This window comes from Pseudoalteromonas sp. RWi3, from assembly GCF_054960735.1.
On the sequence record NZ_JBHNYL010000011.1, the window covers coordinates 1 to 57671 of the forward strand.

Below are 57671 nucleotides of genomic sequence, written 5' to 3' on the forward strand. Positions count from 1 at the left end.
ATTTTTTTTGTCAACACTTAATTTTAAACTTTTTAAGAAATCTAAACTTAAGTTTTACTCGACTTACTAAGTGACTTACTTGCCTCGCTAAGCGTTGCCTGCTCTGCCGTCTCAGTGGGGTCGCATTATAGGGAGAACAGATTTTTACGCAAGCGTTTTTTAAAAGTTATTTGTAATTAATTAGCATTTGGTATGGTTTTCAAACGAACAGCATAAAAACACAGCTAAACTAGCCAAAAAACAACCCCAAGAACCAAGTTAACTTAATAGCTAACTATGATTCACCCTATTAAAGCTAAAGTTATTACTTTAATAAAGTACACTCACACTTGAATATGCACAAAAACGAATATACACTTTATTACATACTCAATGTAAGGTGTTATTTATGAGTAATCAAACTTCAACTAAACGTTCTGTTTTATTCCTTTGTACTGGCAACTCTGCTCGCTCACAAATGGCAGAGGCATTACTTCGTCACAAAGCAGGCGAGTTATTTGATATTTCCAGCGCAGGCACGTCACCAGAATTGATTGACCCACGTACTTTAGATGCACTTGTAAAGTTTGGTTTGACAATAGATGGCCTTAAATCTAAAAGTGTCGATGAGTTCTCAGGCCAAGAGTTTGACTTTGTTATTACCCTTTGTGATAAAGCAAATAAAGAATGCCGTAACTTCCCTGGCGCCAAGGCACAACTCGCTTGGGACTTCCCAGACCCTAAAGAACGATGCTGTAATAACCCTTTTGCGACCACATTAAGTGAATTAAACAATCGCTTGTCGATGTTTCTACTTTTAGAAAGCAAAAACCAGCCTAATAATAAGGCGACATCAAGCCAGCATATTGATGAACAAATCTTTGCTCTTGATACCGTTACTATTGATCCTATTTCATTTTATAAGTGCTTAACGGACGACATACGTTTAAAAACCCTGATGCTGACTAATTATCACGGTGAATTATGCGTATGCGAGTTAATGGAAGCACTACATGAAGACAGCCAACCAAAAGTGTCGCGTAATTTAGCTGTTTTAAAGCGAGCGGGTATTATTACAGGTAGAAAACATGGCCAATGGGTGTTCTATAGAATTAATCCGGACCTACCTATATGGATCAAAAAAGTGCTCAGTGAAACAACCGAAAATAACCTCACACTGATAGCCAACAACCTAGACAACCTCGCAAACATGCGGAACCGTCCAAGTAAAGCTGACTTTTGTCGCTAATATAGGATTTTACAATGCAACTTCACCCGTTTGACACATTAACGTTAGATAATGGCGCAAAGCTTATTTTTACGCCTTGCCCTGGTACTAAACAAGCATCCCTTGAAGAGTCTGTGATCACACTTAAACAAGCAGGCACCAGCATGCTACTTACCCTAATGTATGATCATGAGATTACGAAAAATAACATCGAGTCACTCCCAACTATTTGCGCTGAGCATGATATCTCTTGGCTGCAACTGCCAATAATAGATGATGATGCCCCCAATAAAGAGTTTGAAGCAAAATGGTTGCTACATAAAGATGCGGTTATAGCCGCAGTAAATAACCAAGCAACTATTGCGGTGCATTGTAAAGGCGGCACAGGTCGCACAGGCTTAGTAATTGCGCTTATTTTACTTACTCATGGTTACTCTCGTGACAAAATCATTCAACAGGTACAACAAATAAGGCCAAAAGCACTTAGAAATACACAGCAACTAAATTACTTTAACTCGCAATTATAAAATTAAGGACTTAACCATGACAATTAAAGTAGGTATTAACGGTTTTGGCCGTATGGGTCGTTTATCAATGCGGGCAGCTTTCGATTGGGATGATGTAGAAATCGTCCACATTAACGACCCTGCTGGTAACGCTGAAACATTCGCTCACTTAATGACATTTGATTCAGTACACGGCAAGTGGCATCACGAAGCAAGCCATAACGACAATGCCATTATTATAAATGGTAAAGAAATTGGCTTTAGTCAAAATACTAAAACGCAAGAGACTGATTGGTCACAATGTGATGTGGTAATTGAAGCTTCTGGTAAAATAAAAACCAAAGCGCTACTGCAAACTTACCTTGATCAAGGTGTAAAGCGCGTTGTTGTGACAGCACCAGTAAAAGAAGACGGTATTTTAAATGTTGTAATGGGTGTAAACGACCATCTTTATAATAAAGATATTTACCCAATCGTTACGGCGGCATCATGCACGACCAACTGCTTAGCTCCTGTGGTTAAAGTTATTCATGAAAAGATTGGTATCAAACATGGTTCAATCACCACAATTCACGATATAACCAATACTCAAACAATTATTGATGCACCACATAAAGACTTACGCCGTGCGCGTTCATGTGGCACAAGTTTAATTCCTACCACGACAGGATCAGCAACGGCTATCACGCATATTTTTCCTGAGTTAAAAGGCAAATTAAATGGTCACGCGATTCGCGTACCACTTACTAATGCATCTATCACTGATTGTGTGTTTGAACTTGAACGTGGCACAACCATTGATGAAGTAAATACCTTACTAAAAGATGCCGCCGCGGGTGAGCTTAAAGACATCATGGGCTATGAAGAACGCCCGCTTGTATCTATCGATTATAAAACTGACCCTCGTTCAAGTGTTATTGATGCTCTTTCAACCATGGTGATCAACGACACACAAGTCAAACTTTACGTGTGGTACGACAATGAGTGGGGTTATGCAAACCGTACAGCTGAGCTTGTGCGTAAAGTTGGCCTAGCCGATAAGGAATAGTTGATAGTGGATCGATTAAAAGCTCTTCCGCCACAAATAAAACAATACTTAATAATTACCGGTAATTATTGGGCGTTTACCCTAACTGACGGTGCACTGCGTATGCTTGTAGTGCTGTACTTCCACCAGCTTGGTTACAGCCCGCTCAGCATAGCAATGTTGTTTTTGTTTTATGAAATTTTTGGTGTTATCACTAATTTAGTGGGCGGATGGCTTGGCGCTCGGTTCGGCCTCAATAAAACCATGAACATTGGCTTGGGCTTACAAATAGCCTCTTTAGCCATGCTCATGGTCCCTGTTGATGCACTCACTGTTATTTATGTTATGGCAGCGCAGGCACTATCTGGAATAGCCAAAGATCTCAACAAAATGAGCGCAAAGAGTGCGATTAAGCTCCTTGTACCAAAAGATGCGCAAGGTCAGCTATATAAATGGGTGGCTATTTTAACCGGCTCTAAAAATGCACTCAAAGGGGTTGGCTTCTTTTTAGGTGGCTTGTTACTCACCTTACTGGAGTTTCACGGCGCAATTCTTAGTATGATCTGTATGCTCAGTGCGGTCTGGCTATTTAGCCTCTTTGCTTTAAAAGAAGACTTAGGCAAAGCTAAAAATAAAGCCAAATTTAGTGAGCTGTTCTCCAAAAGCAAAGCCATTAATGTGCTCTCCGCTGCTAGGATGTTTTTATTTGGCGCGCGCGATGTCTGGTTTGTGGTTGCCTTGCCTGTATTTTTAGCCGCAACCTTTGGTTGGGATCATTGGTGGGTAGGTGGCTTTATGGCAAGTTGGGTGATTGGTTATGGCATAGTGCAATCTTTTGCCCCCTCCTTTACTGGGAAAAAGTCAGGGCAAGTTCCGAGTGGCCGCAGCGCATTTTTATGGGCGAGTTACTTAACGGCCATACCAGCACTGATTGCTTTAGCACTACATTATGATTTTTATATACAAGCGTCTATTATTGGTGGCTTGCTCATATTTGGCGCTGTATTTGCTATTAACTCATCGTTACACAGCTACTTAATCGTCAGCCTTGCTGACAGCGATGGCGTATCGTTAGATGTAGGCTTTTACTATATGGCTAATGCCATGGGCAGACTCATTGGTACTGTTTTATCTGGTTGGGTATATCAAATGTATGGGCTAGAAGCATGTTTATGGATCTCAAGTAGTTTTATTGCAATGGCAGCAATATTATCTTTATTTTTACCTCAATCACACAATTAACAGCGATAATGAGTGTGCTTACGCTGACTAAATGCTAAAAAAAGTGTAACTAAATAGGCACTTTTTTTAGCTTTTTAATCAAAGTATCGTATATTTAAAGACAGTAATTAACTACAAGACTGCACCCATGTTCCTTACTCGTTTAATTTACGCAAGCCGAATTACAGAAAGCTTTTCAAACTCAAGCATTGAGCACATTATCAAAAAAGCATCTGAAGATAACATCAAAAATCACATAACAGGTATGTTATGTTTTAATAGTAACTATTTCTTGCAATGTTTAGAGGGATCTCGTGCGCAAGTAAATCAAACCTATAAACGAATTTTAAATGATGAACGCCACACTGACATAACCCTACTTTGCTATGATGAGATTGCTGTTAGGGAATTTGCTAACTGGTCCATGGGATATGTACCTTGTTCAAGCCGCAGCAGCCCTATTAACCTTAAATTTTCCGGCAGCAGTGATTTTAATCCATTTAAAATATCAGGTGACAGCGCATATAAGATGATGTTGGATTTAAAAAAGTTATTGCCATCGATAGACTGAATGATTTTAGAAAAGAAATGAATTTTGAAAAGTGGTGGCCCCTCCCAGACTCGAACTGGGGACCTAACGATTATGAGTTGCAAAACAAAGACTTACTACGAGTTACTCTTTAATATAACTATTTACTAATTTTCATAGCTATATCATAGGGTTATTGAATAAAACCTACCTCTGATGCATAAATCATTATGTATTTCAGAACGTTAAATTTTACGTTCAAAGTAGCACAGAGGTAGCACCATATGTCAGACACAAAATTTCGCTTCACAGAATTGTCGCTTGAAAAGATAGAATCAAACGGTAAACGCACTCGCTATTATGACAGTCTATTGTCAGGACTCATTTTAGATGTGAGCGTAGCTGGTAAAAAATCATTTAGAGTTTATAAAAAGATACCAGAGAGAGATACTCCTATTAATATCACCCTTGGTTACTTTCCATCAATTGCACTCAATGATGCAAGGCGAATGGCTCGTAAAGTAATGGCAGATATTGCTGAGGGTATAAACCCGAACGACCTTAAGCGCCAATTTAGAGCAGCTTCTATTACCCTCAAAGAAGCTTTTGAGTCATATATTGAATCTAGAGATCTTAAGCCTATAACTGAAAGGGGGTATCAACAAAAAATAGATTGCTACCTACCTGATTTGCATAACAAGCGCCTAGCCGATATAAATCAAACAATGATTTTAAAACGCCAACGAGAAATCACCTCAAGAAGCCCTGCTCAGGCAAATTATACCATGCGCCTAATGCGTGCTTTATTTAACTTTGCTAAAGCTGAATACAAATCTTCAGAAGGTCGTTCATTATTTCCAGAAAATCCTGTAGATGCACTTTCTGAAAAACGAAGCTGGAATAATGTAAAGCGTAAAACAACAAGACTGCGTCGTTCACAACTAAAACCTTTTGTAGATGCATTATATGAAGTAAGAAATGAAGCTGCTAAATATCGTCAAAATAGTCGTGTCGGTTTTTGTGATTATCTGGAGTTTTTAACCTTTTCAGGCCTAAGAAAATCTGAGCTACTGCAACTTCCTTGGTCACAAGTACACCTTGAAGATAGGATATTCATTTTAGAAGATACAAAAAACGGATTGAACGTTGAGTTTCCAATTACAGAGCGATTAGCTGAGATATTTAATCGACGAAAAGAATATAAGGTATCTGACTATGTGTTTGGACAAACAGTAAAAAGGGCTACCTAACTGATCCTAAAAAAACGTTAAAACATGTATACCAAATTGCAGGAATAAAAATTACTTCGCATGATTTGCGGCGCACATTTACATCGATGGCTGAGAGTAGCGGAGTGTCAGGGTACCTCCTAAAACGCCTTCTAAATCATATTACAGATAAAAGTGATGTAACTGCTGGCTATTTAATTTTAACCGCTGAAGAGCTTAAAGAGCCAGCAGAAAAGGTAACAGAAACAATAGCCAAATATTCAGGTTTGATTGAACAAAAGCCTGACGATCAAATGAGTGAAATGAAAAGTCTGTTAGCAAGCTTAACTAAGGAACAAAAAATTGAGCTGATGAGCACTTTGTTAAGTTGATATTTTATAAATTTCTTTTAAATCAAAAAAGTCCCTATATGGGACTTTTTATTAATTATCGTTGACCTACAGGTGCTTTGTTTACTACCTGTACTTGAGAGGAAATTGCTCGCTCAATAACTTGATTATAAACTCGCTTTTTCTCACTTGAACTTGAGTCAAGTACAAAGTCTGAAAGCTTAGAATTTTGAGCTTGCTTTGGCTTTATTAAATTTGAAAACATAGGTACTCCTAAAGCTCGTTTTTTGAGCTAGACGGTGATTCTATCAGGCTCTGTAGATCTTCTCTAGTGAATTTTTCATCTAAATGATGCTCAATTGCCTGAACATTATCATGGTAAAAACGTGTTCGACCCTTGTTATTCTTAACCAATAAATCTACTTTAATTTGACTTCCAAACTTTAATTTAAGTTCCTTGATAACATTTTGTGATGCAAAAAATTGATCTATAAAAGTATTTGGTAAAATTCTACGCCCTTCTAACTTCTCTCTGGCTTCAACAAATTCCCATGCATACTCTGGCTTTTGGTACACAAACAAAATAAGCACTTTTCGACCTTTACGAATAGAACGCTCAATATTTTTTTCTGCAACATCATAACTTGCCAAGGTACCATCTAACAAAAATGACTGCTTGTTTTTAAAAGCATGATCAAGTGTTCTCTCAACAATAAAAGATACAGCACGATGAAATAAATAAGAGTTATCACCTGTATAACCAGGTATTAGCTCTCTTAACTCATCTGGATCAAGCCTGAGTACATTATCAGCACCAATTTCATCTAAAAAAGCTTTTGAAGCTTCAGTTTTTCCTGCGCCAGGCGAACCTGCCATAAAAACAGAAACCGGCCTGTTATCGGGAGGAAACCGATCTTTATCTGTTACCTCGCGAGCTATACGAGTCCTATTATTTTTAGCATAGGCAATTGCCTGTCGCTCTAATTCTTCTGGTGTCATATGAAGCCCTATGATTCTCTATTCATTATGTCACTTAAGTGCCTATTAGCAAGTGATTCAAATTCTGAATATACCCTATGAGTTTGGGCAGCCTCTTCTCGTTTTTCTATTGATAAAAAATCGTATGAGTTTTTAACAATTGCCAAAGTATCAGAGCGTAAAGCTGATAGCCGTCCAGCGCTAGACAGTAAATGGCTTGGTCGAGAAGGTAGTATTTACACAGTGAAAGGCAAAGGTGGCCTAATCCGAGATGTATTAATACCTAGTGCATTAGCTACTAATGCTAGAACAAAGGCGTACGTGATAGGGAAGTAAACTATTTACAACGCTATGATATTGGTGGTGGTCATAAATGGTCATGCTCATTCTCGAAAGCATCTAGCCGCACACTCTTTTTTCTAATGGCGGTCATGGCCTTAGGCATAGCTATGCGCAAGAGAGAATGGCTGAGCTAAAAAGTTTAGGTTTAAGTAGAGCAACTGCTCTCGAAACTGTATCGCAAGAGCTAGGTCACTTCAGAGCTGAAATTACTGAGGTTTATTTAAGGTAAATTCTTTAACCTTCGATCTTTATAAGGTCCTCAAGCAAATCTAATTTTTTTATTTCATCATCAAGTTGCTGACGAGCTTTTAATAGTTTGGCCTTATCAGGAGGGAGATCTAGCACAGTCGTTAACTGTTCAATGGATTTACTTTTTCTTATAGCCTCCACTAAAAAGAATATGTACTCATGAATAATATTCATTAATAAGTAAGCATAATTTTCTGCTTCTTCAAATTGTTGTCCATTGTGAATTGCCATATTACGTTTCTTTCGCAAAAGATCTAACTCAAGTCTAAGGTGAAATTTATCCTTAAATAAAATTAATGTTCTTGCAATTGTAACATCATAATTTTCTTTCCCTGTAAATGTTAATGACTCTAATAGTGACCACATAGCTAAAAATGAACTATTCATATTTGCAGTATCAAGGGAAACACAATAACGATTCAATATTTCAATAAAAAACTTTCGACTCCCGCAACCCTCAATACCACTAGATAGCTTATGATAAAAAACTTTAGCTCTGTCATAACTTTTAGAAACATTCAATGATGAAGCTTCATAGCTAAAATTTGGGTCAAACCAATAAAAAGGAGAAGCTTTATCACCATTTTCAATATGAAGTGAGTGATATGGATATTTGGTTATCTTGTTGATTGGAGCAGGCTTCCCAAACGAAGTTCTAGTATTGTTATGATTAAAAAAAATATTAAATATTCCACGCCAATAGTCTAGTTGCTCAAGCGCAACCTCTGCTGCAGCATGTTCGCACCTTGCGCGCACTTCTATAACAACCCAAGAGTAACATTTTTGATTAATTTTAGGGTACATCGTATGTACCTCTTGAAAGTCATAACTTTTTTTAAATTTTTTTGGAAAATATTTCGAAATCGTTATTATAGATTTAGGGGTTTTAATCAAGCGTTTGCTTTTTAAACCAGTGATAGATACTGCAGTAATCAAATAGTATTTTTTTGATACTTTTGCCAAATACTCTGCTTCTAACCTTTTTATTTGACCTCCGATATAACCACTTTGCAACTGTTCCATATCAGCTGCGTGCCAAATAGCATCATGTAATATTTGCTCTTTAACCGCATCAGGAACTTCAGAATCAAATCGGACTAACTCTTTTAGAAGCATTAGGTAATTATCAAACCGTTTCGAATTAAAAGCTGACTTAAAACTCTTTTTAGTTGCGATCATTCCACACTGCTGGCCATCTTTTAATTTTAGTTTCTCTATTCTAGAAAGAAGTTCATTAACAGAAGAAGAGTCGGTCCATTTTGACTTTGCCATTAAACATTCCTGATGATTATTGAATCTCAGTGTATGTTAATAGATTTCAGCTCTAAATACATAGACACTCAGTTAAAACAATTTGAATAAATAATTTGCAGTTTTCACGTATAAATATTTTTGATATCTAAGGTTTTGACTTAATATGAAAAGTAGCACAGAGGTAGCACTGGGTAATTTCTATTAGTAGGTATTTACTTGGAAAGCGTGTAAAAGTGGTGGCCCCTCCCAGACTCGAACTGGGGACCTAACGATTATGAGTCGTGTGCTCTAACCAACTGAGCTAAGGGGCCACATATATATTAGCGTGTTATATACAGCTAAATTTTGAAGCGTTTAGTCACTTGATTGACTAAAGCGGGTTGCAGTATAAAAAGTTTTTACTGGCTTGTCACTAGCAAAAACCTTTATTTTAACAATCTGTAAGCCAACTGCCTAAATAGTAATCGCCACAATGCTTTATAGTGGTGTTTATAGCAATTTAAGCTTTAAAAACCACTTCATATCATATATCAAACCTAGCAGAATTGCCCTGCTGCAAAACCGCAACTCCAAGCGTATTGAAAGTTATAGCCTCCCAACCATCCTGTTACATCTGTTACTTCGCCAATAAAATATAAATTTTTAGCCTTTTTAGCTTCAAAGGTCTTTGAACTGAGTTCGTCGGTGTCTACTCCGCCTAATGTAACTTCTGCGGTGCGATAGCCTTCAGTCCCGTTAGGTTTAATTTGCCAGTTATGAATGTAATCAGATAGCTCGTCAATTTGGCTGTGAGTAAGCTGGTTTATATTACAATCTGGAATTGCTTTACTTTCATGTAATATTTCAACAAAACGTTTTGGTAAAATCGTTGCTAGGCTATTTTTTAATGATTTTTGTGCTTGGGTTTCTCGCCATGTTGCTAGTTGCTCTTTTAAATCAAGCTCTGGCAATAAGTTTATTGATACTGCCTGACCCGCACGCCAAAACGAGCTTATTTGTAATATGGCAGGGCCGGACAAACCACGATGAGTAAACAGAATATTTTCTTTAAAAGTCGTGCCATCTTCGCTACTAACAATACATGGAATACTAATACCTGATAATCCTTCAAAGCGGTCTTTATCATGTTGGTGCAAGGTAAATGGTACAAGTGCCGCCATTGTTGGCAATACGTTCAAACCAAATTGTTCAGCAACCTTATAACCTATTGGTGTGGCACCAAGCTTTGGCATTGTTAAGCCACCCGCAGCAACAACAAGTGACTCACACTGATAGGTTTCTTGCTCTGTGGTTACTTGATAACCAGTATCGGTTTTTGCTACGTTTAATACTTCATTACGAAGCGCAATATTAACCCCCGCCCACTCACATTCGGTGAGCAATATATTAACAATGTCTTGGGCACTGTTATCACAAAATAACTGGCCCAGAGTTTTATGATGATAGGCTAAACCGTGGCGATCGACCAATTCAATAAAGTCATGCTGGGTATAACGACTTAGGCATGATTTAACAAAATGAGGGTTGCCGCAAAGGTAATTATCAGGGCTAGCATTCTCGTTAGTGAAGTTACAACGCCCTCCTCCACTAATCAAAATTTTACGTCCTGGTTTTTTACCCATATCAAGCACCGTAACATTGCGTCCGCGGTAACCAGCTTGTGCAGCACACATTAAACCTGCGGCGCCGGCACCTATCACTATTACATCTACTTGGGTCATTTACTTTTCTCGCTAAATTTTTTTGAATTATAACAAACTTAGCACGACAAACTGAGATGTATTTAACTATTAAATTAATAACAATAAAGATTTTATCGGGATTATCGCCACATCAAAAATCAGTACTTTATAATTATAAAGCAACATGAAAATAAAGCCAAAAGTATTTTTTTAGCCATATAAACATCTCTATATAACCAAAATAGAGACAGACATAACGAAACGTTATTTTCACAGTTTTAACAGATCGTTTACTTTTGTACCCCTTCACAATAATTCATTGTGAAGCAATACATAACAATCTAGGGATAATTATGACAACAACAAGTTTTAAAAAATGTGCATTAGCACTTACATTGGGTACGCTATTTACTGCAACAACCAGCATGGCTAATCCAAGCCAATCAATTATGCCGTCAATGGCTGAAACAACAGCAAAGCTTCAAGGGCAAGATCCTCTGGGTACGCGTTTCATTATTAAATACAAAAACAACTCAGGTGAAATGGCGACGCTTTCGGCTATGGATGCTAGCCCACAGATGATGAACAAAAAAGCGCAAGGTTTTGTTAAAAACTTTACAAGCAAAAAAGGTAAAGTAAAAGCGCAGTATGTTCGTGCAATGGCTTTATCTAACCACCACGTTATGCGTGCAGACAAAAAATTAAGCGCTTCTGAGGCACAAGAATACATGCAAGATGTAATTGCAACCGGTAACGTTGAGTACATTGAAATTGACCAAATGCTGAAGCCTTTTGCAACGCCTAACGATCCTCGTTATTCAGATCAGTGGCATTACTTTGAACAAGCAGGTGGTTTAAACCTACCAACAGCCTGGGATACAGCAACTGGTAGCGGTGTTACCGTTGCGGTACTAGATACTGGTTATCGTCCGCACATTGATTTAAACGGTAATATTTTACCCGGCTACGATATGATTTCTGATACGTTTGTAGCTAATGATGGCGGTGGCCGTGATAATGATGCACGCGATCCAGGTGATGCTGTTGCAGCAGGCGAATGTGGTAACAATGGTGCGCAAGGTTCTAGCTGGCATGGTACTCATGTTGCGGGTACTGTTGCAGCTGTTTCTAACAATGGTGAAGGTGTGGCTGGTGTTGCTTACGACGCTAAAGTTGTTCCTGTTCGTGTACTTGGTAAGTGTGGTGGTTTAACTTCAGATATCGCTGACGGTATTATCTGGGCATCGGGTGGCTCTGTATCTGGCGTACCGAGTAATGCAAACCCTGCAGATGTAATTAATATGAGTTTAGGCGGCGCGGGGTCTTGCAGTTCAACAACACAGTCTGCAATTAACCAAGCACGTGGTAATGGTGCGGTAGTTGTTATTGCGGCTGGTAATGACAATGATAACTCTGCAAACTATAACCCAGGTAACTGTAGCGGCGTGGTAAATGTTGCATCAGTTGGTCGTAACGGTGGTCGTGCTTACTACTCTAACTACGGTAGCAATATAGATGTTGCGGCACCTGGTGGCGCACAAAGTTTTGCGAATGATTCTGAGGGGGTACTTTCAACACATAACTCAGGTTCATCAAGTCCTTCAAGTGATAGCTACCATTACTCTCAAGGTACCTCTATGGCGGCACCTCATGTTGCTGGTGTAGCTGCACTTATTAAGCAAGCTAAACCATCTGCGACGCCTGATGAAATTGAAAGCATTTTAAAATCAACAACTCGTTCATTTGCTGCAACATGTAACAATTGCGGAACAGGTATTGTTGATGCTGCCGCAGCTGTAGCTGCTGCAACAGGTGGTACACCACCACAACCAGGCGGTAATGAGTTGCTAGATGGCCAAGCACAAACCGGCTTAAATGGCGCTGCTAGCAGCGAAACTTTCTACACAATGACTGTTCCAAGCGGTGCAACTAATGTGACTTTCACTATGAGTGGTGGTACAGGTGATGCTGACTTATATGTACGCGCAGGTAGCGCTCCTACAACGTCAACTTATGATTGTCGTCCATATAAAGGTGGTAACAGCGAAGAATGTTCTATCGACAACCCAGCAGCGGGTACTTACCACGTAATGCTACGCGGTTACTCTGCGTATTCTGGCGTAAGTTTAGTTGGTAACTTAACAACGTCTGGCGGTGGTTCAGGTACTCCACAAGCAGGTGGCGGTACAGTTGAAAATGTATCTGCAAATGCAGGCCAATGGAAACATTATACGTTAGATGTGCCAGCAGGTATGGCAAGCTTTACTGTGACAACGTCAGGCGGTTCAGGTGATGCTGACTTATTTGTTAAGTTTGGTAGCCAACCAACATCGTCAAGCTATGATTGTCGTCCATATAAAAATGGTAATGCTGAAACATGTACATTTAGCAACCCACAAGCAGGTACTTGGCACATGAGCGTTAACGCCTACAGAACATTCTCAGGCTTAACAATTGATGCACAGTATCAACCTTAAGTAATAAAAGAGAAGCCAAGTTTATTAGGCTTTTCTTTATCCAGTTCCCCTGGTAATTTTTAGCCGAGCTTTGCTCGGCTTTTTTGCTAAAGTGAAGCTAACACTGCCTCAGCACGGCTCACTGCAAACTCTTTATCTTGCTCAACATACAAACCAGTCACAGTTTGGTTTTCTACAACCATTGCATAACGCGTTGAGCGTACACCGCCAAACCCTGCTGTGTCTTTATCTAAGCCAAGGGCTTTAGTGAAACTTGCATCACCGTCCGCAAGCATATCAATTGCTTGCGCATTATGCTGCTCACCCCATGCTTTCATTACAAAAGCATCGTTTACTGATACGCAATAAATAGCATCAATGCCTTTGGCTTTAATTTTATCTGCAAGCGCAATGAATTCAGGTAAATGCGCATTAGAACACGTTGGAGTAAACGCACCAGGTACCGCAAATAGCACTACTTTTTTGCCAGCAAATAGTTCATTGTTGCTGAGGGTTTGCAATCCATCTTCTGTTAATTGAGTTAAACTTACTGCGGGTAAAGTGTGGCCTTGGGTGATCATTTTTGTTTCCTTAACTTTGGTATGGATACTAAGTGTAAAGTGCAAATAATAACAATGCGATGAATTTTAATAAATTTAAAAAATGATACTTTACAGTTCCTGCAGAAAGTGCCGTTTTTTGCAATAAATACTAGTTATAGCCTATATAACTGCTAAAATCGCGACCTAAAATATTTGTTCAGAAGTCTCTCAAATCGTTTATATAAGGAAACAAGCGTGAAAGCCATTTTTTCACTGACTCTACTTGCACTTAGTTCGTCAGCTGCACTTGCAGCATCAGATACTCGATCTCATGCCATGGGCGGCACATCTGTTGCTTCATCGAATTATTTATCCGCAAGTATTGCTAACCCTGCTCTGCTGCAAAAAACTGCAAAAGAAAATGATGACTTTGGTATTTTATTGCCAAGCGTGAATTTTCAGGTTCAAGATCAAGACGAGCTATTTGACTCTATAGATGAATTCCAAGATAGCTTTGACAAGTTATCTGATTTACTAGAGCAAAGTAATTTCCAAAATGGTGGATTTTCTGAAGAGGAATTAAAACGTACACGAGCTGAAGTTGCCACCAATTTAGCCCGCTTAAATGGTCAGGTTTTTGTTGAAGGTAATATTGCCGCAGCTACAGCGATTCCAACTCAGGCAGGTGGATTTTCGCTTTTTGTAAATGCTGACTTTGATCTTGTTGCTAACGTAATGATTAACGATAACGATTTAGTAATTATCGCCAATGCTGATACCGCGGAAGAACTTGAAAATATCGATTCACAAACCCAATTTGTGGGTGCTTATATCGCTGATGTAGGTTTTTCTTATACCAATCAATATAACTTTTCTGAGCAAACAGTTTATTGGAGTTTAACACCTAAGTTTCAACAGGTTGATACTTTTAACTATGTCGCAAGTGTTGATGAGTTTGATGAAGACGACTTTGACGCCAATGATTACACTAAGTCAGATAGCCAATTTAATCTCGACTTTGGTTTAGCTACAGAGTTAATGGAAAACGTTACTCTTGGTTTCACGGCTACCAATCTAATTGAAAATGAGTTTGAAGCGATCTCCCATAGAGGCCTGACTCCGCTCTATACCGTAGGGCCAGAGTTTAAATTAGGCGTTGCTTATACAAATGACACGGTTACATTTGCAGCAGACGTTGACCTAAATGCAGCAGAACGTTTGAGCCTTGAAGAAAAAAGCCAATATGCCCGGGTAGGTCTAGAACTAAATGGTTTTGACTGGGTACAACTTCGCGCAGGTTATTCACATGACTTCAAAGGCGAGCAGGATGATTTTGTAAGTGTTGGCCTTGGTTTCTCACCGTTTGGTACCGTTCGTTTAGATGTAACAGCTCAAAAAGCTAATGACAACGAGCTTGGTGCAGGTATTCAATTAGCATTTACTATTTAACCAGAACTCAGGTTAAGAGGTGAATTAATAAGTTTAAACTTAATTACACCATGTACTTTTACTGAAGCTACACCAATAGGACACTCTCCTTTTAGTGTAGCTTCAATTATTGCACAGTTATCCCGAATCAATAATCTCTTGCTAGCTATAGGTTCGCAAAGTTTATGTTGTTTACTAAACACCCTATCCTTTTCAAATCTAAAGTAAACACTATTTTATCCAACAACACCCAAAGGTAGAGCTGTTTTCCATGCGCCTCGGGTAAAGTCGGGGATATCTACAGAGTCGCTACGATTACTCACTGACTGAGCTGATAATGGCGAAATAACTGACCACGCAGCACCATCGTATACATCTTGATCCAATGCTTCACCATTACGCAAGCAATAAATCATGCGCCAAAACATCAGAAAGTCCATACCCCCATGCCCACCGTTTCTTTGCGCTTCTTCGCCCATCTTCAGCCATAATGGATGATCGTATTTTTTATACCATGGAGCCATATCGTGATCCCACTCATGGAAGCTTTTTTCACTCCCTTTTTCTAGTGCGATTCGGTTTGGAAAGCCTGCAAAGACACCATTTGTGCCCTGTATTAAATTATGACGAGAGTAAGGCCTTGGCGTAGTAGTGTCATGCTGAACCATGATGCTTCGTCCCTTCACTGTTTTGATAAGTGTAGTGTTCATGTCTCCGGCAATATAATTAAGCTGGTTTCGTTGATGCTCAGGCGGGAACTCTTGTTCTGCGTACGCTTTTCGGCCAAGCGCTGGTGAACTCATAGAGGTTAAAAAATCAAAGCGGTCGCCACGGTTAATATTCATATACTGTGAAACAGGCCCTAAACCATGGGTTGGATATAGATTGCCATCACGCTTTGCATGCCAAGCCGTTCGCCACGAACCCGTTTTATGAGTAACCTCTTTCATTTGCCAGCGAAGCTCATGAATATAAGCCGCTTCGCCGTGCAATAGCTCACCAAATACACCTTGACGAACCATATTCAAGACCATCAACTCATCACGACCATAGTTGACGTTTTCCATCATCATACAATTCTTTTGTGTACGCTCTGCCGTATCAACAATTTGCCACATTTCTTCTACTGTTAACGCAAGTGGCACCTCAACAAATGCATGTTTGCCACTATTCATTGTGTCTATTGCCATCGGGGCATGCCAAGCCCAAGGTGTAGAAATAATCACAATGTCGATATCATCTCGTTCGAGCATTGCTTGGTAAGCGTTATCAGCCCCAGAATATAAGGCTGGCTTTATAAAACCATTTTCAGTTAGATAGTTTGCTGAACGCTCAAGTACTTCATCATGGGTGTCACATATTGCAACAATTTGAGTGCCATCAATGTGGCTCATTCTTTTTACGTGACCAAACCCTCGCTGGCCAACACCAATAAAGCCGACCCGAACAACATCCATTTTTGGTGCTATTAAGCCTATAACTGACTGCCCTTGTTGCGCTGGAATTATGGGAGTATTAGATGTTGCGCATCCGGCAACAACGCTAGCAGCGGCAGCTGCACTGGCGGCTTTTAGAAAGTCGCGGCGATTAAACTGTTTCATTATTTTTTCCTTGATAAACCTAAGTTTAACTTACCTAAGATAGCTGTAGAGGTAAAGTAGACCAAGGTAATTAGCAAGAATATGCGGTGAGCTGAGGAATGAGAAGTTAAGCCTAGCGCAAGACACGCTAGGCTTATTAATTAAACGTCGCTTATGATTGCTTTGAGTATTTGCTTTTTAGCGATGATATCACGGTAAAGTGCAAATTGGTTTTGCGCACGCTCAAGGTTATGTGTTGCGTGTTTTGTCGCAAAATAATTGTCGCCATCAATATAATCCGTAAGAAAGCGCAGGCCGATCATAAAGGTCATCACTTTTGTACCCAACCAGAAACTTTGCTTCTCTTCGTCAGTAATTAGGCCTTTTAATGGCTCAATATAGCCTTTTACCACAGCTGCAAAAATCTCTTCGCGCACACGTACATTATCTAGATTAGTTGAATCTTCTTCTTCTGGAGAACAAAAAGTACGCACCATATCGCCAAAATCATACAACCAATATCCAGGCATACAAGTATCTAAATCAATAACAGCCTTGGCCGTATGTGACTTATTACAAAACAACATGTTATTAATTTTTGTATCATTGTGACATGGCCTAACAGGTACGTTTCCTGCCAGAGCTTTTAATTCATCAATCAAACCAAACTGAGATAAACAAAAGTCCACTTCTGACTGACAACTCGCCAAACGTGATGCCGGATCTTGCTCTATCACTGCTTTGAAGTTTTTGCCGCGCATTGCTAAATTATGAAAATCAGGAATAACATGATGCAGTTGCTCAGCATCAAAATCCTCGAGCGCTGCTGCAAACTGTCCAAACGCATTGGCGGCAATTTCTGCTTGTGAAGTATTCGCTACTACATCTTCACTATAACTGCCGCCAATAAATTCGAGAGCACGCCACACACCTTGATCGCAGTCAACTAAGAAATCACTTGACTGAGTAGGTACATGCCTAATGATGTCTAACTCATAATTTCCTGATTGGTGTTTTTTAGTTAAATGACGCTCAATAAGTCGAGCATTTTTAACTAACATCTCCGGCTCTGGAAATACTTCTGTGTTTAACTTCTGTACTACCAATGACTTCTCAGGCATCGTTAATAGCATGGTGCTATTAATATGGCCATTACCGATTGGTTTAATGCTTACACATTGACTGCCAAGCCCAAAGCTTTCTGACAACTGCACCGCAACTGGGTCTAACTTCATACCTATTTCACTATTTTCGTGCCCAGAAAAGGGCTGGGATGGGATTACCTCATCCATGGCGTAGTTCATATAATTTCCCTGCAACATCCTGTAACTCAGACTTGTAAGTCACGCCATACCACGACTCTTGGGCCGTATAAACGCGCACTTTTTGTTTATTGTTAATGATTGACCACTGTATTTGATCGGGTAAATAATACTCTCTTTTGACATCGCTGTCATCCATTTCTAAAAACTCAACAAAACCATGCTCCAAACGCTCAAGTAGAGTAGGAGTAATGCCCCAAAAACTCATTGAGCTTAAGGCTCCCAACGCTATTTGTTTTTGCTCACCGAGTGGATTTAATCCTGTTAACCCCGTATCGCTTTGAGTGATATCTAAATACTCCTCTACCCCTTGTAAATAACCACTATCAACTTGGCAGATGCCTCTGTTAACACCCCCTCGTGTTGATAATGTGGCCTCTATAGGGTATCCGACCATGGCCCAACTTTGTTCAGATTTAAAATGGTCACTGAGTAATTTAAATGACGAAGCCCCGTAGTAGTCATCTGCAGTAATCACAATAGCTGGGTTTTTAATGTGCTCTTTAGCACATAATAATGCGTGACCTGTGCCCCAAGGTTTAACTCTATTGCTAGCTAAATCAACAAAGCGCTGTGGGACTGAATCAATATGTTGCTCTACAAGTAGCACCTCTAGCCCTTGTGGTAATCGAGGTAAGATTGTGTTTTCAACCTCAGCTCTAACATTTTGGTTAATGACAAGTACTACTTGAGTAACTCCCGCAGAGTGTGCATCAGCGATACTCAATTCCATTATTGTACAACCTAGTCCAGCCACTTCTGCAATTTGCTTATTACCACCAAAGCGACTACCTAAACCACCGGCAAGTACAACCAAACTCAGCGAGTGTTTACTTTTTTCCATGACTAACTCATATTATTTTTATTGGGAAGAATTGTACCACCTTTCAATAATAGGTCTAGCTGAACGCCTAGAGGAAATAACAGCTACACAATAAAAACGGCGGCTTGATAGGCCACCGTTTAAACACTTAAGCATGAACGTCTTGGTATTTATTCCAACATTATTACCAAATTTTTACTCGTTCTTCTGGTTTTATGTACATTTTGTCACCTTCTTTGACATCAAATGCTTGATAAAACTCAGGCATGTTAGACAAAATACCAATAACGCGATAATGGCTCGGTGAATGAGAGTCAGTCATCAGTCTGTTGCGTAACTCTTCATCACGGTATTTACGACGCCAGATTTGTGACCAACCCATAAAGAAGCGTTGTTCACCAGTATACCCATCAATGATAGGCGCTTTGGTTTCACCTAATGATAATTGGTATGCGGTATAGGCAACGGTTAAACCACCTAAGTCACCAATGTTTTCGCCTAATGTTAGCTCACCATTGACAGCTGCATCTTCAAATGGCTTATATTCATTATATTGTGCAACTAACTGCGCTGTACGCTCTTCAAATTGTTTGAGGTCTGATTCGCTCCACCAGTTGCGCAAGTTACCATCACCATCATATTTAGCACCTTGATCGTCAAAACCATGCCCTAACTCATGTCCAATAACAGCACCGATTGCCCCATAATTTACTGCATCATCAGCCTCTAAATTAAAGAACGGTGGTTGTAATATTGCTGCTGGGAATACTATTTCATTATTAACCGGGTTGTAATACGCGTTTACCGTTTGTGGAGTCATATGCCATTCAGACCGATCAACAGGTTGACCAAGCTTCGCCGTCATATCTGCGTATGACCATTCACTAAAGCGAATATAATTTCCAACCAAATCATCCGATTTGATTTCCAACTTAGAGTAATCTTTCCACTTGTCGGGATAACCAATTTTAGGCGTGAACTTGTCCAGCTTCTCTTTGGCTGCTAATTTTGTTTCAGGACTCATCCATTCTAGGTTTTCAATAGCAACACCATAGCCTAGAATCACGTTATCGACTAACTCTTCCATTCGTGCTTTGGCTTCAGGCGGGAAGTTTTCTTTAACGTAAACCTTGCCTAAAATTTCGCCCAACACACTGTTAGAGGCATCCACCGTTTTTTTCCACAGTGGAGCTTGCTCTTTTACACCTCGCAAGGTGGTACTGTAAAAATCAAAGTTTAAGTTAACCAAATCTTTGTTTAACAGCCTTGCATAATTATTAACGAAATGAAATTTCAGATAATTTTTCCACGTATCTAAATCCGTGTCGCTATAAATACCGGCAAACTTTTCAAAGTAGCTAGGCTGCCCCACTATAATATCTGTTGAGTCCACACCTGAGGCTGTAAAATATGCTTCTAGATCAAATGTACCTGTAAGCTTACTCGCATCAGATATACTCATCTTATTATAAGATTTAGTTGCATCGCGGCTTTCCACTCTGCTCCACTGTGCCTGTGCAATGGTTTTCTCTAACGCTAAGATTGTATCTGCGGCATTTTTTGCATTTTCTACATTTGCTCGTTCAAGCACAGCAGTAATGTATGCCTTATACTCTTCACGTATTTTGCTAAATTTTTCATCATCTTTTAAATAGTAATCACGATCAGGTAAGCCCAAACCTGACTGATAAGCATAAAGAGCATATTCACTTGAATTTTTAGCGTCATTGTTAACATACCAACCAAACGGTACGCTACCACCTTGAATACGTAACTGGGCCATTAACATGACCAAATCACTTTTAGCTTTAACTTCATCAATATTCATTAACACAGGCGTTAAAGGCTGAATGCCAAGCGCTTCACGGTTAGCTTCGTTCATATAGCTATTATAAAATGCGGCTAGTTTAAACTCGTCAGTACCAGCTTTAACAGACTTATTCGCTGCTGCATTTTCTAATACAGCCTTCATTGCTTTTTGAGAGTCGTCATATAGCTGTGTAAAAGAGCCATAATTAGATTTATCACCCGGAATCTCTGTTGTCTCTAACCACTGACCATTCACGTGATAGTAAAAGTCATCTTGCGCTCGAACTGATTTATCCATATTAGCCAGTTCTATCCCTGAATCTAATTGCTGGACTTGCGTTTGAGGTGCTACCATTTCTGCTTGTTGTTTTTCCCCGCACCCTACTAAACCTAATGCCAGTGCAATACTAGCTGCCGTAAGCGTTACTTTTTTCATGAAAGCCTCGTTTATTAATTATTGATTGAATTCGTAGAAGCGATAAACCTCATCAACCTATTTGCATCCACTATATTAAACCTGATCAACAAAACAATATATGACTGGGCATTGGCAAACGATTTTAATATGTAACAAAGTTTATCAAATAGTGTGTATTAAGACTCAAAACAGGTATGTAAAATCTATTACCTACAATATTTATAATCTTTCAGACACAAAAAAACCGCTATAAAGCGGCTTTTTTAATTATTCACGTCTTATTTAATAACACGTAAATGTGACCCTTTCTTCTTGTCAGGTTTAGGTGACTCAGGCTCATCAATGATCGGTTCATCAACTAGTTCAACCGGCTCTGGCTGTAGCGCAAAATCGTCTTCGTCCTCTAAAAACTCTTCAGCGGTAAATACAGTTCCTTCACCGTTTTCACGTGCATATATTGCAAGTACAGCACCTATTGGTACATATACTTGCATTGGTTGACCACCAAATCGAGCATTAAAACTCAATTGCTGGTTATCCATCGAAAACTGCGTAACGGCTGACGGGCTAATATTCAAAACAATCTGACCATCTTGGACAAATTGTGTTGGAATTTGCACTGCAGGAAAATCAGCGTTCACTACTAGATGTGGTGTACATTGATTATCAACAATCCAATCAAAAAATGCACGAAGCAAATAAGGACGATTAGATGTCATTACAAACGGATCTCACGCTCAGCTTCCGTTAAAGAAGCTTGGAAAGATTCACGTTCGAATAAACGTATCATGTACTCTTTCATTTCTTTAGAACCCGCACCATTTAGCTCAATACCAAGCTCTGGTAAACGCCATAACAGTGGTGCTAAGTAACAATCAACTAAGCTGAATTCTTCGCTCATAAAGTATGGCGCTTCAGTGAAAATTGCTGAAACTGCAAGCAATGCTTCAGTTAGCTCTTTACGTGCTTGAGCAGATTCTGAACCATTAGCATAGATTTTTGCCGCTAGGCTATACCAGTCAGTATCGATACGGTGCATCATCAAACGGCTACGACCACGCATTACCGGGTAAACAGGCATTAGTGGAGGATGAGGAAAACGTTCATCAAGGTATTCCATGATGATGTTTGCCTGATATAAACCAAGCTCACGGTCAATCAGTGTTGGCACTGTACCGTAAGGGTTAATTTCGTGAAGTGCTTCTGGCAGATTATCCTTTTCAGCCAAATGAATATCTACACTTACACCTTTTTCTGCAAGTACAATACGTACTTGGTGACTGTACATACAGTTAGCACCAGAAAAAAGGGTCATTACAGGGCGCTTATTGGCAGCTACGGCCATGCCTACCTCCATTATATAACTAAAACAGCAATAGGGGCTTAAGCCCCTATTGCAAAATTACCTTTAAATATGTTCAAAATTAATGAACATCTCTCCAGTATTCTTTCTTCAGCATGAATGCCAAGATAAATAGGATAATTAAAAATCCAATTACCTTAATACCTAACGCTTCAGACTCAAGGCGTGTAGGCTCACCTACATACTCAAGGAAGTTGGTTAAGTCACGAGCCGCTTGGTCGTATTCATCCACACTCATTTCGCCACTACCATCTGTCTCAATGCCGACGATTTTAGTCACTTTCTGACCGTTTTCTTCAACTTCTTCGACAATAGGTGTTGGCAAACCCTGCAATTCTTGCAGGACGTGCGGCATACCTACCGATGGAAACAGCGTATTATTTACGCCAAATGGACGAGATTCGTCTTTGTAAAATGATTTTAAATAAGTATAAATCCAATCACTTCCACGAACACGTGCAACATTAGTCAAATCAGGTGGCGCAGCGCCAAACCATTTTGCTGCATCATCTTTTGCCATCGCATTGGTAATGTGACTACCTACTTTTGAACCGTCAAAAATAAGTTGCTCTTGTCCAACATCCGTTGGAATACCAATATCACGGAAAGTACGCTCATAACGCTGGTACTGCATTTGGTGACAACCAAGGCAGTAGTTCATGAACAACTTAGCACCGCGTTGTAAAGATGGTTGATCAGAGATGTCGTTACCCGCTTCCATTAATGGAACTGACGGGCCTGCCGCCATTGCAGGTAAAACATTTACTGATAAAGCGAATAAACCAATAAGTAGTTTTTTCATCATTTCGTTAACCTCTCAGGCAATGGCTTAGTTTTTTCATTCTTACTGTAAACAAATAACAGTACGAAGAACATAAAGTAAGTCACAGTACAGACTTGCGAAACAATTGTTTTAAAATCAGTTTGTGGTGTAGCACCAACCCAACCTAAAAGAACAAAAGTAACAACAAAACCTGCAATGTTCCATTTATGGAAACCACAACGATAACGAACTGAACGAACCGAACCACGGTCAATCCAAGGCAACAATGCGAGTACAACAATTGATGCGCCCATTGCAGCAACACCCATTAACTTATCAGGGATTGCACGCAAGATTGCATAGAATGGCGTGAAGTACCAAACAGGGAAAATATGCTCTGGTGTTTTAAGAGGGTTAGCAGCTTCAAAGTTTGGCGCTTCTAGGAAGAAACCACCCATCGCTGGCATAAAGAACACAACCCAACAGAACAAGATTAAGAAACCAACCACGCCCACAATATCTTTTACTGTGTAATAAGGGTGGAACGGTATCGCATCAATAATGTCTTTCTTATCAGTATAGTATTCATGGAACTTAAATTTAGGCTTATCTTCTTCAGCCACGGTTCCTTTCTTACGTTTGTTATCAATACCGTCTGGATTGTTTGAACCCACTTCATGTAGTGCAACAATGTGTAAGAATACTAAGATAACGATAACCAATGGTAATGCAATTACATGTAATGCAAAGAAGCGGTTAAGCGTTGCACCAGAAATTACGTAGTCACCACGGATCCACAGTGTTAAATCATCACCAATAACCGGAATCGCACCGAATAGAGAAATGATTACCTGCGCACCCCAGAACGACATTTGGCCCCATGGTAATAAATATCCCATGAACGCTTCAGCCATTAGGGCTAAGAAAATGAACATACCAAACAACCATAGTAATTCACGCGGCTTTTGGTAAGAACCGTAGATCATGCCACGGAACATATGAAGGTATACAACAATGAAGAATGCTGATGCACCCGTTGAATGTAGATAGCGTAAAAGCCAACCATACTCAACATCACGCATGATGTATTCAATAGAAGCAAACGCCCCTTCAGCTGAAGGCACGTAGTTCATTGTTAACCAAATCCCAGTTAGGATTTGGTTTACTAGTACCAACATGGCTAGAGAGCCAAAGAAGTACCAGAAGTTAAAGTTTTTAGGTGCTGGATACTGTGCAATATGCATGTTCCAAACACGTGTCATTGGGATACGGTCGTCTATCCAATCAACAATTTTACCAAACATTAGGCCACCCCTTGTTCTTCGCCCACTAAAATAGTGGTCTCATCAAGAAAAGTATATGGTGGAATTTCTAGGTTTAATGGTGCTGGTACCGATTGGAATACACGGCCAGCCATATCAAATTTAGAACCATGACATGGACAGTAAAAACCGTCTTCAGTCCCTTCCACTTTTTCGCCAAAGCCACCTTGTAGGAAGCTAGGTGAACACCCTAGATGCGTACAAATACCAACAGCGACAAAAATCTCTGGACGTATTGAACGAAAATCATTCGTTGATGATTCTAATTGTTGTGGCTCTTGCGATTGCGGATCACGAAGTTGACCTTCGTGAGCTTTCATCTGCTCAAGCATTTTTGGGGTCCGTGATACAACCCATACAGGTTTACCACGCCACTCGACACGTATTAATTGTCCTGGCTCAAGTTTGCTGATATCTACTTCTACAGGCGCACCCGCAGATTTAGCTCGCTCACTTGGATTCCAAGACGCAATAAAAGGAACAGCAGCCCCAGCCGCACCAACACCACCAACAACAGAGGTAGCTATGGTTAAAAAGCGACGTCGGCCATTGTCTACAGGCGCATTGCTCATCCACTTATCTCCACTATGATTCCCAACACTTGCTATATTGAGAACATCAGTTACAGCAGGTTAATTTTTCGAAATTTTAAAATAGAAGCGATCATAATTAAAACCCATTATTAAAACAAGGTTATTAACAGCCTCATGCTCGAATAATCCTGACTTTATCAAAAACTAATTAAGCTAGCTCGAGCATAGAGCCGTCTCTATGATATAACTTTTACAAAAACAATATACTGACCAAGATCAACCTCACTAAGAGGAAGCAGATAAACTGCACATGGTGCTGTTGAACTCACTCACATTACTTGCCAGACAATTGTAGCAAAAAAATCCATCAATTAACTGATGGATTTACACTTATTATGATTATTATTGAACTTTTTTTAAAGTTATACGCAGTAAAGGCCCAAGCAGGTTAATTATTAGGCGTATATTTAATACTCGTTTGCTGATTACTTGATAAAAGTGCGAGTTTCTCAAATTTACTGCAATCCGTTTTAAAGGGATGCATCGAGCTTTGGGGGGGGGGGTTTTTGCTCGTAGGTTTGGTGATACTCAACCCACGCTACGGTGTATAGGATAACACTGTGTTTATCGCTAACTTTTTCATCCATAAACAAAAAACCCAGCCGAGGCTGGGTTTTTGGAATTCTGTAAAACGTAATATTAACGTTTTGAGAACTGTGGACGCTTACGTGCTTTCTTAAGACCCACTTTCTTACGCTCAACTTTACGCGCATCACGAGTAACGAAACCGGCTTTACGAAGTTGTGGACGTAGTGACTCGTCAAACTCCATAAGTGCACGAGTGATACCGTGACGGATTGCGCCAGCTTGACCTGTAGTACCACCACCTGCAACAGTGATGTGTAAGTCAAACTTTTCAGTCATATCTACAAGCTCAAGAGCTTGACGAACAACCATACGTGCTGTTTCGCGACCAAAGTACTCTTCTAAAGAGCGCTTGTTGATTACGATGTTACCAGTGCCTGGGCGTAAGAATACGCGAGCACTTGAACTTTTACGACGACCTGTACCGTAGTATTGATTTGCCATGATAGTGCTCCTTAAATGTCTAGAACCTGAGGCTGTTGTGCAGCATGGTTGTGCTCAGTACCCGCGTAAACTTTAAGTTTACGGTACATAGCGCGGCCTAAAGGACCACGTGGCAACATGCCTTTAACAGCTTTTTCGATGATCATTTCAGGCTTTGCAGCTTGAAGTTTATCAAAAGTAGTAGACTTAAGACCACCTGGGAAACCAGAGTGAGCGTAGTAAACTTTATCTTTGAATTTGTTACCAGTTACAGTAACTTTCTCCGCGTTGATAACGATGATGTAATCACCAGTATCTACGTGTGGAGTATATTCAGCTTTGTGCTTACCGCGTAGGCGATGAGCGATTTCAGTAGCGATGCGACCTAAAGTTTTACCTTCAGCGTCAACTACGTACCAGTCACGTTTTACTGTTTCTGGCTTAGCAACAAACGTTTTCATTTATAAAAATCCAATGTTTTTCAATTAAAACCACAGGTAATTATTATTAATTACCGCTCTAAATGTTTGCTCCAACCCCTTCGAGTTTAAGACTTTTGCGCCATTCAAAAGAGGCTAAGCTAATGAAGGCAATAGAACGCAACGTGGCAGACGCGGGAGTATACCAGCACTTAAACCACATTGCTACCTAGCGCTTGTTTTTTCCGCAAGAAATTTAAGTGCTCTATTTAATTAACCAAAGCTCAGGTTCATTAAGCTAAATGCTCTCTTGCAAGATACTCTAGTGACTGCATTTCTTGTAATCGACTAATACAGCGTTTGAACTCAAAGTTTAGATTCCCTTGAGTATAAAGTTCAGTGATCGGTTTTTCTGCTGAGATGATTAGTGTCACATTACGCTCATAAAATTCATCAACTAATGCTATAAAGCGGCGCGCGGCATCGTCGTTACTTTGTCCAAGCTGTTTTACATTTGATAAAATAACCGTGTTATACAAACGGCTTATTTCCATATAGTCCACTTGGCTGCGGGCCGTTTCACATAGTTCAGGAAAATCAAACATCACAATACAATCTGATACCTTGCGAGTTATGATCATCCGCCCTTCAATTTCTATGGCTGTATCCAAGGTGCCCGGCTCTGGCGACAACTTATCAAAATATTCAAACAAGTTCTGATCGGCTTTTGTATCTAGTGGGCTATGAAATATTTCAGCTTGCTCAAGTGTGCGCAAGCGATAATCAATACCCGAATCAACATTAACGATTTCAGTATTTTCATTAACTAATGCAATCGCAGGTAAAAAACGTGCACGCTGAAGCCCATTGCGATAAAGCTCATCTGGCACAATATTAGAAGTCGCCACTAAAACAATGCCACGTTCAAATAACGCTTCCATTAACCCACCCAGCAACATAGCGTCGGTGATGTCTTGCACAAAAAATTCATCAAAGCAGATGATATCTGTTTCTGCTTTAAATATATCCGCAACAATTTCCAATGGATTTGATTTATTATTTAACTTTTTAAGTTCGTCATGAACTCGGTGCATAAAGCGATGAAAATGAACACGCATCTTGCGCTCACCAGGTAGCGCTTCATAAAATGTATCAACTAAGTAGGTTTTACCGCGTCCTACACCTCCCCAAAAGTACAGGCCTTTTATAGCTGGCGTGCTATCTTTATTAAATAGCTTTGCAAACCAGCCTTTTTCAGCTGGCTTTGCAGCGGTTAAGTCATCGTATAGTCGCTGTAAATGACGCACTGCATTTTCTTGCGCAGCATCATGTACAAAATCATCACGCTGTAAATCTTGCTGGTATTTTTGCCAAGGAGTCATAGGTAGTTACAATAAAACACGGTTTAATTTGCGCAATATATTAACACGCATCGTAACTCGGGGTATATTAGAGATAGTAAGATTTATTTAACCTGAGCTCAGGTTATTTAAGCACAAACTAAACTTATTAATTACACACGCAATTTTTTCGTTTTTATTTCCCAAAGGGGTAGAATTTATGGGCACCGTTACTTGGATTGGTATTATTGTTATTGTTGCCGTAGCAGCATTCTTTTTGGGCGCTTTTGTGACTAAAAAACAATTTAAGCAAGATGAACTAGAAGAACAAGCAGAGCAAGCTAAGCATGCACTAGAGCAGTATCGCCAAGATGTTGCCGATCACTTAGCAAGTACCGGTAAGCTAGTAAATCGCATGAAAGACAATTATGATCAGCTTTTAAACCATGTTGATGAAACAAATAAGTTATTACTTAATGATAAAAAGCAGCACCCTGCTGAACCATTTTTCTCAAAAGAAACCACAGAACAGCTTCAACGCTCTTTAAAGGAGCGTCAAAGCGACCGTTCATCTGCCAATGCTCAGCCTGCTGATTATGTCTCGGGTGAATCTGGTTTATTTGCTGGTGACAACAAAGTTTCGGAAGAATCGAAAGCATCTTGAGGAACTTTTTTTTGACCCCATAGTCTTTAGATATAACAGCTTTATATAATATCTATACCTTAATGAGGCTGCTATTTGCAGCCTTTTTAGTTTTTACTTTTCCTGTGATGTGGAGTAAACCTTGACTATGAAAATGAAATTATCGTTAATCAGCGCAGCTGTTCTATCTGCGAGCCTACTATTAACCCCTGCAGTTTCAATGGCAAAAATGCCAATTGCAGTAAATGGTCAACAATTACCAACTTTAGCCCCAATGCTAGAACAAATCACCCCAGGTGTTGTGAGTATACAAGTATCAGGTTCTAAAGAAGTACGCAGACGCGCCGATCCCCTTGACTTCTTTTTTGGTAATCCTCAGCCACGCAGCCAAAAGCGTGAATTTAGTGGATTAGGGTCTGGTGTTATTATTGATGCTGATGAGGGCTATGTAGTAACCAATAATCACGTTGTGCAAGATGCAGAAAAAATGCTTGTTACACTTGAAGATGGCCGCGAGTACGAAGCTAAACGGATCGGCAGTGATAAAGAATCTGACATTGCGTTATTACAAATTGATGCTGATGACTTAGTCGAAATCAAACTAGCTAATTCAGATCAACTGCGTGTGGGTGATTTTGCGGTCGCAATCGGTAACCCATTTGGCTTAAGCCACACAGTAACATCAGGTATTGTTAGTGCGCTTGGCCGCAGCGGCCTAAATATTGAAGGTTATGAAGATTTCATTCAAACTGATGCCGCAATCAACCAAGGTAACTCTGGTGGTGCATTAGTAAACTTAAACGGTGAGCTAATTGGTATCAATACCGCTATTTTAGGTGCTTCAGGTGGGAATGTAGGTATCGGTTTTGCAATTCCATCGAATATGATGAAAAACCTAGTTGATCAAATAATTGAACATGGTGAAACGCGCAGAGGATCTTTAGGTATTTCTGGACGCCCACTGGATGCTGGTCTGGCTAAAGCACAGAAACTCGATGTTAAGCAAGGGGCCTATGTCATGCAAGTAATGGATGATTCTGCCGCTAGCAAAGCAGGTATTAAAGCAGGTGATGTAATTACTAGTGTTGATGGTACTGATATAAGCGGATTCCATGAACTACGCAGTAAGATTGCGACACTAGGCGAAGGTAAAAAAGTGAAACTAGGTATTTACCGTGACGGTAAAGTAAAAATAGTTAATGTAACTCTTGATGGTGCTTCTGGCCAAAGCGCTTCAGGTGATGAATTACACCCAGCATTCCAAGGTGCAACGTTAGAAAGCACGCAAAAAAATGGCATGAAGGGTGTTGAGCTGACTTCCGTTGACCCTCGCTCACCTGCCGCACGTGTTGGCTTGGAAGAAGGTGATATCATTATGCAAGTTAACCGCCAACGTGTAGAAAACATCAGAGACATGAACAAAATCATCGAGAACACGAGAGGTAATATTGTTCTTGGTGTGCAAAGAGGCCGAGAATCTGTGTTTGTACTGATTCAATAATACAAATATTGATTAAATAACTGAATTTGTAACAGCGGCACTTGCCGCTGTTATTTTTTTTGTGCCAAAATAAAGGGATTGCCCCTTAATAATAAGAATATCGTGCTGAAATTTTTTAAATTTGTACTTCCTCCTTTATTTGCTGGTCTCGGTATTGCTTTCTTAGTGGTATTTTTTAGTCCAACTATGCGAGCTAGCCTTTTACCGAATGTTGCCTTGCCAAGTGCCATAACCAGTCAACATTTGAGTTTTTCAGACGCCGTAGAACGAGCAGGCCCCTCGGTTGTCACCATTTTTTCAGAAAGCATTTCTAGTCAACCTCGATACAAGCGCCAAAATACAGTTCAAGAGCTTGGCTCAGGAGTCATCATGTCGAGAGATGGTTATATATTAACTAACTACCATGTGATCAATAATGCTGATCAAATAATGGTGATCCTCACTGATGGTCGCCGCTTTTTTGATGTGCAACTTATTGGCTTTGACACAATTACCGATTTGGCGTTATTAAAAATTAATGCTGAGCACTTGCCCGTTATCCCAGTGAATAATAACTTTAATCCACGTGTGGGTGATGTAGTACTCGCTATAGGAAATCCACTAAATTTAGGGCAAACAATTACCCAAGGAATAATCAGCGCAACAGGCAAACAAAAAATCACTGACAGCCCGTTCAATAGCTTGTTACAAATGGATGCCGCTATAAATGTAGGAAACTCAGGCGGTGCGTTGGTTAACTCTAGAGGTGATTTGGTGGGGATCACTTCGGCGCAGTTTAAAACACGTGAAAATTTGGATATCCAAGGTATTTTCTTCGCTGTGCCCTATTCTTTAGCAAAAGAAGTAATGGATAAACTAATCCGTCATGGCCGTGTTGTAAGAGGTTATTTAGGCTTCACAGGCACTGCTGTTGATAATACTGGTAAAGAAGTAAGCGACAATTATACTCCCGTTGCAGGGCTTCGTATAACAAGCCTAGACCCTTTTGGTCCTGCATGGCAGGCTGGTATAAAAGAGCAAGATATAATCGTTAAGATAGCAAGGAAAGATGTCAGTAACCCGCAACGTACACTTACGTTAATAGGAAATTCTGAACCTGGAAATGAGATTGAGTTTCAGCTTTATCGAAGTGGGGAAATTTTAAAAGTGATGGTCAAAGTGGCCGAACTTGAAACGGAACTGTAAAACCTAGGGCCTAGAAGCTAGGACCTAGGTTTTAGGCTATTAACTACTTCTACGTTTAATATTTGCACCTAAAGCACTGAGCTTATCTTCAATACGTTGGTAACCACGATCAACATGATAGATACGATCTACAATAGTTTCACCTTTGGCTACAATTCCGGTTAAAATCAAACTCGCCGAAGCACGCAAATCTGTTGCCATCACTTGCGCACCGCTTAAGCTTTCGGTCTCACCACAAATTGCAGTGTTTCCCTCTAAACGGATATTAGCACCCATACGCTGTAGTTCTGGTACATGCATGAAACGGTTTTCGAAAATCGTTTCTGTAATTGTTGCACTACCATTAGCCACAACATTAAGCGCTGTAAATTGTGCTTGCATGTCAGTTGGGAAACCAGGGTGTGGCATAGTTTTAATATTAACCGCTTTTAATTCATGGTTACGCATATCTAAATATATGCTGTCATCGGTCACTTCGACTAGTGCATTGGCTGCGCGAAGCTTTTCAATAACAGGTTCAAGACTATGGAAATCAGTTGATTTACATAGCACTTCGCCACCTGCCATTGCCGCCGCAACCAAGAAAGTGCCGGTTTCTATACGATCAGGTAAAATACGATGTTCACAACCATTTAGCTTCTCAACACCTTCGACCTCAATGCGGCTAGTGCCTGCACCCGATATTTTAGCGCCCATCGCGGTTAAGCAGGCCGCTAAATCAGTGATCTCTGGTTCACGTGCTGCATTTTCTAAAACCGTTTTACCATCGGCCAAAGTCGCTGCCATTAACAAGTTTTCAGTTGCACCGACACTGACCATTTCCATGAAGATTTCAGCGCCTTTCAAACGCCCTTCTACACTGGCATTGATATAGCCATTTTCAACCTTGATAGTTGCGCCCATGCGCTCAAGACCTTGGATATGGATATCAACAGGGCGGGCACCGATAGCACAGCCACCAGGAAGGGAAACCTGAGCTTGTCCAAAGCGAGCTAGCAAAGGCCCTAAAGCAAGAACCGAAGCACGCATTTGTTTTACTAACTCGTAAGGTGCGAGTGTTTTATTTACTGTCGCACCATCAATAACAAGTTGGTCATTTTGCCACAGCACTTGTGCACCGAGCGTCTGTAATAGCGCTTCTGTTGTGCCAATATCACGTAGCCGTGGAACATTTTTGAAAGTACTTTTTCCATCAGCCAATAATGCAGCAAAAAGAATAGGTAATGCGGCATTTTTAGCGCCAGAAATGGTAACTTCACCAGCTAAGCCAGTGCCACCTTGAATTACAAATTGATCCATTAGGAGGCCTTAACTATTGCGGTAAGATAAATTTTTGTTCACGCTTCCACTCTGTAGGTGTGAATGCACGAATAGATACAGCATGGATCGTACCGTCAGAGATAGTGTTCATTAATGGACCATATACTAACTGCTGCTTTTTAACACGGCTTAAGCCATCAAAACAATCACCCACTGCAACCACTTCATAATGGCTACCATTGGCTTTAACATGTACTTCTGCTAATTGTAATTCGTCGCGTAATAATGTTTCGACTTCGCTTGTTTGCATAACTCTCACTCAAATAAGGTTGTAACCTGCCCCAACTGCATTAAATTTTGCAGCTGTTCAGGAATATTTTGCAATTCAAGGCGAATGCCTTGCTGCTTTAATTCTGCGAAAGAGTGAATTAACCAAGCTAAGCCCGCTGTGTCAACCCTAGACACCTCAGAAAGGTCAAAATACCAAGTTTTATGGCTACTTTGTGAGTTTTTATTAAGAAGCCGTTCAGTTGCGATTGAGTTTCGCGTCAGTTCACCACTGACTCGAAACTCATGATCGGTTACTTGAGTAACGCTTACTTTACTCATTACCACCATCGCCTCTAAATTGGACCGGTAACTGGCTTTTTTGCTTAAGCAGGTTACTTACGTGCTCAATACCTTGCTGGCGAAGAATACCTTGAAGCTCACTTTGCTTTGCATCAAGTAAACTAATGCCTTCTGCAACCATGTCGTACGCACGCCATTCACCACTTCTATCTTCGCGGACCTTAAAGTCAATTTTGATATCCGGTTTACCTGGGTCAACAATTTTGGTTTTAACTAGAACAACATCTTGTCCGGCAAATTCTCGGCTAGGAGCAAACTCAACCTGCTGATTAGTGTATTGGGTAAATACACCCGCATATGTAGCAATTAAGTACTCTTGAAAAACATCTATAAATATTTTGATATCTTCAATTGCTTGTTTTTGTTCGCTAGGATCTTTAATCGCACGGACTTTTGATACATGGCTGCCTAACACGCGAAGGGCAGCGTATTTGTAATCAATGTATGGCATTAATTCTTCAGTAACAATAACTCGTAAATGCTCTTTGTTTTTTTCAATCAGTGGCTGGTCTCGGGTAATACGTTGAAAAGTATTATCCGATACTTGGCGCACCATTTTGTATGGGTCTTTTAAATTTACTTGGTCTGTATTTGCATTTGCATTGGTTGCGATAAAAGCAAATGCAACTAGCGCTAAAAGTTTTTTAAACATAATAATTACTCGCCACCTTGGTTGAATAAGAACTGCCCAATTAATTCTTCAAGTACTAACGCTGACTTGGTATCCGTAATAAAGTCACCATCGTTTAATGCTTTACTCTCGACACCAAATAACTCATCCAATCCTAAATCGCCATCATTGCTTGTTACTTCAAGTCCTAAACATGCCTGCTCAGCTGATTTAGGCGCAATAACCGGATTAATGCCTAAGTACTGCTCACCTAAAATACCTGATGTTAAAATAGACACTGAGCTAGTGTCTGAAAATCGACATTGGTATTGCGCATCAATAGTCATATCAACCACGGGTAAAAACTCTTGAGGATGGATAGAGATTGCTTCAACACGGCCAACAACTACGCCACCGACTTTGATAGGCGCTCGTGCTTTTAGTGAGCCAATATTATCAAATTTAGCCTTTAATAAATAAGTATCCCCATTACCACTAATACCTGCGTTAGCCACTTTCAATGCCAACATTGCAAATGCTGCAATCCCTAAAGCTACGAAAAAGCCAACTAAAATTTCTAATTTCCGTGAATTCATTATCTATACCTTTTTTAGCTGGTAAACATTACCGCTGTCAAAATAAAATCAAACCCTAAAACAGCCAGAGATGAGTGCACAACGGTCTCTGTTGTTGCTTTACTGATACCTTCTGATGTCGGCACACAGTCATACCCTTTATAAAGTGCAATCCAGGTTACAACGATGGCAAATACAAAACTCTTGATCATGCCATTTAAAATATCCTGCTGGAATGACACTTGAGATTGCATGATTGACCAAAAGCTACCTGTATCGACCCCTAACCAATCTACACCCACTAAGTGAGCACCGATTATAGCGACCGCTGAAAATATCAATGCAAGTAACGGCATACTGATAAAGCCTGCCCAAAACCGTGGCGCTATAATGCGTTTAAGTGGATCGATAGCCATCATTTCTAAGCTTGAAAGCTGCTCGGTTGCTTTCATAAGGCCTATCTCTGCGGTTAGCGCACTTCCTGCTCGTCCAGCAAATAGAAGAGCTGTCACTACAGGCCCCAACTCTCTAAGTAAACTTAACGCAACCAATGGCCCAAGACTATCCTCAGCACCATAGCCCACCAATACGGTGTAACCTTGCAACGCGAGCACCATACCGATAAATAAGCCTGATACCATAATAATCAGTAATGATTGCGAACCAACCATATATAACTGACGAACAAGTAATGGGGTTCCTTTACGAAAGTTTGGTAAGTTCCACAACGCGCCAATTAACATTTGGGTAGAGCGACCAAGCGCTGCAAATCGGCCAAATGTTTTCTGACCTAGCTTTTGTAACATATCGAACATTAGCTAAGCACTCCAAGTAGTTCATCATTATAAGGTTCTGCGGGAAAATGGAACGGTACAGGCCCATCTGAAAGCCCTTTTAAGAACTGCTGCACTAATGGCGATTCATGATTACGCATTTGCTCAGGAGAACCACTTCCAATCACACCTTGGTCAGCAATGATAATAACATGATCCGCGATACTCATAACTTCTGTTACATCATGCGTAACTATTAATGAAGATAAGCCTAATACTTGGTTAAGTGATTTGATTAGCTTGACCAAAACCCCCATTGAGATAGGGTCTTGTCCAGCAAATGGCTCGTCATACATAATGAGCTCTGGATCAAGTGCTATTGAACGCGCCAAGGCTGCACGTCGTGCCATGCCACCAGAGAGTTCCGAAGGCATCAAGTCTTGTGCACCGCGCAAGCCAACGGCCTGAAGTTTCATCAATACGACAAGACGGATTAAATCTTCGCTAAGACGGGTATGCTCTCTAAGTGGAAAAGCGATATTGTCAAACACTGACATATCGGTAAACAATGCGCCGCTTTGAAACAACATACTCATTTTGGTACGCGCAGCATAAAGCTCTTTGCGCGTCATGGTTGGGATATTATCACCTTCAAATAAAATCGTGCCGCTATCAGGTTTTAATTGACCACCAATTAATCGCAGCATGGTTGTTTTACCTATACCGCTGGGCCCCATAATGGCAGTGATCTTACCTTTAGGAACGCTGAAGCTCATATTTTTATATATGCTTCTATCGCCCCTTGAAAAGCTTACATCCTTGATTTCTACTATTGGTTGCGACAAGTCGCTCTCCATTATCATTTTCACTACTTTTTCTATTTTAAAGCTTTTTGTACTCAGATGGAAAAAACAAATCGTAAAATTTTGTAATATTCTATGTAATAACAACCTAAGCAAGAAAAACACAGGTTAGCATAATATCTAACCCCCCCCTTACTAACAACTTGACCTGATTCTTTTATTTATACTTTCAAGCTGGCTTTTGATATTATTTAAGTAAATTTGATATTGAATAATTGGCGTAATGTAATGGTGACTTCTTTTGTCATTTTGATTCTTGGATTTGCTGGGCTTGTTTGGAGCGCAGATCGCTTTGTATATGGCGCCGCAGCGCTGGCAAAAAACTTTGGCGTACCTACTTTAATTGTTGGTTTAACCGTTGTCGCTATGGGCTCCTCTGCACCAGAAATGATGGTCTCAGCTTCTGCAGCACTTGCGGGTAAAACCGACACTGCCGTTGGTAATGCCGTTGGATCAAATATCACTAATATTTTATTAGTACTAGGTATTACAGCACTTCTTCGTCCTCTTTTGGTGTCATCGACAACACTAAAGCGTGAAATGCCACTTGTATTAATCGTTTCTTTGGGCGCATGGTATGTTTTCTCTGACAACTACTTTTCATTTGCCGAAGGTTTAGCATTATTAATCGCTTTTATTGTGTTTATCGCCGGACTAATCATCATTTCTATTCGTGACAAAAACCAAGCTGATGACCCTTTTGTAAGTGAAGCATGTGAAGATGTGCCAGATAACGTGCCAACTAAAAACGCCTTTTTCTGGCTCGTGGTAGGCATGATATTACTGCCCTTAAGTTCACATTTTTTAGTTGGGTCTGCTGTTGATATCGCAAAATATTTTGGCCTCAGTGACCTTGTTATTGGTTTAACAATTATTGCTATTGGCACAAGCTTACCTGAATTAGCAGCCTGTATAGCCGGGGTGTTAAAAAATGAAGATGACCTTGCATTAGGCAACATTGTTGGCTCAAATATATTTAACATATTAGCTGTTTTGCCTTTGGCAGGTATTATAAACCCATCAATCATAGACCCTTCAGCAGCAAACCGTGACGCACTCATAATGATTGGTGCTACACTCGCGTTAATCGCTATGTCGCTAAGTATTAAAGGGACTCAGCGAATAAATAGAATTGAAGGTGGTTTACTGCTCGCTGCATTTGTAGCGTACCAAGGTTATATTTTTAGCCAAGTAGCTTAATGCCAACATAAATGGATAATAAATGACGCAGTTAAATTTTATTGAGCAAGGTAAGCGCGTACTCACAATTGAGCGCCAAGCACTTGATGATATTATTCAGTATCTAGATGATAGCTTTAATAAAGCATGCCAATTAATGTTTCAATGCCAAGGGCGAATAATTGTTGTTGGTATGGGCAAGTCGGGTCATATTGGTAACAAAATTGCTGCAACACTTGCAAGCACTGGTACCCCAGCTTTTTTTGTTCACCCGGGCGAAGCAAGCCACGGCGATTTAGGTATGATCACTCAAAATGATGTCGTTATGCTTATATCAAACTCCGGCGAAACCAGCGAAGTGCTTAATATTATTCCTGTTATCAAGCGCATAGGGGCTAAAATTGTTGCTATGACAGGTAACCCAAGCTCTTCGATGGCAAAATGGGCGGATGCGCATGTTTGTATAAAAGTATCACAAGAAGCCTGTCCGCTTGGGTTAGCCCCTACAGCAAGCACAACTGCCACACTTGCTATGGGTGATGCTATTGCAGTTGCTTTACTTGAAACCAGAGGCTTTACCGCGGATGACTTTGCGCTTTCTCATCCTGGCGGAAGTTTAGGCAAACGTTTGTTACTGTGCTTGAAAGATTTGATGCACGATGGTGATGCAACGCCTATCATTAAAGATAACCAGCGCATAAAAGATGCCTTGATAGAAATGTCAGCCAAAGGACTAGGTATGACCGCTGTTGTGAATGAAGCTGGACAACTAACAGGGCTATTTACCGATGGTGATTTACGCAGAATTTTAGAACAACGTATTGATATTCATAACACCCTAATCAGTGAGGTTATGACGCGTTCATGTACCACAGCGACAGCCGATATGCTTGCCGCTGAAGCGCTAAACATCATGGAACGTAAACGAATAAATGGCCTTATTGTTATTGATGATAACCAACACCCTATTGGTGCACTTAATATGCAAGACTTGCTAAAAGCAGGAGTTTTATAAATGCAGTTTGCTGATTTATATCAACCACTAAGTAAAGATACCCAGACCCGCGCTAAAAAAGTAAAGCTACTAATCTGCGATATTGATGGTGTTTTTTCTGATGGCCGAATTTACCTTGGTAACCAAGGCGAAGAATTAAAAGCCTTTAACACTAAAGACGGCTTTGGTATTAAAGCTTTAATAAAAAGTGGTATTGAAGTGGCAGTGATTACAGGGCGTCATTCACACATTGTTCAGCAGCGAATGACTAGTCTAACTGTTAAGCATATTTATCAAGGCCAAGAGAATAAATTACAAGCCTATCAAGAGTTAAAAGATACATTGGCTTTAACTGATGATGAAATTGCTTACATTGGTGATGATGGCCCTGATTTACCTGTAATGGAACAAGTTGGTTTTGCTGTAGCGGTTAATGACGCTCACCCGTTGATAAAACGAATAGCACATTACACAACCATGCTACCGGGTGGGTTTGGTGCGGTCAGAGAGCTTACTGATTTACTGATGCTTGAAAATGGCCTACCGCTGACGAGTACAGGGACTAGCTCATGAATAGTGCGCGTTTAATTTTAAGCGTACTATTTATAGGCTGTATGGTTTGGCTTTGGTATCCATACTTTAACCAATCTAACACACAGCAGCTCGTTGAAGAGGATATTATTGCAAAACCTGATTACACAGCTGTCGCATTAAAACAAACAGCCTTTGACGAGCAAGGAAAAATAAGCCACAAAGTAACTGCTGCAAAAATGGAACTATATCAGCAGTTAGGGTTTACTTACTTTGAAGAGCCTATTTTTACTTTATATAATCAAGAGCAAATGTGGCAGATTAATGCAGCTGAGGCCACATTATATGAAAATAACCAGCTGATTTTAGAAGGCAATGTGACGGCAATTAACCTTACAGAAAATGCCATGATAGATCATATTAATGCCGATAACATCCAGGTTGATATTGAGCTACAAACCATGAGTTCAGAACAACCTGTAGAGTTAGTCGGGCCTGATTTAAAAATTACTGGGCGTGGACTAAAAGCCGATTTAAAAGCCGAAGTAATTGAATTAATTAACCATACGCGAACCATATATTATGACCAATAAACTTGCCCAAATGCTTGTAATTCCAAGCCTATTCATTGCTTACTCAAGTGTTGCGCAAAGTGAACTTCCCGCTGCAAACCAAGTATCAATAAGTGCCGATAAACAGCAAGCACAGCTAAAATCTAATGTCGGTATTTTTGAATCGAACGTAGAAATAATCCATGGCGCACGGCGCATTACTGCTGACCGCTTAGAAGTACATAAACGCGACAAGTTAGGTGAGAATAAGCAACTGCTTATTGCAACAGGCAGTCCAGCTTATTTCGAAGAAAAACAAGATGACGGTTCAATCATGAGTGCCAGCGCAAACGAAGTTCGTTACGATGTAGCTGAACGTTACTTAACCCTAATTGGTGATGCCCAGGTTACTCAAGCAGGTCAAAAGATCAATGCTAAAAGCATCTCTTACGACATGGAGCAGCAACTAATTAGTGCGCAAAAAGATGAAAACTCAGATGACCGCGTACATACTATTTTAGTGCCCATCGAAAATAAAAAAGCAAAGTCAAAAGGTCAGCCATGAGTACGTTAAAAGCTGAATTTTTAGCTAAAAGCTATAAAGGCCGCCAAGTTGTAAAGAGTGTGGGTTTAGAAGTAAGTGCAGGAAGCATTGTCGGTTTACTAGGCCCAAATGGTGCAGGTAAAACGACCACTTTTTATATGATTGTTGGTTTAGTACCGAGCGACAAAGGCAAAATAAGCATTGATGATAACGACATTACATTACTGCCTATGCATAGCCGTGCACGATTAGGTATTGGTTATTTACCGCAAGAGTCATCTATTTTTCGTAAATTAACGGTTTATCAAAACTTGATGGCGATATTAGAAACACGAAACGATTTAAATAAGCAAGGCCGAGAACAAGCTCTGGATGGCCTGCTGGATGAATTTAGCATACAACACATTCGCGATAGCCAAGGTATGGCGTTATCAGGTGGTGAACGCCGCCGAGTTGAAATTGCACGCGCATTAGCCGCAAACCCTAAATTTATTTTATTAGATGAGCCTTTTGCTGGTGTTGATCCAATTTCAGTGTTAGATATAAAGAAAATAATTGAACACCTTAAAAACCGAGGCATCGGGGTGTTGATTACAGATCATAATGTACGAGAAACCCTTGATGTTTGTGAAAAAGCCTACATTGTTTCTCATGGTGAGCTAATTGCTTCAGGCACTCCTGAACATGTGCTTGCCGACCAAACAGTACGCGATGTTTATCTGGGTGAGCAATTTAGGCTATAAACCAACGTTCAGCTAACTATCTGCTAAACTTAATTCTGATTACATAATAAAAGGATTGTTAAAGATAAATGAGGCAATCACTCCAGCTGCGCATGGGCCAGCAATTGACAATGACACCTCAGTTACAACAAGCTATTCGTTTGTTGCAACTCAGTACATTGGATCTACAACAAGAAATTCAGGAAGCACTCGACAGTAATCCTTTACTAGAAGTTGAGGAGCATGAATTTAGTGATGAAACTGCAGGCAAAAATGAGCAAAAACAAGACACTGATGAAGTAACAGTCAGTGCATCTGCTGATGAAACACCAAGTGAATACGAACAAGAAAGTAGTGAAGCACTCAGTAAAGAAACTGTCAGCGACGAAATGGCCATGGATGTAACATGGGATGAGTACATGAGCGCTGCGCCTTCTAGCTCATCAGGACCAATGCCTGAAGATGAGTCTATTTACCAAGGTGCTTCCACTGAAACGCTGCATGAATACATTATGTGGCAGCTACAATTAACGCCATTTAGCCCGACCGATGAAGCCATAGCCATTGCTATTGTTGAAGCGATTGATGAATCGGGTATTTTAACATTGAGCTGCGAAGACATTGTTGAAAGTTTAAACAAAGATAATAACGAAGAAGAAATAGAACTTGATGAAGTTCAAGCTGTTTTAAAACGCATCCAATTGTTTGATCCAATAGGGATTGCCGCACGCAGCTTACAAGAGTGTTTATGTATACAACTGAATCAATTCGACCCTGCAACGCCATGGCTTGCAGAGACTAAAATGATTTTAACCGAGCATATCGATCTTTTAGCAAGTCGTGACTATCGCACTTTGATGAAAAAGACTAAGCTTAAAGAAGATGAGCTAAAAGAAGTCATGACACTGATACACAGCTTGAACCCTAAGCCCGCAGATACTATTGTGCGCGAAGAGTCTGAGTATGTTATCCCTGATGTTTCAGTGAAAAAAGTTAAAGGGCGCTGGATGGTGGAATTAAATCCAGAAAGCATGCCTAAAATTAGAGTGAACAGCCAGTATGCCGCCATGTCTCGCTCAGTAAAATCGAGCAGTGACAGTCAGTTTATTCGTTCGCATCTGCAAGAAGCAAAATGGTTTATTAAAAGCTTAGAAAGCCGTAATGAAACATTACTCAAAGTAACTAATTGTATAGTGAAACAGCAGCAAGGTTTTTTTGAACACGGCCCCGAAGCTATGCGCCCGATGGTACTAAATGATGTAGCAGAAATGGTCGAGATGCATGAGTCAACTATCTCACGCGTAACAACTCAAAAGTATATGCATACACCACGTGGTATTTTTGAGTTGAAGTACTTTTTCTCTAGTCACGTAAGCACCGAAAATGGCGGGGAATGCTCTTCTACAGCTATCCGTGCATTGATCAAAAAGCTTATTAGCGCAGAAAACTCAGCGAAACCATTGAGTGATAGTAAAATTGCAGATATATTGGCTGAGCAAGGTATCAAAGTAGCTAGACGCACAATTGCAAAATATCGTGAGTCTCTAGCTATTCCACCGTCAAATCAAAGAAAGAGTTTGATTTAAGGCGTAAAAAACAAAGAAGGAAAATGCTTATGCAAATTAACTTAACTGGTCGCCACGTAGAAATTACCGATTCACTTAGAGACTATGTACACAATAAGTTTGCGAAGCTTGAAAGGCACTTTGATAGTATTAATAATGTACATGTGATTCTTGACGTAGAAAAATTAAGTCAAAAAGCAGAAGCCACAATACATGTTAGCGGTGCTGATTTATTTGCTTCAACTGAACATCAAGATATGTATGCTGCGATTGACGGACTGATTGATAAATTAGACCGCCAAGTAATAAAACACAAAGAGAAGCACGCTCGACACTAATACTATGAAATTAAGTTCACTTACTTCTGAGGACTGCAGTAAAGCTGCGGTCCTTTTTAATAGCAAAAAACGAATTCTAGAATTTATTAGCCAATTGGCTCATGAAAAGCTTCCTCACCTCACACAGCAAGAGATCCTTAACGCATTATTAAATCGGGAAAAGCTTGGTAGCACAGGCATAGGTCGAGGTATTGCTATACCACATGGTCGCATGAGTGGCGCACAATCTCCTCTAGCATTAATCTTAGTGAGTGAAACCCCCATTAACTTTGATGCAATTGATAATCGTCCTGTCGATATTTTTGTAGCACTGATCGTACCTGATGGAGATTGCCAACTTCATTTGAAGACGTTAGCAACAATTGCTGATAAACTTAACGATAAAGAGTTTTGTAAACAACTACGTAGCGCAAAAACAGATCAGGATTTGTATCAAGTTATTGTTGAGCATTCATAAGAAAGTGAAGGAGAGGTTACATGGAATTGATTATTATCAGTGGGCGGTCTGGTTCAGGTAAATCCGTCGCGCTTCGCGTACTAGAAGATCTTGGCTATTACTGTGTTGATAATATTCCGGTCAATTTACTCCCTTCTTTAGTTCGAAGTGTGTCAGAGAATTACGATAAGATTGCAGTCAGTATTGATGTGCGTAATTTACCCAAAGAACAAGAAGAGTTCAACGACATCCTTGAGTATTTGCCTGGCTTTGCAAATCCAACTTTGTTTTATCTCGATAGTGATGATCAAACACTTATCAAACGCTTTTCTGAAACTCGTCGATTACACCCTCTTTCTATCGATAGTTTGCCGCTTGATTTGGCCATTAAACAAGAAAAAATATTACTTGATGTACTAATAACTCGCGCTGACTTTATCTTAGATACCACTGAGCTCAGTGTGCATCAGCTGGCCGAGTCGATCAGAGAAAAGATTTTAGGTAAAAAAGATAAAACACTGATCATAACATTTGAATCTTTTGGCTTTAAACACGGCATACCTAAACAAGCTGATTATGTTTTTGATGCACGCTTTTTACCTAACCCACATTGGGAACCGGAGTTAAAGCCCCTCACAGGTTTAGACCAGCCTGTAAAAGATTACTTAGCAAGCCACAGCATAGTGCAAAAATTTACTTGGCAAATTCAAACGTTTGTACAAACTTGGTTACCGCATTTAGAGCGAAACAACCGTAGCTATTTGACTATTGCTATAGGTTGTACCGGAGGGCAACACCGCTCGGTATATTTAGCGCAAACCATAGGTGAAAGCTTTGCAATGAGCCATAACAATGTAAAAATTCGCCATCGTGAGCAAGATTGATTTTAAATAGGCCTGTTGTATATGCGTTCAGAAGGTACTTTTTTAATTAGAAATAAATTAGGTTTGCACGCAAGGGCTGCAACGGTATTAGCTCAACTCGCCGTTAAATTTGATGCAACTATCACTCTTTTCCAAGATGATAAGCAAGCAGCAGGTGACAGTGTGTTGGCTTTAATGTTACTTGAAAGCAGCCAAGGTAAAGAAGTAAAAGTTGTGTGTGAAGGGCCTGATGCAGAGCCGGCCCTTAACTCTATTGGCGAACTGATAGAGCAACGCTTTCACGAGCATGAATAGTGCGTGGTCTGTCACTTAAAAGTGCGTTAAACTAACTATGCATATAAGAACTGTAATATATTATTAGTTTTTGACCTACCCTCAGAAATACACATGATATAAGGACACTAATGCCAGAAGCTTTTGAACAAGATTACCCACTACAACAACTAAAACAAGTGACTAAGTCACTTAATAGTGGTCAATTTGTTCAAGTTAGGCGCATGCTGGCAAAAACAGCGCCGTGTGATACAGCTCTTCTCCTTGAATCTTCCCCTCATAAAATAAGAACTCTACTATGGCAACTTGTTGATCCAGATGTCAGAGGTGATGTTTTAGAAGAACTTTCTGAAGACGTACGCCTTGGGATCATAGCCCAAATGGAGCCTGAGCATATTGCTGCGGCGACAGAGGACATGAGCCATGATGATTTAGGGGAAGTATTACGTAGCTTACCAGAGACCGTCTATCAAGACGTTGTTGGCGCTATGGATAGCCAAGATAGAGAGCGGGCGACCCAAGCCCTGTCCTATCAAGAGCGTTCTGCCGGCGCACTAATGAATACCGATACGGTAGCCATCCGCCCCGATGTTACTATCGATGTAGTATTACGTTACTTACGTTTACGTGGCGAACTACCTGAAGGCACCGATGACTTATACGTCGTTGATAAACATAATTGCTTTTTAGGGGCTATGTCACTTACAACTTTGCTTACCAATCCACCTGATAAAATAATTCGTGATTTAATGGACGAAGATTGCGAATCTATTTCAATCGCCATGGATGAAAGTGAAGTTGCCCAACTATTTGAAAGGCACAACTGGATTTCGGCACCTGTTGTTGACGATAACGACCACTTGTTGGGACGTATTACAATCGATGATATTGTTGATGTAATTCGTGAAGATGCTGAACACAGCCTTCTAAGTATGGCGGGTCTTGATGACGAAGAGGATACCTTTGCTCCCGTACTAAAAAGCTCTAAAAAGCGTTCAATTTGGCTTGGTGTGAATTTACTAACAGCATTGTTGGCTGCGATTGTGGCTAGCTTTTTTGAAAACACCTTAGCCATATTACCGATTCTCGCAGTACTTAACGGTATTGTGCCTTCAATGGGTGGAGTTGCGGGTAGCCAAACATTAACACTGGTGATTCGTGGTATTGCTGTAGGACATATAAATCAGACAAACCAAAGATTCTTGCTATTAAAAGAGCTAGCAATCGGTGCTATTAATGGCATGGTATGGTCTATATTAATTGCCGGTGTTGTTGCACTGTGGCAGTGGGACTTCAAGCTTGGTGGCGTATTAGCATTTGCTATGTTTATGAATTTAGTAGCGGCAGGTATTGCGGGAGCAAGCATTCCATTACTACTGAAAAAAATGAAAATAGATCCTGCACTTGCAGGCAGTGTGGTATTGACTACAGTTACCGATATCGTAGGTATTTTCGCCTTTTTAGGCACTGCGACTTGGCTACTTATTTAGGTTCTAGGTTCTAGGTTCTAGGTTCTAGGTTCTAGGTTCTACGAAGTCTTACAGAGGCATAATAAGAAGTTCTCATAAGTGCATGCTCTCAATAATATAAGCATGCACTTATGATTTGTTAGATACCATCCTAGTTATCTCCTTATTATCCATGTGAAAACACTGCATCATCCATTGATATATCCTAAACCTCCTGCCCACTGACTCCTATGTGGATTTTATCATTCCTTGCTCACATCCATCGTGAATAGTTTCAATCCTTGCTCACATCCATCGTGAGTAATCTCAGTCCTTTTTCACGTCCATCGTGAGTAATTTCAGTCCTTTTTCACGTCCATCGTGAGTAATTTCGGTCCTTGCTCACATCCATCGTGACAACTTCAATCCTTGCTCACTTCCATCGTGACAGCTTCAATCCTTGTTCACGTCCATCGTGACAACTTCAATCCTTGCTCACGTCCATCGTGACAACTTCAATCCTTGTTCACGTCCATATTGAATAAATTCATTCTTGCGAACTATTCATTAACTGCTTCCATTGCTTTAATGACCATAACAATCTAGGGCTATTTACATTATCCGCTTGAGCCGTTCCTTGTTCTTGTTTCATAATCCCTCCTTGATAGAGCAAATTGACCAACGTTATATTTAGCGTCTTGCGATGATGTATATCGCATGAATTAAGCCAGGAATATAACCTAGTAGTGTTAACAAAATATTAATCCAAAAATGCGCACCTAGTCCAACTTGAAGAAACACGCCAAGTGGTGGTATCAGCACCGATAAAATAATACGAATTATGTCCATTATTCTCACTCCTTGAAGATTCTATTAGAAAGCCCAGCGGAGCTGGGCATTCACTTGCTAATAATTATTCAGCGATAATTGTTAGCTCATCAACTACGTTATGAACGTCTTCCGCATTCTTTGCAATATTGATTGCAAGTTGCTTTTCAGCTTCAGATTCAACAGTACCCTTTAAGGTTACAACGCCATTATCTGTATCAACGTCAATATCTGTGCCGTCTACTTCTGAGTTAAATAAATAACGTGTAGTAATTACAGTGCTTATCTTGGCATCTGTTAAATCACTTTCTGTGTCATTCATATCAGACTTCATATCTTTTCTATGCATATCTGGATTTTTTACGACAGATAATTCGTTGTCGACATCGCTAACACCATCAAGGCTCAGCACAAGCTCTTCAGCAAGTTCCTTATCTAAGTCACTGTCTACTTTACCTGTTAAAATAACCTTGCCGTTTTTCACGTCTGTGTTGATGTCAAAGTTGTTAAGGTTTGTATTCATTAATAAAACCGTTTCTGCCTTACCATCAATCCAAGCATCTTTACTTTCATTTTCCCAGCTGCTTGCTTGTGCACCCATTGCTGTAGTACCAAGAACTAAAGCTGCAATCATAGATTTGTTAAATGTTTTCATAATCTTTCTCCTTTTGATTAAAGACACTTTAGTTAATGCGAACATCAAGCCAACTTTTTAAACATTATAAATCAATAACTTAACATGAAAAGTATTATACCTTGTTTTTATACTTGGTAATAAATTACATGCAGCTCGGTAATTTGTTCTGACCTGTGTAGATTTCGCCATTTAGTCGCAATTCTCATTAATCTGTCGTTAATATTACTAAACACAAATCACTTAAATAAAATTAACATACTGATTTTATTAATATTATATTCTGGCCTAAGCTTTGCTTAATAAAGTTAACTACCAAAATAAACGTGTAAAAAGGGAACTACCATGCCAGTTAAAGTTGAAGATCGCCCTATTGATCAAGTACGTGAACAAGTTATCGACCAATTGATCTATAACTACAGCCACGGAGTTATCTCTGCAGAAGCCTTTGAACGTCGTTTAGATCAAGCAATGGAAGCAACAGATAACGCTGTATTAATAGAATTAGTAAGCGATCTTGAGTTAACAACAGATACCCAGTATCAAAGTGAAAAACGCGCACAGTTTACGCCAAACTATAGTAACCAAAGTCAAAGTGACACACTGCACCTGAAGAGCATTATGGGTTCAAATGAACGTAGTGGTCAGTGGGTTGTGCCAAAAGAGATTCACTTAACCAACCTGTTAGGGTCGATAGAACTGGACTTCACGGATGCTATATTTCAACACCAACATATCACACTGCATGTTAACTGTTTGCTAGGAAGTGATGAAATCTACGTACCAGAACACGTCAATGTAGTATCAAAAATGTTTAGTGTTGTCGGCAGCGTAGAAAATAAATCAGTATCGCTTAATAAACTACATGGCCCAACAATTACCATTGAAGGTAAAGTCATTCTTGGCTCGGTAGAAATAAAAGTTAAACGCACTATTAAAGAAAAGTTCGTATCCTTTGCCAATAGCTTAAAAGCAAGCTGGAATGATATGAATAAGTATTAAGCCTTAGGCGCTCAAAAAATAAGTAGGTGTTAGTTAAACCCGACACCTACTCTTGCCTTATTGATCGTTATTGCGTTGTGCTGGTATATCACTAAGATACTCAACAAACTCCACCTCAAACCCCGCAGGGTCAATAAAGTATACGTTTTTACGATATGGATTTTCTGCTCCAGGCTTATCTATGCTATAACCTGCTTGCTCTAAGCGCATAATTACCGCGGCAATATTATTGGTAACATAAGCAAAATGCGCCAACCCTACTTGATGACCAGTTAAATCTCGGTTCTTATGTTCGCCATTGTCACTCAAAGCTAAATAATGATAATCATCACCAAAGTGTAACCATTGTCGTGGCTTACCATGCCAAGTACCTTGCCCTTTACTTCTAATGTACCAATGCGGAAACGCCGCTTTGTAAAAGTGCAGCATTGCCTCAACATCATCAACAACTAAATTCACATGCTCTAAGTACATAATAAAATTCCTTTATTTAAGTGATTAAAGCCAGCTTAAAACCTAAAGTTAAGTTGAGGTAAAGTGTTTTTTACAATAAATTTTATAAGTAAAAGATATTAGAATAGAGGCACTAGGTTTTAGGGCTCTAGTACCTAGTCACTTCCCTAACACCTAGGATAAATAACTAAAATATTTTGCACAAAGAGAAGACAATGAGGGTAAATGAGAAGAAAAAGGCACAGGCTAATTGCACCTTGATCATTGTCACTTACCTAATACCTTTTCCCTTTAACCTCTTAAGCGCAGCGCCTCTTAACCTCGGTGTGAATTAATCACTTATAAGCTTCAATCAGCTTCCCGCTACTTGCATTTCTTCTATCAGTACTGAACCTGTTTGAATACCGCCACGGCGTTCTATATCACCACCTAAACCGACAATTGCTTTAAACATATCCTGTAATTTTCCGGCAATGGTTATTTCACTCACAGGGTATTGTATTTCACCATTTTCAATCCAAAAACCAGCTGCACCGCGAGAGTAATCACCCGTTACAGTATTAACCCCCTGCCCCATTAGTTCTGTCACTAATAAACCTGTGCCCATGGTTTTTACTAACTGTGCTAAGTCTTGGTGAGTTTGCTCAACAAGCCAATTATGAATACCACCAGCATGACCTGTCGGTGTCATGTTCATCTTGCGAGCTGCATAGCTGGCTAATAAATAAGTTTGTAATTCACCACCCTGAATAATTTCACGGTCAATGGTCTTTACACCTTCGCTGTCAAAAGGCGTAGACGCTAAGCCTTTTAACAGATGTGGGCGCTCTGCAATATTAACGCAATCGCTAAATACTTTAGTACCAAGACTATCCATCAAAAAGCTTGATTTGCGGTATAAAGCACCACCACCAATGGCTGACACTAAGTGACCAAATAAGGAATTAGCGATATCAGCTCTAAAAATCACCGGCACCTTCATGGTACCCAGCTTTTGGCTGTTTAATTTTGCTAAAGTTTCACTTGCAGCTTCAAGTCCTACGGCCGCGGCATCTTTTAAGCCACTTTGCTCACGAGAAACCGTATAAGCTGAATCACGTTGCATTTGCTCACCATCTTTACCAATAACCATGGTGCTTATACTGTGACGCGTGCGCGGATAGCCTGCTATCAAGCCATGGCTATTGCCATAAACCCGCAAACCTTGGTGAGATGAAAAACTTGCACCGTCTGAATTAACAATGCGCTCATCGGCATTGAGTGCAGCTTGCTCCGCACTATGGCAAAGCTCAATACCCTGCTCCGGGCTAACATCCCACGGGTGATATAAATCAAGATCTAACGGTGCAAACTCTAATAGCTCTTTATCTGCCACGCCATTATGCGGATCATCTGACGTAAACTTTGCAATATCTATGGCTTTTTCAACAACAGTCCGTAACGTTTTAGGGTTTAAATCAGCCGTTGAAGCAGACCCTTTATGATTACCCACGTACACACTAATTCCTAAACCGCCATCTTGGTTAAATTCGATCGTTTCAACTTCACCCATGCGCGTACTTACAGATAAGCCTGACGTGCTCGACATGGCCGCTTCAGCACCGGTAGCACCGAGTTTTTTTGCGTGTTCTAACACTTCTGCTACGGCATCTTTTACTTGAGAAATTTGTGTATAAATAGGATCTTGCTGTTGGCTTTTCATGTTATTGGTCCTGAGCGTGTATCACTTACAATATAGTTAAATGCTAACACACCCAGTGCATTGCATCAGCTAATATTAATCATTAAAAGAATCGCGTATAATGAGGTTAGTTAACGACATTATATGAGCACCTCATGGCGAAGAAAAAAGGCAACCCTGCTGAAATTGAAGAAGAAATTATTTACGTATCCAAAAGTGAGCTTAAGCGAGATGCGCAAGAGTTTCATCAACTAGGCTCTGATATTGCCAAAATGGGGAAAAAACAGCGCGAGCGCTTGCCTCTTAATGACGACTTAAAAGCAGCGATGGTAGTTGCAGACAAAATTAGTAACAAAAGTGATGCGTATCGTCGCCACTTGAATTACATCGCAAAAACGTTACGTACAGTTGAAAATATCGATGAAATAAAAGCAATTATCGACATTATGCTGAACAAAAATAACCAAGCTGAAGTCATGATCAAAAAAATCGAGCAATTGCGCAGCGATTTGATCGAGCAAGGTGATGATTTAATCAACCAAACAATTGCAGAATACCCATCACTTGAACGCCAAAAAATGCGTCAGCTAGTGCGTAATGCAGCGAAAGAAGTCAAAGCTGAAAAGCCAGCACGTGGCTATAAAGAGTTATTTCAATACCTAAAAGATAGCATGATGTAACCAGTGCCTAGCGCGTTTATATTACTTATCACTAATAGGCTTAAACACTGCGTTTAAGCCTATTTTGACACTTTATTACAAACCTAAATTATCTTTTATATTTTTCATTTGTTGCTGTAATCGATCATGTATTTCCTCAACCAAGTGACTTGATTCGCTCACCTGCCCCTTCATGTCTTGCATTGACTGACTAAAGTTTTCAAGCAACCTATTTTGCTGCTTTGCAAGCTCCATTGCCTCAAATGCAACCTTATTGGCATCTTGAGCATTATTAGCCACCCCCTCAGAGTTGCGCTTAAGCTCTTGTGCGTTATTAGTTTGTGATTGTGCATCATCCGCTAATGCTGAAATTTGAGTAGACACCATACTGGAGTTTTCACTCAGTAAATTAAGCTGTTCGTTTATATCACTTAATGACCCCTGAGTTTGGCGCGCAAGTTTACGCACCTCGTCTGCCACAACCGCAAAACCTCGTCCATGCTCTCCAGCTCGAGCAGACTCAATCGCTGCATTCAAAGCCAGTAGATTAGTCTGCTCTGCAATTGTACGTATCACTTCTATCACTTGGCCAACATCCTGCACACCACTAAGTAGCTCTTGTAAGCTCTTAAGACCGCCTTCAACACGAGTTTGCGTATTTGAGCTCGCACCTAACATGCTTTGTGCAAATCCCAAGCTTTGCTCCATCGCTGAAAAGGTTTGCTTAGCGTTATCAGCAACTTGACTATTAATGGAGTTAACTTGCTCACCAATTTGCTGTATGTCATGCAGCAATGCTTGATTTTGCTCTACTTGCTGATGGCTACCATGTGTTTGTTGACTAATCGTATTTAGGTTATCACTCATGTCCTGCATAAAGTCATTAATGACCTTGAGCATCTGCGCTCGCTCTTGTGCTTCTACTCGCTGGCGTTCAATTAGCTGGTTAAAGTAAGTAGCGATTTCACCCACTTCAGTTTCTGAGTTTTTACTCTCAATATTTTTAAGCTCGTTTGACTCAATTAAAAATGCAAAACCATCACGCAACTGTCTTAATGGCGCAAGAATTTGTTTGCGCTGAACTAGATAAACGCCGATTGCTAAAATCACCAGCATGCTTATAGCGATTGAACAAACCAAAAATATATGTTTTTTTAATGTAGCCTGTTCAACTTTTAATTGTTTTTCAGCGTTAATAACCGTCTCTGAAAGCAAAGCTGTTTGTTCACGTAATGACTCAATGCCGGCTTGGCGTTGCTCAGCTTGCTCTAATGTACTTGATAAATCTCGTGGGTATCTGTTTGGCCAGCTACTTATTTCTGCTTTTATTTCCTCTGCTAAATCTTCAGCTTCAGCACCAAAAAGCAGCTCATCTTCATCAACCTCACTCATCACACCCAAGTTATCTAGGTTATTAATCTGCTGTGCTATACGATTTAAATTTGCCACGCTTTGGAGCAAGCTATCTTTAGTATCTTGATCAAAGCTAATAATTAATTGATAAGTAAATAATGAAAGTGATGCAACTTCGCTATAGTAGTCACTAGCAAGCACATAATATTCCTCGCTATGAGTCCCTGCTTGGTTTGCCTTATTAGCATAATTAATCAAGGAAGAGGCAGAACCTGCCATTTGGCGTAAGGCGTTATCTAAAAGAGCCGTCTCATTGCCCGATAATTTACCTAATGCCCGGTATTTACCATTAATATCTTGATCAAGCTGAGTAAGTAAAGCTGCTAGTTGTTTCTCTAAGTGACTGGGTAATACGTTAAGATCATTATTCTGTACATCACTGATCAGCTCAGACGCTTTTGTAAGGTACAAACTATCGCCTTTAGCCAGATAGTCTTCAATTACCCCTTCCAGATCGAGCAGAATTTTGTTTTTTAATTGGCTATAAGATTGATCTTGTTGTTCAAGCTTTATTAGGGTTTGACTAGCCCAAAATAATGTAGCCGATAAAAGTATACTTGCAGAGGCAAGTAACACTGCTAAGAGACGGGTAAATGAAGATACGCGCATAAGTTTCCCCTTTGGGTTAATTACGCGTATAGATTATTAAGTATTTATGACGGTTTAATGAAAACCAACATGAAATTACTACATGTTATTCATTTAGCATTTATTTTAAATACTAAAGAATTAGACCATAGCTGCTTTTACATAGACGTCAAAACGGTTCTTCTTGGTTTTAATTTGCATACTAGGTGCTTTGTCATTTAGAAACGGCGCATAATCAGGGCGCTTTACCACAACCCGTTTACTAGCAAGCGGATAAGCAAAATCTAATAAGTTATCCGCATCGGCATCGGCGCCAACAAGATCTTGAAATACGCGCATCTCTTTTTTAACTAACGCTGATTTTTCACGGTGTGGAAACATAGGGTCAAGATAAACAACATCTGGAACGCTCGCACACTGTGCTAGTAAGGTGTGGCTTGAACCAAATACCAAGCTCATGCTTTGCTGCATCCAAGGGCCTATTTCAATGTCATCATAAGCTCGCTGTAAACCATCATAGAGTAACGCAGCCACAACAGGGTGGCGCTCATGCAGAATCACTTTACATCCCAAAGAGGCTAAGACAAACCCATCTCGACCTAAACCTGCGGTAGCATCTAAAACAACAGGGGTTGCCCCTTTGTTTAATCCCACAGCTTTTGCGATTGATTGCCCTTTACCACCACCAAACTTACGTCTATGTGCGGCAGCGCCTGTAACAAAATCAACAGAAATTGCACCTAGCTTTGGTTCATCGGTTTTATATAAGCTCAACCCTTTTTCATCGTAACGCAGCGCAAATCCAGTTTGTTGAGCTGCCCAACTTTCCAGTCCAAAGCGCTGCTCTAACTCGTTAAGATATGTGCGCATTTCTTTAAAAGAACACTGTATAACCAAAATAAACTCCGACCGTGAATAGCGTGCGAAGTATATCAATTGCCACTGCCTATAGCACTAAAATAGCTCAATATCTGTTTGTGAGGTAATGTCCTCTGTGTGCTCTGGCTCTGCTATTTTACTCAGGCTTAAAATTAACTCATTACGAGACTCAATAATATGATTCAGTTGATACTTAATATAAGTTAGCTCTTCGTCTAGTACTGCGAAAGACTGTTGAGTTTGTGCTAATTCCTCAAGTTGTGTTAGTAGTGCTTGATTATCGCTTAACGAAGAATCTTGCTTTATCGTTTCACGCATTTGCTTTAATTGAGTCGCAAGCTTTGCGGTTTTAACATCGCGTGCATCACTATTTTTGTACACCTGTGACGAAAGCTCACTAAATGCATTGCCAATGGTATGGGCTTGCGAGAGCGCTTTCTCATTGACTTCCATATCTTGTATTTTGGCGTTTGTTACTTCTAAAATATGCGGAAATAAATCTTTGAAACGGCCATATAAAGCGGCATCATCCAGTGGCATGTTCTTAATGAGAATAGACACTTTAGGGTAATTAACAATAGTGCGGCTGCTAAAATCAACAAAACGATTTGCATAACGATGTTTTTCTAATAACTCTTGCTCAAGTGGGCACACAGCACCTTTATCACTATAAAATACTCCAAGCTCTTCGTACCAAAATGCAGCAACGACATCTAAGTTTAAGGGTTTGAAAAAATCAAAAAAATAACCTGATAAGGTATCTATATCATGTGCATGATAAGTCTGCCCAACATAGCGCATTATTCGACCCATATCGCCAGAGTCAGTCATTGCAATTTCAGCGGTTATTTGCGCGCGCTCAATATCACTTTTTAATTTTATAGAATGCTGCCGATACTCATACAACACGCGGATCCGCGCAATAAGCTCTTCTGCATTAAACGGCTTAACAATATAATCAGCAGCCCCTGAGTTGTAACCTTTAACGCGTTCTGGGAGTGCACTCCGGCCAGATAAAAACATAATTGGTGTTTCTTTTGTTTGCTCAAGCGATTTGAGCTCTCTACAAACTTCATAACCTGTTTTTCCGGGCATTTCGACATCAAGTAAAATAATATCGGGGTTATACTTTTTTGCTTGCCTGAGTCCTTCATCACCGTTTTTAGCATGTATGATTTTACAAAACCCCGCTAAAGACTCTTCTATAACACGGTGTACGTATTTATCATCATCAATTGCTAAAACCAGTTTTGACATACCTTGCTCCATTATTGTCTCTCACTTAAAAAGCATAGTACGGAGCACTGATTTTGCGATAATTTATTTGTTTTTTCTGCTTTAAAAACAAAAAAGCGCCAGTTCGGCGCTTTTAGTGCTTAATTATGCTTAAGAGGCGATACCGCTATGACGTAAAAGCGCATCTACATTAGGCTCGCGACCACGAAACGCTTTAAATAATTCCATTGGCTCTTCGCTACCGCCTTTTTCCAAAATATTATTTAGGAATGCTTGGCCTGTTGCTGCATTAAAAATGCCTTCTTCTTCAAAGCGTGAAAAGGCATCAGCCGAGAGTACTTCAGCCCACTTATACGAGTAATAGCCCGCGCTGTAGCCACCAGCAAATATATGACTAAAGCCATGTTGGAATCGATTAAACTCAGGCGGCTTAACAACCGATGTATGGTTTCGCACTTGATCTAAACGCGCTTGAATTTGGCATTCTTCATCCACTTTATAATCATTGTGGATTCTAAAGTCGAACAATGAAAACTCAATTTGACGCAGCATTTGCATACCTGAGTTATAATTTTTCGCCGCTAATAACTTATCAAGTAGCTCTTTAGGGAGTGGTTCGCCAGTTTCATAATGACCTGAGATAAAGTTAAGTGCCTCCTCTTCATAACACCAATTTTCTAAAAACTGACTCGGTAGCTCTACAGCATCCCAGGCAACTCCGTTAATGCCAGCAACAGGGGCTGCATCAACTTGCGTAAGCATATGGTGGATACCATGACCAAACTCATGAAATAAAGTAGTCACTTCGTTATGAGTAAACAATGCAGGCTTATCACCCACTGCTTTATTAAAATTACAGACTAAATACGCTACTGGCGTTTGTAACTGGCCACTGGCACGCACTTTACGACCCATACAATCGTCCATCCAGGCGCCACCACGTTTGTGATCACGTGCGTATAAATCAAGATAAAAACGCCCACGTAAGGTATTGCTGCTATCGTAAACCTCAAAAAAGCGAACATCTTTGTGATAAGTATCTACATCAGCCACTTCTTTAACTGTGATACCAAATAAACGATTTACCGTTTCAAATAAGCCCGTTAACACTTTATCGGCAGGGAAATAAGGGCGCAGTACTTCATCTGATATCGCGTACTTTTCTTGTTTAAGCTTTTCACCGTAGTAACCATAATCCCATGCAGCAAGTTCATCGATACCGTGCTTGTCTTTAGCGTAAGCTTGCAGCTCTGCCAACTCTTGCTCTGCTTGTGGTTTTGACTTAGCAGCTAAATCTTCTAAAAATGAGAACACCTGCTCTGGTGTTTCGGCCATTTTAGTTGCCAGTGATTTTTCGGCATAACTTTCAAAACCCAGTAACTGCGCAATTTCGTGACGTAGCGCCAGCTCTTCACTCATAATTGCTGAATTATCAAACTCACCAGCATTTGGGCCTTTGTCTGATGCGCGAGTAACAAATGCGGTATACGTTTCTTCACGTAATTGGCGGTTATCTGCATACGTCATTACGGGTAAGTATGATGGGAAGTCTAAAGTAAATAACCAGCCATCTAAGTCTTTGCTTTTTGCCGTATCGGCTGCAAGTGCTAAGGCCGATTCAGGTAAACCGGCAAGCTCACTTTCGTCGGTAATGTGTTTTTGCCATGCAAGGGTTGCATCCATCACATTATTACCAAACTTAGCCGCAAGCTCTGATAAGCGCGCGCTAATTTCGCCGTAACGCTTTTGCTTTGCAGGCTCAAGGGCAATGCCCGACAACTCAAAATCACGCAGGGCATTGGTAATTGATTTTTGTTGCGCTGTGGTTAGGGTGTTAAATTCTTCACTATTACGCAGTGCGTTGTAGGCGTCGTACAAGCCTTGGTGTTGACCAACAAACGTTGAGTACTCAGAGATAAGAGGTAAACACTGCTCATACGCTTGGCGTAGTTCATCAGAGTTTACTACTGAATTCATATGTGAAACCGGCGAAAACATGCGTGAAAGTTTATCGTCAACTTCTTCAAGCGGTAACACGAGGTCTTGCCAAGTGAACGACTTATTCGCCAACACTTCATCTATCTTTGCACGACATTCATCGATACCCGCTTTAAGTGCAGGGACAACATGCTCAGGCTTAATTTTTGAAAACGGTGGCAAGCCTTCAAGGCCTATTAGTGGGTTATTTTGTAAATCGCTCATGTTAGCTCTCAAATCGTTCCGAATATGAATTTTAAGTTGGGGCACAACACTTGAAATACAAGGGGCTTTTAACGGGTCTTCCATGTGTTATTATCAGATTAAATACGTTTTATATAAACTTGAGGACTAAAAATGGCTCAGCATTTTGATTACATTGCAATTGGTGGCGGTAGCGGCGGAATTGGCTCAGCTAATCGCGCAGCTATGCGTGGCGCTAAAGTAGCACTAATTGAAGCACAACACATGGGCGGCACTTGTGTAAACGTAGGTTGCGTGCCAAAGAAAGTAATGTGGCACGGTGCGCAAATTGCCGAAGCGATTAATGCTTATGCGCCAGATTACGGCTTTGATGTTGAGCTAAAAAGCTTCAATTGGGCTAAATTAGTTGAAAGTCGCGAAGCTTACATTGGCCGTATTCACCAAGGTTATAATAAGTACTTAGCCAGTAATGGTGTAACAGTCGTCAATGGCTTTGCTAAATTTGTTGATAATAAAACCGTTGAAGTAAACGGTGAGCTTTACACAGCTGATCATATCCTTATTGCTGTGGGTGGCCGCCCGACTATTCCTAACATCCCAGGTGCTGAGCACGGTATCGACTCTAACGGCTTTTTTGAACTCAATGAGCAACCTAAACGCGTTGCAGTTGTTGGTGCCGGTTATATTGCTGTTGAGATTGCAGGTGTATTACATAGCCTTGGCACAGAAACTCATTTATTCGTGCGTAAAAACAAACCACTGCGTTCATTCGACCCATATATTATCGACACGCTTGTCGATATTATGGAAAAAGAAGGGCCAACCCTGCACACTGAGTGCTCACCAAAAGAAGTCATCAAAGAAAACGATGGC

The 57671-nt window shown here is 40.2% G+C and carries 59 protein-coding genes and 1 tRNA gene (1 of these 60 running past the window's edge); 27 read left to right on the plus strand and 33 right to left on the minus strand.

Translation table 11 applies throughout. From position 1 onward, the window contains the following. Positions 1–388: 388 nt before the first annotated feature. The 7 genes from ACFI4Z_RS13770 (at position 389) to ACFI4Z_RS13800 (ending at position 6090) form a co-directional block, all read left to right on the plus strand. A complete protein-coding gene (locus ACFI4Z_RS13770) occupies positions 389–1228 on the plus strand; it encodes a metalloregulator ArsR/SmtB family transcription factor (RefSeq protein ID WP_462671091.1) in 840 nt (279 codons plus the stop codon). Between the two features lie 14 nt (positions 1229–1242). After that, a complete protein-coding gene (locus ACFI4Z_RS13775; RefSeq protein ID WP_462671092.1) occupies positions 1243–1734 on the plus strand; it encodes a phosphatase domain-containing protein in 492 nt (163 codons plus the stop codon). A gap of 16 nt (positions 1735–1750) precedes the next feature. Beyond that, complete coding sequence (locus ACFI4Z_RS13780) at positions 1751–2761, plus strand: ArsJ-associated glyceraldehyde-3-phosphate dehydrogenase (RefSeq protein WP_462671093.1); 1011 nt, start codon at positions 1751–1753, stop codon at positions 2759–2761. A 3-nt stretch (positions 2762–2764) separates the two neighbouring features. After that, on the plus strand, positions 2765–3982 hold the full coding sequence (arsJ, locus tag ACFI4Z_RS13785) for an organoarsenical effux MFS transporter ArsJ (RefSeq protein ID WP_462671167.1): 1218 nt from the start codon (positions 2765–2767) through the stop codon (positions 3980–3982). Positions 3983–4109: 127 nt separating this feature from the next. Continuing rightward, entirely contained in the window at positions 4110–4532 is a 423-nt protein-coding gene (locus ACFI4Z_RS13790; RefSeq protein ID WP_462671094.1) for a BLUF domain-containing protein, read from the plus strand. Between the two features lie 242 nt (positions 4533–4774). Then, positions 4775–5740 (plus strand): tyrosine-type recombinase/integrase, encoded by a 966-nt coding sequence (locus ACFI4Z_RS13795; RefSeq protein WP_462671095.1) that lies wholly within the window; start codon positions 4775–4777, stop codon positions 5738–5740. Between the two features lie 104 nt (positions 5741–5844). Continuing rightward, positions 5845–6090 (plus strand): hypothetical protein, encoded by a 246-nt coding sequence (locus ACFI4Z_RS13800; RefSeq protein ID WP_462671096.1) that lies wholly within the window; start codon positions 5845–5847, stop codon positions 6088–6090. Between the two features lie 55 nt (positions 6091–6145). On the opposite strand, the gene ACFI4Z_RS13805 is transcribed toward ACFI4Z_RS13800, so the two are convergent. The 5 genes from ACFI4Z_RS13805 to ACFI4Z_RS13825 form a co-directional block, all read right to left on the minus strand. Next, positions 6146–6313: a hypothetical protein gene (locus ACFI4Z_RS13805; RefSeq protein WP_164835547.1), complete on the minus strand. Its 168-nt coding sequence runs from the start codon at positions 6311–6313 to the stop codon at positions 6146–6148. Positions 6314–6321: 8 nt separating this feature from the next. After that, positions 6322–7047 (minus strand): zeta toxin family protein, encoded by a 726-nt coding sequence (locus tag ACFI4Z_RS13810; RefSeq protein WP_462671097.1) that lies wholly within the window; start codon positions 7045–7047, stop codon positions 6322–6324. 555 nt (positions 7048–7602) lie between these two features. Then, on the minus strand, positions 7603–8889 hold the full coding sequence (locus ACFI4Z_RS13815) for a hypothetical protein (RefSeq protein WP_462671098.1): 1287 nt from the start codon (positions 8887–8889) through the stop codon (positions 7603–7605). A 216-nt stretch (positions 8890–9105) separates the two neighbouring features. Continuing rightward, positions 9106–9182, minus strand: a tRNA-Ile gene (locus tag ACFI4Z_RS13820). Between the two features lie 225 nt (positions 9183–9407). Further along, a complete protein-coding gene (locus tag ACFI4Z_RS13825) occupies positions 9408–10592 on the minus strand; it encodes a BaiN/RdsA family NAD(P)/FAD-dependent oxidoreductase (protein WP_462671099.1) in 1185 nt (394 codons plus the stop codon). A gap of 314 nt (positions 10593–10906) precedes the next feature. Between ACFI4Z_RS13825 and ACFI4Z_RS13830 the strand changes: the two genes are divergently transcribed. Further along, positions 10907–13030, plus strand: coding sequence for a S8 family peptidase (locus ACFI4Z_RS13830; RefSeq protein ID WP_462671100.1), 2124 nt, complete (start codon positions 10907–10909; stop codon positions 13028–13030). 86 nt (positions 13031–13116) lie between these two features. Here ACFI4Z_RS13830 and ACFI4Z_RS13835 read toward each other — a convergent pair whose 3' ends face one another. Then, a complete protein-coding gene (locus tag ACFI4Z_RS13835; protein ID WP_462671101.1) occupies positions 13117–13590 on the minus strand; it encodes a redoxin family protein in 474 nt (157 codons plus the stop codon). 216 nt (positions 13591–13806) lie between these two features. Between ACFI4Z_RS13835 and traF the strand changes: the two genes are divergently transcribed. After that, complete coding sequence (traF, locus tag ACFI4Z_RS13840) at positions 13807–15000, plus strand: conjugal transfer protein TraF (RefSeq protein ID WP_462671102.1); 1194 nt, start codon at positions 13807–13809, stop codon at positions 14998–15000. A gap of 215 nt (positions 15001–15215) precedes the next feature. Here traF and ACFI4Z_RS13845 read toward each other — a convergent pair whose 3' ends face one another. The 12 genes from ACFI4Z_RS13845 to zapE all read right to left on the minus strand — a co-directional run bounded on the left by ACFI4Z_RS13845 (position 15216) and on the right by zapE (position 27781). Beyond that, positions 15216–16580 carry a Gfo/Idh/MocA family protein gene (locus ACFI4Z_RS13845; RefSeq protein ID WP_462671103.1) on the minus strand — a complete coding sequence of 455 codons (1365 nt, stop codon included), beginning with the start codon at positions 16578–16580 and terminating at the stop codon, positions 15216–15218. A gap of 140 nt (positions 16581–16720) precedes the next feature. Continuing rightward, the gene (locus ACFI4Z_RS13850; RefSeq protein WP_462671168.1) at positions 16721–17794 is read right to left on the minus strand and encodes a phosphotransferase enzyme family protein; all 1074 of its coding nucleotides are present in this window, start codon (positions 17792–17794) and stop codon (positions 16721–16723) included. Between the two features lie 49 nt (positions 17795–17843). Further along, the gene (locus tag ACFI4Z_RS13855) at positions 17844–18725 is read right to left on the minus strand and encodes an NTP transferase domain-containing protein (RefSeq protein ID WP_462671104.1); all 882 of its coding nucleotides are present in this window, start codon (positions 18723–18725) and stop codon (positions 17844–17846) included. 163 nt (positions 18726–18888) lie between these two features. Continuing rightward, positions 18889–20949, minus strand: a complete 2061-nt coding sequence (locus tag ACFI4Z_RS13860) for a M13 family metallopeptidase (RefSeq protein WP_462671105.1) — start codon at positions 20947–20949, stop codon at positions 18889–18891. Between the two features lie 260 nt (positions 20950–21209). Continuing rightward, entirely contained in the window at positions 21210–21650 is a 441-nt protein-coding gene (locus ACFI4Z_RS13865) for a ClpXP protease specificity-enhancing factor (RefSeq protein WP_462671106.1), read from the minus strand. Then, complete coding sequence (sspA, locus tag ACFI4Z_RS13870) at positions 21650–22276, minus strand: stringent starvation protein SspA (RefSeq protein WP_462671107.1); 627 nt, start codon at positions 22274–22276, stop codon at positions 21650–21652. The genes ACFI4Z_RS13865 and sspA overlap by 1 nt, the downstream gene beginning before the upstream one ends. A 79-nt stretch (positions 22277–22355) precedes the next feature. Beyond that, positions 22356–23099 carry a cytochrome c1 gene (locus tag ACFI4Z_RS13875; protein WP_462671108.1) on the minus strand — a complete coding sequence of 248 codons (744 nt, stop codon included), beginning with the start codon at positions 23097–23099 and terminating at the stop codon, positions 22356–22358. Beyond that, positions 23096–24361, minus strand: coding sequence for a cytochrome b (locus ACFI4Z_RS13880; protein ID WP_058560964.1), 1266 nt, complete (start codon positions 24359–24361; stop codon positions 23096–23098). Before ACFI4Z_RS13880 ends, ACFI4Z_RS13875 begins: the two co-directional genes overlap by 4 nt. Then, the gene (gene petA, locus ACFI4Z_RS13885) at positions 24361–24951 is read right to left on the minus strand and encodes a ubiquinol-cytochrome c reductase iron-sulfur subunit (protein ID WP_058560963.1); all 591 of its coding nucleotides are present in this window, start codon (positions 24949–24951) and stop codon (positions 24361–24363) included. The genes ACFI4Z_RS13880 and petA overlap by 1 nt, the downstream gene beginning before the upstream one ends. 660 nt (positions 24952–25611) lie before the next feature. After that, entirely contained in the window at positions 25612–26004 is a 393-nt protein-coding gene (rpsI, locus tag ACFI4Z_RS13890) for a 30S ribosomal protein S9 (protein ID WP_024600778.1), read from the minus strand. Between the two features lie 8 nt (positions 26005–26012). Beyond that, positions 26013–26441 carry a 50S ribosomal protein L13 gene (gene rplM, locus ACFI4Z_RS13895; RefSeq protein WP_002957960.1) on the minus strand — a complete coding sequence of 143 codons (429 nt, stop codon included), beginning with the start codon at positions 26439–26441 and terminating at the stop codon, positions 26013–26015. Positions 26442–26692: 251 nt separating this feature from the next. Then, the gene (zapE, locus tag ACFI4Z_RS13900; protein ID WP_462671109.1) at positions 26693–27781 is read right to left on the minus strand and encodes a cell division protein ZapE; all 1089 of its coding nucleotides are present in this window, start codon (positions 27779–27781) and stop codon (positions 26693–26695) included. A gap of 178 nt (positions 27782–27959) precedes the next feature. Here zapE and ACFI4Z_RS13905 point away from each other — a divergent pair, with 178 nt between their 5' ends. From ACFI4Z_RS13905 to ACFI4Z_RS13915, 3 genes are all read left to right on the plus strand, one after another. Next, positions 27960–28403, plus strand: coding sequence for a Z-ring associated ZapG family protein (locus ACFI4Z_RS13905; protein WP_462671110.1), 444 nt, complete (start codon positions 27960–27962; stop codon positions 28401–28403). A 127-nt stretch (positions 28404–28530) separates the two neighbouring features. Next, positions 28531–29883, plus strand: coding sequence for a Do family serine endopeptidase (locus tag ACFI4Z_RS13910; RefSeq protein ID WP_462671111.1), 1353 nt, complete (start codon positions 28531–28533; stop codon positions 29881–29883). Between the two features lie 102 nt (positions 29884–29985). Further along, complete coding sequence (locus ACFI4Z_RS13915; RefSeq protein WP_462671112.1) at positions 29986–31068, plus strand: trypsin-like peptidase domain-containing protein; 1083 nt, start codon at positions 29986–29988, stop codon at positions 31066–31068. A gap of 39 nt (positions 31069–31107) precedes the next feature. On the opposite strand, the gene murA is transcribed toward ACFI4Z_RS13915, so the two are convergent. From murA to mlaF, 7 genes are read right to left on the minus strand one after another with little or no spacing between them, the layout of a single operon-like run. Continuing rightward, the gene (gene murA, locus ACFI4Z_RS13920) at positions 31108–32367 is read right to left on the minus strand and encodes a UDP-N-acetylglucosamine 1-carboxyvinyltransferase (protein WP_462671113.1); all 1260 of its coding nucleotides are present in this window, start codon (positions 32365–32367) and stop codon (positions 31108–31110) included. Positions 32368–32380: 13 nt separating this feature from the next. Beyond that, positions 32381–32638 (minus strand): BolA family protein, encoded by a 258-nt coding sequence (locus tag ACFI4Z_RS13925; RefSeq protein ID WP_394192799.1) that lies wholly within the window; start codon positions 32636–32638, stop codon positions 32381–32383. Between the two features lie 5 nt (positions 32639–32643). Next, on the minus strand, positions 32644–32937 hold the full coding sequence (locus ACFI4Z_RS13930; protein ID WP_462671114.1) for an STAS domain-containing protein: 294 nt from the start codon (positions 32935–32937) through the stop codon (positions 32644–32646). After that, entirely contained in the window at positions 32930–33610 is a 681-nt protein-coding gene (locus ACFI4Z_RS13935) for an MlaC/ttg2D family ABC transporter substrate-binding protein (RefSeq protein WP_462671115.1), read from the minus strand. Before ACFI4Z_RS13935 ends, ACFI4Z_RS13930 begins: the two co-directional genes overlap by 8 nt. A 5-nt stretch (positions 33611–33615) precedes the next feature. Beyond that, positions 33616–34164, minus strand: coding sequence for an outer membrane lipid asymmetry maintenance protein MlaD (mlaD, locus tag ACFI4Z_RS13940; protein ID WP_058560954.1), 549 nt, complete (start codon positions 34162–34164; stop codon positions 33616–33618). Positions 34165–34178: 14 nt separating this feature from the next. After that, on the minus strand, positions 34179–34958 hold the full coding sequence (gene mlaE, locus ACFI4Z_RS13945; protein ID WP_099295303.1) for a lipid asymmetry maintenance ABC transporter permease subunit MlaE: 780 nt from the start codon (positions 34956–34958) through the stop codon (positions 34179–34181). Continuing rightward, positions 34958–35773 (minus strand): phospholipid ABC transporter ATP-binding protein MlaF, encoded by an 816-nt coding sequence (gene mlaF, locus ACFI4Z_RS13950; RefSeq protein ID WP_099295483.1) that lies wholly within the window; start codon positions 35771–35773, stop codon positions 34958–34960. The genes mlaE and mlaF overlap by 1 nt, the downstream gene beginning before the upstream one ends. Before the next feature lie 234 nt (positions 35774–36007). Between mlaF and ACFI4Z_RS13955 the strand changes: the two genes are divergently transcribed. From ACFI4Z_RS13955 to mgtE, 12 genes are all read left to right on the plus strand, one after another. Then, positions 36008–36979 carry a calcium/sodium antiporter gene (locus ACFI4Z_RS13955; RefSeq protein ID WP_462671116.1) on the plus strand — a complete coding sequence of 324 codons (972 nt, stop codon included), beginning with the start codon at positions 36008–36010 and terminating at the stop codon, positions 36977–36979. A 22-nt stretch (positions 36980–37001) separates the two neighbouring features. Next, entirely contained in the window at positions 37002–37973 is a 972-nt protein-coding gene (locus ACFI4Z_RS13960) for a KpsF/GutQ family sugar-phosphate isomerase (RefSeq protein ID WP_462671117.1), read from the plus strand. Next, on the plus strand, positions 37974–38525 hold the full coding sequence (gene kdsC / locus ACFI4Z_RS13965; protein WP_462671118.1) for a 3-deoxy-manno-octulosonate-8-phosphatase KdsC: 552 nt from the start codon (positions 37974–37976) through the stop codon (positions 38523–38525). Further along, complete coding sequence (gene lptC, locus ACFI4Z_RS13970) at positions 38522–39076, plus strand: LPS export ABC transporter periplasmic protein LptC (RefSeq protein ID WP_135473085.1); 555 nt, start codon at positions 38522–38524, stop codon at positions 39074–39076. Before kdsC ends, lptC begins: the two co-directional genes overlap by 4 nt. Beyond that, entirely contained in the window at positions 39066–39599 is a 534-nt protein-coding gene (gene lptA, locus ACFI4Z_RS13975) for a lipopolysaccharide transport periplasmic protein LptA (protein ID WP_462671119.1), read from the plus strand. Before lptC ends, lptA begins: the two co-directional genes overlap by 11 nt. Next, positions 39596–40321, plus strand: a complete 726-nt coding sequence (gene lptB, locus ACFI4Z_RS13980; RefSeq protein ID WP_099295310.1) for an LPS export ABC transporter ATP-binding protein — start codon at positions 39596–39598, stop codon at positions 40319–40321. The genes lptA and lptB overlap by 4 nt, the downstream gene beginning before the upstream one ends. 68 nt (positions 40322–40389) lie before the next feature. Further along, positions 40390–41886, plus strand: coding sequence for an RNA polymerase factor sigma-54 (locus ACFI4Z_RS13985; protein ID WP_462671120.1), 1497 nt, complete (start codon positions 40390–40392; stop codon positions 41884–41886). Between the two features lie 29 nt (positions 41887–41915). Continuing rightward, a complete protein-coding gene (hpf, locus tag ACFI4Z_RS13990) occupies positions 41916–42203 on the plus strand; it encodes a ribosome hibernation promoting factor (protein ID WP_099295312.1) in 288 nt (95 codons plus the stop codon). Between the two features lie 4 nt (positions 42204–42207). Continuing rightward, positions 42208–42660 (plus strand): PTS IIA-like nitrogen regulatory protein PtsN, encoded by a 453-nt coding sequence (ptsN, locus tag ACFI4Z_RS13995; protein WP_462671121.1) that lies wholly within the window; start codon positions 42208–42210, stop codon positions 42658–42660. 20 nt (positions 42661–42680) lie between these two features. Further along, complete coding sequence (gene rapZ / locus ACFI4Z_RS14000) at positions 42681–43523, plus strand: RNase adapter RapZ (RefSeq protein WP_099295314.1); 843 nt, start codon at positions 42681–42683, stop codon at positions 43521–43523. Between the two features lie 21 nt (positions 43524–43544). Next, entirely contained in the window at positions 43545–43817 is a 273-nt protein-coding gene (locus tag ACFI4Z_RS14005; protein ID WP_394192810.1) for an HPr family phosphocarrier protein, read from the plus strand. A gap of 110 nt (positions 43818–43927) precedes the next feature. After that, a complete protein-coding gene (mgtE, locus tag ACFI4Z_RS14010) occupies positions 43928–45286 on the plus strand; it encodes a magnesium transporter (RefSeq protein ID WP_394192811.1) in 1359 nt (452 codons plus the stop codon). A 648-nt stretch (positions 45287–45934) separates the two neighbouring features. Here mgtE and ACFI4Z_RS14015 read toward each other — a convergent pair. Together ACFI4Z_RS14015 and ACFI4Z_RS14020 are read right to left on the minus strand one after the other, a co-directional pair. Beyond that, a complete protein-coding gene (locus ACFI4Z_RS14015; protein ID WP_099295317.1) occupies positions 45935–46093 on the minus strand; it encodes a YqaE/Pmp3 family membrane protein in 159 nt (52 codons plus the stop codon). Positions 46094–46157: 64 nt separating this feature from the next. Then, positions 46158–46727: a BON domain-containing protein gene (locus ACFI4Z_RS14020; RefSeq protein WP_462671122.1), complete on the minus strand. Its 570-nt coding sequence runs from the start codon at positions 46725–46727 to the stop codon at positions 46158–46160. Between the two features lie 324 nt (positions 46728–47051). Between ACFI4Z_RS14020 and ACFI4Z_RS14025 the strand changes: the two genes are divergently transcribed. Then, positions 47052–47708, plus strand: coding sequence for a DUF1707 SHOCT-like domain-containing protein (locus tag ACFI4Z_RS14025; RefSeq protein ID WP_462671123.1), 657 nt, complete (start codon positions 47052–47054; stop codon positions 47706–47708). A 57-nt stretch (positions 47709–47765) separates the two neighbouring features. Here the strand turns inward: ACFI4Z_RS14025 and ACFI4Z_RS14030 are convergent, their stop codons facing one another. Together ACFI4Z_RS14030 and pmbA are read right to left on the minus strand one after the other, a co-directional pair. Beyond that, positions 47766–48182, minus strand: coding sequence for a VOC family protein (locus tag ACFI4Z_RS14030; protein ID WP_462671124.1), 417 nt, complete (start codon positions 48180–48182; stop codon positions 47766–47768). A 331-nt stretch (positions 48183–48513) separates the two neighbouring features. After that, positions 48514–49863 (minus strand): metalloprotease PmbA, encoded by a 1350-nt coding sequence (gene pmbA / locus ACFI4Z_RS14035; RefSeq protein ID WP_462671125.1) that lies wholly within the window; start codon positions 49861–49863, stop codon positions 48514–48516. A 134-nt stretch (positions 49864–49997) separates the two neighbouring features. Here pmbA and yjgA point away from each other — a divergent pair, with 134 nt between their 5' ends. Then, entirely contained in the window at positions 49998–50522 is a 525-nt protein-coding gene (gene yjgA, locus ACFI4Z_RS14040) for a ribosome biogenesis factor YjgA (protein ID WP_394192816.1), read from the plus strand. A 75-nt stretch (positions 50523–50597) separates the two neighbouring features. Here yjgA and ACFI4Z_RS14045 read toward each other — a convergent pair whose 3' ends face one another. From ACFI4Z_RS14045 to prlC, 4 genes are all read right to left on the minus strand, one after another. Further along, entirely contained in the window at positions 50598–52523 is a 1926-nt protein-coding gene (locus ACFI4Z_RS14045; RefSeq protein ID WP_462671126.1) for a methyl-accepting chemotaxis protein, read from the minus strand. 120 nt (positions 52524–52643) lie between these two features. Further along, the gene (locus ACFI4Z_RS14050) at positions 52644–53399 is read right to left on the minus strand and encodes a class I SAM-dependent methyltransferase (protein WP_462671127.1); all 756 of its coding nucleotides are present in this window, start codon (positions 53397–53399) and stop codon (positions 52644–52646) included. A gap of 57 nt (positions 53400–53456) precedes the next feature. Then, positions 53457–54638, minus strand: a complete 1182-nt coding sequence (locus tag ACFI4Z_RS14055; RefSeq protein WP_462671128.1) for a response regulator transcription factor — start codon at positions 54636–54638, stop codon at positions 53457–53459. A gap of 129 nt (positions 54639–54767) precedes the next feature. Further along, positions 54768–56819 (minus strand): oligopeptidase A, encoded by a 2052-nt coding sequence (prlC, locus tag ACFI4Z_RS14060; protein WP_462671129.1) that lies wholly within the window; start codon positions 56817–56819, stop codon positions 54768–54770. 132 nt (positions 56820–56951) lie between these two features. Between prlC and gorA the strand changes: the two genes are divergently transcribed. Beyond that, positions 56952–57671, plus strand: partial view of a glutathione-disulfide reductase gene (gorA, locus tag ACFI4Z_RS14065; protein WP_462671130.1) — the 5' portion only. It continues 642 nt past the right edge of the window; only the first 720 of its 1362 coding nucleotides appear in the window; its start codon is at positions 56952–56954; its stop codon lies beyond the right edge, outside the window.

Bases quoted from the DNA above. Each gene is read 5' to 3' on its own strand.
- hpf (WP_099295312.1), top strand. From the start codon at position 41,916: ATGCAAATTAACTTAACTGGTCGCCACGTAGAAATTACCGATTCACTT.
- ACFI4Z_RS13905 (WP_462671110.1), top strand. From the start codon at position 27,960: ATGGGCACCGTTACTTGGATTGGTATTATTGTTATTGTTGCCGTAGCA.
- ACFI4Z_RS14025 (WP_462671123.1), top strand. From the start codon at position 47,052: ATGCCAGTTAAAGTTGAAGATCGCCCTATTGATCAAGTACGTGAACAA.
- ACFI4Z_RS14030 (WP_462671124.1), bottom strand. From the start codon at position 48,182: ATGTACTTAGAGCATGTGAATTTAGTTGTTGATGATGTTGAGGCAATG.
- sspA (WP_462671107.1), bottom strand. From the start codon at position 22,276: ATGGCCGTAGCTGCCAATAAGCGCCCTGTAATGACCCTTTTTTCTGGT.
- yjgA (WP_394192816.1), top strand. From the start codon at position 49,998: ATGGCGAAGAAAAAAGGCAACCCTGCTGAAATTGAAGAAGAAATTATT.
- petA (WP_058560963.1), bottom strand. From the start codon at position 24,951: ATGAGCAATGCGCCTGTAGACAATGGCCGACGTCGCTTTTTAACCATA.
- ACFI4Z_RS13935 (WP_462671115.1), bottom strand. From the start codon at position 33,610: ATGTTTAAAAAACTTTTAGCGCTAGTTGCATTTGCTTTTATCGCAACC.
- ACFI4Z_RS13790 (WP_462671094.1), top strand. From the start codon at position 4,110: ATGTTCCTTACTCGTTTAATTTACGCAAGCCGAATTACAGAAAGCTTT.
- ACFI4Z_RS14005 (WP_394192810.1), top strand. From the start codon at position 43,545: ATGCGTTCAGAAGGTACTTTTTTAATTAGAAATAAATTAGGTTTGCAC.
- ACFI4Z_RS13910 (WP_462671111.1), top strand. From the start codon at position 28,531: ATGAAAATGAAATTATCGTTAATCAGCGCAGCTGTTCTATCTGCGAGC.
- ACFI4Z_RS13810 (WP_462671097.1), bottom strand. From the start codon at position 7,047: ATGACACCAGAAGAATTAGAGCGACAGGCAATTGCCTATGCTAAAAAT.
- ACFI4Z_RS13985 (WP_462671120.1), top strand. From the start codon at position 40,390: ATGAGGCAATCACTCCAGCTGCGCATGGGCCAGCAATTGACAATGACA.
- ACFI4Z_RS13815 (WP_462671098.1), bottom strand. From the start codon at position 8,889: ATGGCAAAGTCAAAATGGACCGACTCTTCTTCTGTTAATGAACTTCTT.
- ACFI4Z_RS13795 (WP_462671095.1), top strand. From the start codon at position 4,775: ATGTCAGACACAAAATTTCGCTTCACAGAATTGTCGCTTGAAAAGATA.
- ACFI4Z_RS13860 (WP_462671105.1), bottom strand. From the start codon at position 20,949: ATGAAAAAAGTAACGCTTACGGCAGCTAGTATTGCACTGGCATTAGGT.
- ACFI4Z_RS14020 (WP_462671122.1), bottom strand. From the start codon at position 46,727: ATGAAAACATTTAACAAATCTATGATTGCAGCTTTAGTTCTTGGTACT.
- mgtE (WP_394192811.1), top strand. From the start codon at position 43,928: ATGCCAGAAGCTTTTGAACAAGATTACCCACTACAACAACTAAAACAA.
- ACFI4Z_RS13930 (WP_462671114.1), bottom strand. From the start codon at position 32,937: ATGAGTAAAGTAAGCGTTACTCAAGTAACCGATCATGAGTTTCGAGTC.
- lptA (WP_462671119.1), top strand. From the start codon at position 39,066: ATGACCAATAAACTTGCCCAAATGCTTGTAATTCCAAGCCTATTCATT.
- ACFI4Z_RS13830 (WP_462671100.1), top strand. From the start codon at position 10,907: ATGACAACAACAAGTTTTAAAAAATGTGCATTAGCACTTACATTGGGT.
- kdsC (WP_462671118.1), top strand. From the start codon at position 37,974: ATGCAGTTTGCTGATTTATATCAACCACTAAGTAAAGATACCCAGACC.
- ACFI4Z_RS13955 (WP_462671116.1), top strand. From the start codon at position 36,008: ATGGTGACTTCTTTTGTCATTTTGATTCTTGGATTTGCTGGGCTTGTT.
- zapE (WP_462671109.1), bottom strand. From the start codon at position 27,781: ATGACTCCTTGGCAAAAATACCAGCAAGATTTACAGCGTGATGATTTT.
- ACFI4Z_RS13770 (WP_462671091.1), top strand. From the start codon at position 389: ATGAGTAATCAAACTTCAACTAAACGTTCTGTTTTATTCCTTTGTACT.
- mlaE (WP_099295303.1), bottom strand. From the start codon at position 34,958: ATGTTCGATATGTTACAAAAGCTAGGTCAGAAAACATTTGGCCGATTT.
- ACFI4Z_RS13850 (WP_462671168.1), bottom strand. From the start codon at position 17,794: ATGAAGTTAGACCCAGTTGCGGTGCAGTTGTCAGAAAGCTTTGGGCTT.
- ACFI4Z_RS13960 (WP_462671117.1), top strand. From the start codon at position 37,002: ATGACGCAGTTAAATTTTATTGAGCAAGGTAAGCGCGTACTCACAATT.
- ACFI4Z_RS13925 (WP_394192799.1), bottom strand. From the start codon at position 32,638: ATGCAAACAAGCGAAGTCGAAACATTATTACGCGACGAATTACAATTA.
- mlaF (WP_099295483.1), bottom strand. From the start codon at position 35,773: ATGGAGAGCGACTTGTCGCAACCAATAGTAGAAATCAAGGATGTAAGC.
- ACFI4Z_RS13825 (WP_462671099.1), bottom strand. From the start codon at position 10,592: ATGACCCAAGTAGATGTAATAGTGATAGGTGCCGGCGCCGCAGGTTTA.
- prlC (WP_462671129.1), bottom strand. From the start codon at position 56,819: ATGAGCGATTTACAAAATAACCCACTAATAGGCCTTGAAGGCTTGCCA.
- lptC (WP_135473085.1), top strand. From the start codon at position 38,522: ATGAATAGTGCGCGTTTAATTTTAAGCGTACTATTTATAGGCTGTATG.
- ACFI4Z_RS13880 (WP_058560964.1), bottom strand. From the start codon at position 24,361: ATGTTTGGTAAAATTGTTGATTGGATAGACGACCGTATCCCAATGACA.
- mlaD (WP_058560954.1), bottom strand. From the start codon at position 34,164: ATGAATTCACGGAAATTAGAAATTTTAGTTGGCTTTTTCGTAGCTTTA.
- ACFI4Z_RS13865 (WP_462671106.1), bottom strand. From the start codon at position 21,650: ATGACATCTAATCGTCCTTATTTGCTTCGTGCATTTTTTGATTGGATT.
- ACFI4Z_RS13855 (WP_462671104.1), bottom strand. From the start codon at position 18,725: ATGGAAAAAAGTAAACACTCGCTGAGTTTGGTTGTACTTGCCGGTGGT.
- ACFI4Z_RS13775 (WP_462671092.1), top strand. From the start codon at position 1,243: ATGCAACTTCACCCGTTTGACACATTAACGTTAGATAATGGCGCAAAG.
- rapZ (WP_099295314.1), top strand. From the start codon at position 42,681: ATGGAATTGATTATTATCAGTGGGCGGTCTGGTTCAGGTAAATCCGTC.
- ACFI4Z_RS14055 (WP_462671128.1), bottom strand. From the start codon at position 54,638: ATGTCAAAACTGGTTTTAGCAATTGATGATGATAAATACGTACACCGT.
- murA (WP_462671113.1), bottom strand. From the start codon at position 32,367: ATGGATCAATTTGTAATTCAAGGTGGCACTGGCTTAGCTGGTGAAGTT.
- ACFI4Z_RS13845 (WP_462671103.1), bottom strand. From the start codon at position 16,580: ATGAAACAGTTTAATCGCCGCGACTTTCTAAAAGCCGCCAGTGCAGCT.
- pmbA (WP_462671125.1), bottom strand. From the start codon at position 49,863: ATGAAAAGCCAACAGCAAGATCCTATTTATACACAAATTTCTCAAGTA.
- rplM (WP_002957960.1), bottom strand. From the start codon at position 26,441: ATGAAAACGTTTGTTGCTAAGCCAGAAACAGTAAAACGTGACTGGTAC.
- ACFI4Z_RS14045 (WP_462671126.1), bottom strand. From the start codon at position 52,523: ATGCGCGTATCTTCATTTACCCGTCTCTTAGCAGTGTTACTTGCCTCT.
- ACFI4Z_RS13805 (WP_164835547.1), bottom strand. From the start codon at position 6,313: ATGTTTTCAAATTTAATAAAGCCAAAGCAAGCTCAAAATTCTAAGCTT.
- ACFI4Z_RS14015 (WP_099295317.1), bottom strand. From the start codon at position 46,093: ATGGACATAATTCGTATTATTTTATCGGTGCTGATACCACCACTTGGC.
- ACFI4Z_RS13835 (WP_462671101.1), bottom strand. From the start codon at position 13,590: ATGATCACCCAAGGCCACACTTTACCCGCAGTAAGTTTAACTCAATTA.
- ACFI4Z_RS13780 (WP_462671093.1), top strand. From the start codon at position 1,751: ATGACAATTAAAGTAGGTATTAACGGTTTTGGCCGTATGGGTCGTTTA.
- ptsN (WP_462671121.1), top strand. From the start codon at position 42,208: ATGAAATTAAGTTCACTTACTTCTGAGGACTGCAGTAAAGCTGCGGTC.
- lptB (WP_099295310.1), top strand. From the start codon at position 39,596: ATGAGTACGTTAAAAGCTGAATTTTTAGCTAAAAGCTATAAAGGCCGC.
- ACFI4Z_RS13875 (WP_462671108.1), bottom strand. From the start codon at position 23,099: ATGATGAAAAAACTACTTATTGGTTTATTCGCTTTATCAGTAAATGTT.